This is a genomic window from Neoroseomonas lacus, from assembly GCF_014644535.1.
GTDB lineage: Bacteria > Pseudomonadota > Alphaproteobacteria > Acetobacterales > Acetobacteraceae > Neoroseomonas > Neoroseomonas lacus.
The window spans coordinates 224,312-279,906 of record NZ_BMKW01000010.1 but is presented as its reverse complement, the minus strand read 5'-3'; the positions used below and the strand labels follow the sequence as shown (position 1 = coordinate 279,906).

The 55,595-nt window shown below is 69.8% G+C and carries 53 protein-coding genes (2 of these 53 running past the window's edge); 30 read left to right on the top strand and 23 right to left on the bottom strand.

Annotation, left to right across the window (positions count from 1 at the left end):
• The 7 genes from tolB to folP form a co-directional block, all read left to right on the top strand.
• Positions 1-483, top strand: the 3' portion of a protein-coding gene (gene tolB / locus IEY36_RS20625) for a Tol-Pal system beta propeller repeat protein TolB (protein WP_188970279.1). 894 nt of this gene lie to the left of the window's left edge; 483 of the gene's 1,377 nt are visible here — the last part of the coding sequence; its start codon lies off the left edge, out of view; the stop codon is at positions 481-483.
• Positions 484-569: 86 nt separating this feature from the next.
• On the top strand, positions 570-1,034 hold the full coding sequence (gene pal / locus IEY36_RS20620) for a peptidoglycan-associated lipoprotein Pal (protein ID WP_188970277.1): 465 nt from the start codon (positions 570-572) through the stop codon (positions 1,032-1,034).
• 38 nt (positions 1,035-1,072) lie between these two features.
• Positions 1,073-1,930, top strand: coding sequence for a tol-pal system YbgF family protein (locus tag IEY36_RS20615; protein ID WP_229681461.1), 858 nt, complete (start codon positions 1,073-1,075; stop codon positions 1,928-1,930).
• 347 nt (positions 1,931-2,277) lie between these two features.
• On the top strand, positions 2,278-3,630 hold the full coding sequence (gene tilS, locus IEY36_RS20610) for a tRNA lysidine(34) synthetase TilS (protein ID WP_188970275.1): 1,353 nt from the start codon (positions 2,278-2,280) through the stop codon (positions 3,628-3,630).
• A complete protein-coding gene (gene ftsH / locus IEY36_RS20605) occupies positions 3,627-5,552 on the top strand; it encodes an ATP-dependent zinc metalloprotease FtsH (protein ID WP_188970267.1) in 1,926 nt (641 codons plus the stop codon). Before tilS ends, ftsH begins: the two co-directional genes overlap by 4 nt.
• A gap of 105 nt (positions 5,553-5,657) precedes the next feature.
• Positions 5,658-6,254: an AAA family ATPase gene (locus IEY36_RS20600; RefSeq protein WP_229681460.1), complete on the top strand. Its 597-nt coding sequence runs from the start codon at positions 5,658-5,660 to the stop codon at positions 6,252-6,254.
• Positions 6,255-6,372: 118 nt separating this feature from the next.
• On the top strand, positions 6,373-7,419 hold the full coding sequence (gene folP, locus IEY36_RS20595) for a dihydropteroate synthase (protein WP_188970265.1): 1,047 nt from the start codon (positions 6,373-6,375) through the stop codon (positions 7,417-7,419).
• Between the two features lie 19 nt (positions 7,420-7,438).
• On the opposite strand, the gene IEY36_RS20590 is transcribed toward folP, so the two are convergent.
• Positions 7,439-8,335, bottom strand: coding sequence for an MBL fold metallo-hydrolase (locus IEY36_RS20590; RefSeq protein WP_188970263.1), 897 nt, complete (start codon positions 8,333-8,335; stop codon positions 7,439-7,441).
• Between the two features lie 151 nt (positions 8,336-8,486).
• On the opposite strand from IEY36_RS20590, the gene glmM reads away from it, so the two are divergent.
• The 3 genes from glmM to IEY36_RS20575 all read left to right on the top strand — a co-directional run bounded on the left by glmM (position 8,487) and on the right by IEY36_RS20575 (position 12,007).
• Complete coding sequence (glmM, locus tag IEY36_RS20585) at positions 8,487-9,851, top strand: phosphoglucosamine mutase (RefSeq protein ID WP_188970366.1); 1,365 nt, start codon at positions 8,487-8,489, stop codon at positions 9,849-9,851.
• A 493-nt stretch (positions 9,852-10,344) separates the two neighbouring features.
• The gene (thiD, locus tag IEY36_RS20580; RefSeq protein ID WP_188970261.1) at positions 10,345-11,154 is read left to right on the top strand and encodes a bifunctional hydroxymethylpyrimidine kinase/phosphomethylpyrimidine kinase; all 810 of its coding nucleotides are present in this window, start codon (positions 10,345-10,347) and stop codon (positions 11,152-11,154) included.
• Positions 11,155-11,188: 34 nt separating this feature from the next.
• A complete protein-coding gene (locus IEY36_RS20575) occupies positions 11,189-12,007 on the top strand; it encodes a DUF1217 domain-containing protein (protein WP_188970259.1) in 819 nt (272 codons plus the stop codon).
• Here IEY36_RS20575 and IEY36_RS20570 read toward each other — a convergent pair whose 3' ends face one another.
• Complete coding sequence (locus tag IEY36_RS20570; protein WP_188970257.1) at positions 12,008-13,039, bottom strand: AI-2E family transporter; 1,032 nt, start codon at positions 13,037-13,039, stop codon at positions 12,008-12,010. It abuts the gene before it with no gap.
• 243 nt (positions 13,040-13,282) lie between these two features.
• Here IEY36_RS20570 and IEY36_RS20565 point away from each other — a divergent pair, with 243 nt between their 5' ends.
• The 3 genes from IEY36_RS20565 (at position 13,283) to IEY36_RS20555 (ending at position 16,625) form a co-directional block, all read left to right on the top strand.
• Positions 13,283-14,458: a phosphoserine transaminase gene (locus IEY36_RS20565; protein WP_188970255.1), complete on the top strand. Its 1,176-nt coding sequence runs from the start codon at positions 13,283-13,285 to the stop codon at positions 14,456-14,458.
• Positions 14,459-14,461: 3 nt separating this feature from the next.
• A complete protein-coding gene (gene serA, locus IEY36_RS20560; RefSeq protein WP_188970252.1) occupies positions 14,462-16,045 on the top strand; it encodes a phosphoglycerate dehydrogenase in 1,584 nt (527 codons plus the stop codon).
• A 184-nt stretch (positions 16,046-16,229) separates the two neighbouring features.
• Positions 16,230-16,625, top strand: coding sequence for a (R)-mandelonitrile lyase (locus IEY36_RS20555; RefSeq protein WP_188970250.1), 396 nt, complete (start codon positions 16,230-16,232; stop codon positions 16,623-16,625).
• A gap of 44 nt (positions 16,626-16,669) precedes the next feature.
• Here IEY36_RS20555 and IEY36_RS20550 read toward each other — a convergent pair whose 3' ends face one another.
• Entirely contained in the window at positions 16,670-17,221 is a 552-nt protein-coding gene (locus IEY36_RS20550; protein ID WP_188970248.1) for a hypothetical protein, read from the bottom strand.
• 70 nt (positions 17,222-17,291) lie between these two features.
• Positions 17,292-17,453, bottom strand: coding sequence for a hypothetical protein (locus IEY36_RS20545; protein WP_188970246.1), 162 nt, complete (start codon positions 17,451-17,453; stop codon positions 17,292-17,294).
• Positions 17,454-17,645: 192 nt separating this feature from the next.
• Here IEY36_RS20545 and IEY36_RS20540 point away from each other — a divergent pair, with 192 nt between their 5' ends.
• From IEY36_RS20540 to IEY36_RS20525, 4 genes are all read left to right on the top strand, one after another.
• Positions 17,646-18,785, top strand: coding sequence for an ATP phosphoribosyltransferase regulatory subunit (locus tag IEY36_RS20540; protein ID WP_188970244.1), 1,140 nt, complete (start codon positions 17,646-17,648; stop codon positions 18,783-18,785).
• Between the two features lie 3 nt (positions 18,786-18,788).
• On the top strand, positions 18,789-20,078 hold the full coding sequence (locus tag IEY36_RS20535; RefSeq protein ID WP_188970242.1) for an adenylosuccinate synthase: 1,290 nt from the start codon (positions 18,789-18,791) through the stop codon (positions 20,076-20,078).
• Between the two features lie 293 nt (positions 20,079-20,371).
• Positions 20,372-22,195, top strand: coding sequence for an ABC-F family ATP-binding cassette domain-containing protein (locus IEY36_RS20530; protein WP_188970240.1), 1,824 nt, complete (start codon positions 20,372-20,374; stop codon positions 22,193-22,195).
• 32 nt (positions 22,196-22,227) lie between these two features.
• The gene (locus IEY36_RS20525) at positions 22,228-23,580 is read left to right on the top strand and encodes a metallophosphoesterase family protein (RefSeq protein ID WP_188970233.1); all 1,353 of its coding nucleotides are present in this window, start codon (positions 22,228-22,230) and stop codon (positions 23,578-23,580) included.
• Between the two features lie 65 nt (positions 23,581-23,645).
• Here IEY36_RS20525 and IEY36_RS20520 read toward each other — a convergent pair whose 3' ends face one another.
• Positions 23,646-24,161, bottom strand: coding sequence for a VOC family protein (locus IEY36_RS20520; protein ID WP_188970230.1), 516 nt, complete (start codon positions 24,159-24,161; stop codon positions 23,646-23,648).
• A gap of 140 nt (positions 24,162-24,301) precedes the next feature.
• On the opposite strand from IEY36_RS20520, the gene IEY36_RS20515 reads away from it, so the two are divergent.
• Complete coding sequence (locus IEY36_RS20515; protein WP_188970228.1) at positions 24,302-25,927, top strand: FAD-dependent oxidoreductase; 1,626 nt, start codon at positions 24,302-24,304, stop codon at positions 25,925-25,927.
• A 149-nt stretch (positions 25,928-26,076) separates the two neighbouring features.
• Here IEY36_RS20515 and IEY36_RS20510 read toward each other — a convergent pair whose 3' ends face one another.
• A complete protein-coding gene (locus tag IEY36_RS20510) occupies positions 26,077-26,922 on the bottom strand; it encodes a universal stress protein (protein ID WP_188970226.1) in 846 nt (281 codons plus the stop codon).
• Between the two features lie 313 nt (positions 26,923-27,235).
• Between IEY36_RS20510 and IEY36_RS20505 the strand changes: the two genes are divergently transcribed.
• Positions 27,236-29,125, top strand: a complete 1,890-nt coding sequence (locus tag IEY36_RS20505) for a ribonucleoside-diphosphate reductase subunit alpha (RefSeq protein WP_188970224.1) — start codon at positions 27,236-27,238, stop codon at positions 29,123-29,125.
• Positions 29,126-29,224: 99 nt separating this feature from the next.
• Here IEY36_RS20505 and IEY36_RS20500 read toward each other — a convergent pair whose 3' ends face one another.
• Positions 29,225-29,593, bottom strand: coding sequence for an excalibur calcium-binding domain-containing protein (locus IEY36_RS20500; protein WP_229681457.1), 369 nt, complete (start codon positions 29,591-29,593; stop codon positions 29,225-29,227).
• Positions 29,594-29,749: 156 nt separating this feature from the next.
• Here IEY36_RS20500 and IEY36_RS20495 point away from each other — a divergent pair, with 156 nt between their 5' ends.
• The 4 genes from IEY36_RS20495 (at position 29,750) to IEY36_RS20480 (ending at position 33,051) form a co-directional block, all read left to right on the top strand.
• On the top strand, positions 29,750-30,715 hold the full coding sequence (locus IEY36_RS20495) for a Bug family tripartite tricarboxylate transporter substrate binding protein (RefSeq protein ID WP_188970222.1): 966 nt from the start codon (positions 29,750-29,752) through the stop codon (positions 30,713-30,715).
• Positions 30,716-30,864: 149 nt separating this feature from the next.
• The gene (locus IEY36_RS20490; protein WP_188970220.1) at positions 30,865-31,917 is read left to right on the top strand and encodes a ribonucleotide-diphosphate reductase subunit beta; all 1,053 of its coding nucleotides are present in this window, start codon (positions 30,865-30,867) and stop codon (positions 31,915-31,917) included.
• A 78-nt stretch (positions 31,918-31,995) separates the two neighbouring features.
• Positions 31,996-32,664, top strand: coding sequence for an SCO family protein (locus tag IEY36_RS20485; protein WP_188970218.1), 669 nt, complete (start codon positions 31,996-31,998; stop codon positions 32,662-32,664).
• A gap of 126 nt (positions 32,665-32,790) precedes the next feature.
• The gene (locus tag IEY36_RS20480; RefSeq protein WP_229681456.1) at positions 32,791-33,051 is read left to right on the top strand and encodes a hypothetical protein; all 261 of its coding nucleotides are present in this window, start codon (positions 32,791-32,793) and stop codon (positions 33,049-33,051) included.
• 160 nt (positions 33,052-33,211) lie between these two features.
• On the opposite strand, the gene IEY36_RS20475 is transcribed toward IEY36_RS20480, so the two are convergent.
• Together IEY36_RS20475 and IEY36_RS20470 are read right to left on the bottom strand one after the other, a co-directional pair.
• Positions 33,212-33,937: a tRNA1(Val) (adenine(37)-N6)-methyltransferase gene (locus IEY36_RS20475; RefSeq protein ID WP_229681455.1), complete on the bottom strand. Its 726-nt coding sequence runs from the start codon at positions 33,935-33,937 to the stop codon at positions 33,212-33,214.
• Positions 33,934-34,146, bottom strand: coding sequence for a putative signal transducing protein (locus IEY36_RS20470; protein ID WP_188970214.1), 213 nt, complete (start codon positions 34,144-34,146; stop codon positions 33,934-33,936). The genes IEY36_RS20475 and IEY36_RS20470 overlap by 4 nt, the downstream gene beginning before the upstream one ends.
• A 204-nt stretch (positions 34,147-34,350) precedes the next feature.
• Here IEY36_RS20470 and IEY36_RS20465 point away from each other — a divergent pair, with 204 nt between their 5' ends.
• On the top strand, positions 34,351-35,304 hold the full coding sequence (locus tag IEY36_RS20465; RefSeq protein ID WP_188970360.1) for a polyprenyl synthetase family protein: 954 nt from the start codon (positions 34,351-34,353) through the stop codon (positions 35,302-35,304).
• 181 nt (positions 35,305-35,485) lie between these two features.
• Here the strand turns inward: IEY36_RS20465 and IEY36_RS30730 are convergent, their stop codons facing one another.
• The 3 genes from IEY36_RS30730 to IEY36_RS20455 form a co-directional block, all read right to left on the bottom strand.
• Positions 35,486-35,650: a hypothetical protein gene (locus IEY36_RS30730; RefSeq protein WP_229681454.1), complete on the bottom strand. Its 165-nt coding sequence runs from the start codon at positions 35,648-35,650 to the stop codon at positions 35,486-35,488.
• Between the two features lie 201 nt (positions 35,651-35,851).
• On the bottom strand, positions 35,852-37,063 hold the full coding sequence (locus IEY36_RS20460) for an O-antigen ligase family protein (RefSeq protein WP_188970212.1): 1,212 nt from the start codon (positions 37,061-37,063) through the stop codon (positions 35,852-35,854).
• Positions 37,064-37,366: 303 nt separating this feature from the next.
• Entirely contained in the window at positions 37,367-38,770 is a 1,404-nt protein-coding gene (locus IEY36_RS20455; RefSeq protein WP_188970210.1) for an aspartate aminotransferase family protein, read from the bottom strand.
• 123 nt (positions 38,771-38,893) lie between these two features.
• Here IEY36_RS20455 and IEY36_RS20450 point away from each other — a divergent pair, with 123 nt between their 5' ends.
• Together IEY36_RS20450 and IEY36_RS20445 are read left to right on the top strand one after the other, a co-directional pair.
• Positions 38,894-41,209 (top strand): molybdopterin-dependent oxidoreductase, encoded by a 2,316-nt coding sequence (locus IEY36_RS20450; protein ID WP_188970208.1) that lies wholly within the window; start codon positions 38,894-38,896, stop codon positions 41,207-41,209.
• A complete protein-coding gene (locus IEY36_RS20445) occupies positions 41,206-42,648 on the top strand; it encodes an alkaline phosphatase PhoX (protein WP_188970206.1) in 1,443 nt (480 codons plus the stop codon). The genes IEY36_RS20450 and IEY36_RS20445 overlap by 4 nt, the downstream gene beginning before the upstream one ends.
• Positions 42,649-43,136: 488 nt before the next feature.
• Here IEY36_RS20445 and IEY36_RS20440 read toward each other — a convergent pair whose 3' ends face one another.
• The 7 genes from IEY36_RS20440 to IEY36_RS20410 form a co-directional block, all read right to left on the bottom strand.
• Entirely contained in the window at positions 43,137-43,436 is a 300-nt protein-coding gene (locus tag IEY36_RS20440; RefSeq protein WP_188970204.1) for a hypothetical protein, read from the bottom strand.
• Between the two features lie 207 nt (positions 43,437-43,643).
• Complete coding sequence (locus IEY36_RS20435) at positions 43,644-44,036, bottom strand: hypothetical protein (protein ID WP_188970202.1); 393 nt, start codon at positions 44,034-44,036, stop codon at positions 43,644-43,646.
• 132 nt (positions 44,037-44,168) lie between these two features.
• Positions 44,169-44,993, bottom strand: coding sequence for an ABC transporter permease (locus tag IEY36_RS20430; protein WP_188970200.1), 825 nt, complete (start codon positions 44,991-44,993; stop codon positions 44,169-44,171).
• Entirely contained in the window at positions 44,990-45,922 is a 933-nt protein-coding gene (locus IEY36_RS20425; RefSeq protein WP_188970198.1) for an ABC transporter permease, read from the bottom strand. Before IEY36_RS20425 ends, IEY36_RS20430 begins: the two co-directional genes overlap by 4 nt.
• 193 nt (positions 45,923-46,115) lie before the next feature.
• Positions 46,116-46,505: a VOC family protein gene (locus IEY36_RS20420; protein WP_188970358.1), complete on the bottom strand. Its 390-nt coding sequence runs from the start codon at positions 46,503-46,505 to the stop codon at positions 46,116-46,118.
• The gene (locus tag IEY36_RS20415) at positions 46,505-48,154 is read right to left on the bottom strand and encodes a peptide ABC transporter substrate-binding protein (RefSeq protein ID WP_229681453.1); all 1,650 of its coding nucleotides are present in this window, start codon (positions 48,152-48,154) and stop codon (positions 46,505-46,507) included. Before IEY36_RS20415 ends, IEY36_RS20420 begins: the two co-directional genes overlap by 1 nt.
• The gene (locus tag IEY36_RS20410; protein ID WP_188970196.1) at positions 48,151-48,873 is read right to left on the bottom strand and encodes an orotate phosphoribosyltransferase; all 723 of its coding nucleotides are present in this window, start codon (positions 48,871-48,873) and stop codon (positions 48,151-48,153) included. The genes IEY36_RS20415 and IEY36_RS20410 overlap by 4 nt, the downstream gene beginning before the upstream one ends.
• A gap of 63 nt (positions 48,874-48,936) precedes the next feature.
• Here IEY36_RS20410 and IEY36_RS20405 point away from each other — a divergent pair, with 63 nt between their 5' ends.
• Entirely contained in the window at positions 48,937-49,884 is a 948-nt protein-coding gene (locus IEY36_RS20405) for a mitochondrial fission ELM1 family protein (protein WP_188970194.1), read from the top strand.
• A 66-nt stretch (positions 49,885-49,950) separates the two neighbouring features.
• On the opposite strand, the gene IEY36_RS20400 is transcribed toward IEY36_RS20405, so the two are convergent.
• Genes IEY36_RS20400 through IEY36_RS20390 form a run of 3 tightly spaced genes read right to left on the bottom strand, consistent with a single transcriptional unit; the run spans position 49,951 to position 52,102 of the window.
• The gene (locus tag IEY36_RS20400; RefSeq protein WP_188970192.1) at positions 49,951-50,868 is read right to left on the bottom strand and encodes a DMT family transporter; all 918 of its coding nucleotides are present in this window, start codon (positions 50,866-50,868) and stop codon (positions 49,951-49,953) included.
• On the bottom strand, positions 50,865-51,518 hold the full coding sequence (locus tag IEY36_RS20395) for a peroxiredoxin-like family protein (RefSeq protein WP_188970190.1): 654 nt from the start codon (positions 51,516-51,518) through the stop codon (positions 50,865-50,867). The genes IEY36_RS20400 and IEY36_RS20395 overlap by 4 nt, the downstream gene beginning before the upstream one ends.
• A gap of 14 nt (positions 51,519-51,532) precedes the next feature.
• On the bottom strand, positions 51,533-52,102 hold the full coding sequence (locus tag IEY36_RS20390; protein WP_188970188.1) for a carboxymuconolactone decarboxylase family protein: 570 nt from the start codon (positions 52,100-52,102) through the stop codon (positions 51,533-51,535).
• Positions 52,103-52,221: 119 nt separating this feature from the next.
• Between IEY36_RS20390 and IEY36_RS20385 the strand changes: the two genes are divergently transcribed.
• Both IEY36_RS20385 and IEY36_RS20380 read left to right on the top strand, forming a co-directional pair.
• A complete protein-coding gene (locus IEY36_RS20385; RefSeq protein WP_188970186.1) occupies positions 52,222-53,136 on the top strand; it encodes a LysR family transcriptional regulator in 915 nt (304 codons plus the stop codon).
• Between the two features lie 174 nt (positions 53,137-53,310).
• Entirely contained in the window at positions 53,311-53,868 is a 558-nt protein-coding gene (locus tag IEY36_RS20380; protein ID WP_188970184.1) for an NADPH-dependent FMN reductase, read from the top strand.
• Between the two features lie 349 nt (positions 53,869-54,217).
• Here the strand turns inward: IEY36_RS20380 and IEY36_RS20375 are convergent, their stop codons facing one another.
• The gene (locus IEY36_RS20375) at positions 54,218-55,015 is read right to left on the bottom strand and encodes an enoyl-CoA hydratase/isomerase family protein (protein ID WP_188970182.1); all 798 of its coding nucleotides are present in this window, start codon (positions 55,013-55,015) and stop codon (positions 54,218-54,220) included.
• A 190-nt stretch (positions 55,016-55,205) separates the two neighbouring features.
• On the opposite strand from IEY36_RS20375, the gene IEY36_RS20370 reads away from it, so the two are divergent.
• Positions 55,206-55,595, top strand: partial view of a hypothetical protein gene (locus IEY36_RS20370; protein ID WP_188970180.1) — the 5' portion only. 174 nt of this gene lie beyond the right edge of the window; the window shows 390 of its 564 coding nt (coding positions 1-390); its start codon is at positions 55,206-55,208; its stop codon lies beyond the right edge, outside the window.

The following is a 55,595-nucleotide window of genomic DNA, read 5'->3' as shown; positions in this document are numbered from 1 at the left end:
CGCGAACGGCAGTTGACCAGCGGCGGCGGGCTCGACGTCTCGCCCTGCTTCTCGCCCGACGGCACGCAGATTGTGTTCAATTCCGATCGCGGCGGCGACCAGCAACTTTATGTGATGGATGCCGGAGGCGGCGGCGTGCGCCGCATCTCCTTCGGCAATGGCCGCTATGCGACGCCGGTCTGGTCGCCGCGCGGTGACCTTATCGCCTTCACCCGCTTCGGCCGCGGCAGCTTCGCCATCGGCGTGATGAAGCCCGACGGCTCGGGCGAGCGCATCCTGTCGGAAGGCTGGGCCATGGAAGGCCCGACCTTCGCCCCCAATGGCCGGGTGCTGATGTTCTACCGCGAAAGCCGGGCGACGAATTCGCGTGGTGCGGGGTATTCCTCGCGCATTGTCTCGATCGACATCGCCGGCTTCAACGAACGCCCGATCCCCACCCCGACGGACGCTTCCGACCCCGCCTGGTCGCCGCTGCTGTCATGAACGGCCCGTCGCCCCACGCTTGACCGCGTGGGCGACGGGTGCTTACCCCCAACCTTGCTCCCTTACGTTTCAGGAGATCCCCCCTCATGACCACCCGCCTTCTCGGCGCTATCGCGGCCCTCGGCCTGCTCGCGGCTTGCTCGAACACCGACCAGAATGCCGCGACCGCCGGCGCCGGTGCCAACACGATCCGCCCGGGCAGCCAGGAAGACCTGGTGGCCAATGTCGGCGACCGCGTCTTCTTCGATTTCGACAGCTCGCAGGTCCGCGCCGACCAGCGCCCGGTGCTGCAGCGCCAGGCCGAATGGATGGGCCGCTACCCGACCGTCCAGGTGCAGGTCGAGGGCCATGCCGACGAACGCGGCACGCGCGAATACAACCTCGCCCTCGGCCAGCGCCGCGCCAATTCGGCGCGCGACGTGCTCGTTGCCTCCGGCGTGGCCGGCGCGCGCATCACCACGATCTCCTACGGCAAGGACCGCCCGGCCGCACTCGGCTCGGATGAATCCGCCTGGGCGCAGAACCGCCGCGCCGTCACGGTCGTCCAGTAAGGGGAGGGGCCCGGCCACCACCGGGCCCACCACCACGCATGGCCCCTCGCCTCGCCATCCGCGCCGCCCTCCTTGCCCTGCCGCTGCTCGCCCCGCTGCCTGCGCGTGCGCAGATGGACAGCCGGGAAGGGATCGCGCTGCAGAACCAGATCCTGGAATTGCGGCGTGACCTCGATGCGGTCCGCCGTGGCGGAGGGGGCTCGGTCGCCCCGGTGCCGGTGCCCTCCCGCGGCGGCGGTTCCGCCGCGCCGCAGGAACTGGTGCAGCAACTGCTCGCCCGCGTCGGCGAACTTGAGGAACAGGTCCGCCAGATGCGCGGCCGGATCGATGTCGTCGAGAACGCCAACCGGCGCCTGACCGAGGATGTCGAGAAGCTGCGCGGCGACATGGATTTCCGCCTCCAGGCCCTGGAAGGGGGCGGCCGCCAAGGCGCCTCGCGCCCTCCCCAGGGGCCGGCGCCCGCTCAGGCACCGGCCCCGCCGCCCCCCGCGGCAGCAGCAACGCCCGGCCCGCGAACCGCTGAACGCGCTATCGCCGACGGTCAGGCCGCCCTTGGCCGGCAGGATTACACGGCCGCCGCCGCCGCCGCTAGGGAGGTGCTGCAAGGCCGCCCCGGCCCGCGGGCGCAGGATGCCAACCTGCTGTTGGGCGAGGCGCTCCTTGGCGAGCGCCAGTTCCAGAATGCCGCGCTCGCCTTCAACGATGCCTATAACGTGAACCGCCGGTCTTCCCGCGCGCCCGAGGCGCTGCTCGGCCTGGCGAATTCTTTCCAGGGCTTCGGCGCCCGGCGCGAGGCCTGTGACACGCTGGCGCAGTTGCATTCGGACTTCCCGCGCCTCTCGCCGTCCCTGGCGCAGCGGGTGGAATACAGCCGCCGCCGCGCGCAGTGCCGCTGAGGCGCGTCTGGGCAGAGGCGTGAAGGGCGGCGGCGCTGTCTGGAAGATGGGCGGCGGGAGACTGGAGGGGCGCCGCCCCTCCAAGCCAGCCCGCGAAATGCCCGGGGCATTTGGAATGCCATCCTTTGGCGCTGGGCGGGGGGTGGATGCCGCCCCTTGCCGGGCGCCTTGTGCGCGAGAATGGGTTTCGGCAGGCGCCGCCCGGCACCAAGTATCGGTTTCCAAAGGCCCTTAGGCCTTTGGTGGGGAGAGCGCGAGAGGGGCGACGCCCCTCTCGGTTCCACCGGTCAGGGGAAGGCGCGACTGGCATGAAGCACGCGCCCAAACCAGAGGAGGCGTGACCGACCATGAACGCCACCCCGACCATCTCCGAGGATGACTTCGCCGCGCTGATGGCCCCGCTCGGCCCCTTCGGCCCGACGCCTCGCCTCGCCGTGGCGGCCTCAGGCGGGCCGCACAGCCTGGCGCTGGCGCTGCTGGCCAATGCATGGGCGCGGCGGCGCGGCGGTGATGTGCTGGCCCTGGTGGCCGATCATGGCCTGCGGCCCGAAAGCGCCGCCGAGGCGCGCCATGTGCGGGGCCTGCTGGCCGGGCGTGGCATCGCTTCGCGCATCCTCTCCCTTGGCCTCCGGCCCGGCCCCTCCATGCAGGAACGCGCCCGCGGCGCCCGGCTGGCCGCCCTGTCCGGCGCGGCGGCGGCGGCCGGGCGGCCCTGGCTGCTGCTCGGCCATCATCGTGGAGACCAGGCGGAGACGCTGCTGTTCCGGGCCTTGCGCGGCAGCGGCCCGGCTGGGCTCGCGGCCATGGCGCCGGCGCGCGACGCCGGGGCGGTGCTGCTGTTGCGGCCGTTGCTTCCGGTCCCGCCCGCGGCGCTGGAGGCGGTGCTGGCAGAGGCCGGCCTGACCCCTGTGCGCGACCCGAGCAATCTCGACACTCGCTTCGCCCGCATCCGGCTGCGCCAGGCGCTCGCCGACCCGGGCGGCACGGGGCCGGGCATCGCCGCGCTCGGCGCGGCGGCGGCAGCCTTCGCGGCGCGGCGGGGAAGGGCGGCGGCGACCCTGGCGAAGCGCCTCGCACGCGCCGCCGAGATCCGCCCGGAAGGCTTCGCCCGCCTCGACCCGGCAGCCCTGGGGCGAGACGCGGTGGCGGCCGAGGCTCTAGCCTGGCTGGCCTGGCTGGTCGGCGGCGCCGGCTTCGCACCGTCACGTGCGCGGGCGGCGGCCCTGCTCGCGGCCGGGTCCGGGACGCTCGCCGGGGCATGGTTGCGGCCCGCGGCCGGCGGCACCTGGTTGCTCGCCCGCGACCCTGGCGCGGTGGCCGGCCCGGTCGAGGCGGTGCCCGGTGCCGCCTGGGATGGCCGGTTTCGCCTGCTGGGGCCGGGCCGGCGGGGCTGGTCGATCGGCGCGGTCGGCGACGCGACGGCGACGTTGCGCGGCGCCTCCATCCTGCCAGCCGCGGTGCTGCGCGCGATGCCGGCGATCAGGGACCGCAACGGCGTGCTGGTCGCCGTGCCCGCCATGGACTATCCTTCATCCAGCGCCTGTGTGCCCTTCGTGATGGCCTTCGCCCCGGCCACCAGCGGGAATCCGGTGCATGAGATTTCGGGTCGGCCATTCAAGCAGGGTCAATCCGACACCATGTTCAATGACGAAGGCTGGCGGGGCACTCCCACCGGCACGGAGACGGACAACAGCACGTGAACAATTTCGGCCGGAATCTTGCGCTCTGGGTGATCGTCGCCCTGCTGTTGGTGGCGCTGTTCAACCTGTTTCAGCCCGCGAGCACGGGGCGGGCGAATGCGCAGCAGGTCGCCTATTCGGACTTCCTGAATGAAGTGAATGGCGGCCATGTCCGCGAAGTCACCATCCAGGGCCGTACCCTCTCGGGCACGCTGTCGGATGGCCGCACCTTCCAGACCTACACGCCCGAAGACCCGAGCTTGGTGAACCGGCTGACCGAAAAGAACGTGCGCGTCGTCGCCCGTCCCGAGGATTCGGACGTCAACCCGCTGCTGCACTACCTGATGTCCTGGTTCCCGATGCTGCTGCTGATCGGCGTCTGGATTTTCTTCATGCGCCAGATGCAGGGTGGTGGGGGCCGCGCCATGGGCTTCGGCAAGTCCAAGGCCAAGCTGCTGACCGAGAAGCAGGGCCGCGTCACCTTCGACGACGTCGCCGGCATCGAGGAAGCCAAGTCCGAGCTCGAGGAAATCGTCGACTTCCTGCGCGACCCGCAGAAGTTCCAGCGCCTGGGCGGCAAGATCCCCAAGGGCGTGCTGCTGGTCGGCCCGCCGGGCACCGGCAAGACGCTGCTGGCGCGCTCCGTGGCCGGTGAGGCGAATGTGCCGTTCTTCACCATCTCCGGTTCCGACTTCGTCGAGATGTTCGTGGGCGTCGGCGCGTCGCGCGTGCGCGACATGTTCGAACAGGGCAAGAAGAACGCTCCCTGCATCATCTTCATCGACGAGATCGACGCAGTCGGCCGCCATCGTGGCGCTGGCCTCGGCGGCGGCAATGATGAGCGCGAGCAGACGCTGAACCAGATGCTCGTCGAGATGGATGGCTTCGAATCCAACGAAGGCGTCATCATCATCGCGGCGACCAACCGGCCGGACGTGCTCGACCCCGCGTTGCTGCGCCCGGGCCGCTTCGACCGCCAGGTGGTGGTGCCCAACCCCGACGTGATGGGGCGCGAGAAGATCCTGCGCGTCCATATGCGCAAGGTGCCGCTGGCCTCCGACGTGGACCCCAAGGTGATCGCGCGCGGCACGCCTGGCTTCTCTGGTGCTGATCTCGCCAACCTAGTGAACGAAGGCGCGCTGCTCGCCGCCCGCACCGGCCGTCGCACCGTCGGCATGGCCGAGTTCGAGGCCGCCAAGGACAAGGTGATGATGGGTGCGGAGCGCCGCAGCCTCGTTATGTCCGACGACGAAAAGCGCATGACCGCCTATCACGAGGCGGGCCACGCGCTGGTCGCGATGCATGAGGTGGAATGCGACCCGGTCCACAAGGCGACGATCATCCCGCGCGGCCGCGCCCTTGGCCTCGTGATGTCGCTGCCGGCCGGCGACCGCTACTCGAAGCACAAGTCCAAGCTGAAGTCCGAACTCGCCATGGCGATGGGCGGACGCGTCGCCGAGGAACTGATCTTCGGGCCGGACAAGGTGTCGAACGGCGCCTCGGGCGACATCAAGATGGCGACCAACCAGGCCCGCATGATGGTCACCGAATGGGGCATGTCCGACGTCATCGGCATGATCGCCTATGGTGACAACAGCCAGGAGGTCTTCCTCGGTCACTCCGTGACGCAGCAGAAGAACCTGTCGGAATCGACGGCGCAGAAGATCGACGGCGAAATCCGCGCGATCATCGAAGCCGCCTACCAGCGGGCCAAGACCATCCTGTCCGAGCACATGGACGAGCTGCATCTGCTGGCCAAGGGCCTGCTCGAGCACGAGACGCTGTCGGGCGACGAAATCCGCAACGTCATCCGCGGCGAACCCGTCGTGCGCAACCGGCCGGATGAGCCGGTGAACATGGGGCGCGGCTCGGTCCCCTCGGCGGGGCGCGCGACGACGCCACGGCCGCCGGGGCTGACGCCAGGGCCGGCGCCGGCGACCTGACAAAACGCGGTACGGGGAGGGCTCTGCCCTCCCGGACCCACCCGCCAAAGGCCTGAAGGCCTGTGGACACCTCACTTTTGGCGCCGGGCACCTGGCGGCGAACCGATGCTCAAGGAGCAGTCGGGGCGTGCAGGGAAGTGCCAGGGCGAGACGTCGATTATCCGCATGCGTCTGCTTTTCATCTACGGCCCGGTGGCTGCCGGGAAGCTGACGATCGCCCGATTGATATCCGAGCGGACCGGCTTGCCGCTGTTCCACAACCATCTCGTCGTCGACGCCGTCGCGACCGTGTTCCCCTTCGGGTCGGAGGCTTTCGTCCGGCTGCGCGAGCTCTTCTGGCTTGAGACAATCTCGGCTGCCGCCGAAGCGGGACGATCCCTGATCTTCACCTTTGCCCCCGAGCCGTCGGTCGCCGGTGACTTCCCGCATCGCGTGTCACGCCTGGTGGAAGCGGCCGGCGGTACGGTGACCTATCCGGTGGCCTTGGATGTGCCGCCGGATGAGCAGGATCGTCGGCTTGTCGACCCGAATCGCGCCGCCTTCGGCAAACTCCGGTCGCTGGATATCCTCCACGACTTTCGAACCTCCATGAACGCCTGCATGCAAGCCATGCCGTCGCCCGCCCTGCGCATCGACACCGGCGCCATGACGCCGGCCGTGGCCGCCGACGCCATCGTCTACGGTTTGGCGCTGCTCGGCTGACCCAGTCCGGCGGGGCGTGGCGGCTCGTCAGACGCGTATCGCCGCTGCCGGACGGTCAACGTGATCGCCACTCCCCCCCCCCCGTGCATTCCCGGCGCCGATCGGGCAAAGGGCTGCCATGACCACTGGCCGCTTCGTCGAACCCCTGGGCCTCATCACCGGCCCCGTCGCCTTCCACGCGGTGCGTGAGGGCTTCGCCCTTCCGTTGCAGGGTGGCGCCATTGCCTTCGCCTTCGTCCGCCTCATCGAGGATGGTGAGGATCTCGGCGTCGGCCCCATCCAGGAAGTCCCCGAGGACTGGCATGACGCGATGCATGCCATCGCCCAACGCCCCCCCGCCTTCGCCGGCCTGCCCACCGACCGCCCCCTGGTCATGGGCGTCGTCAACGTCACCCCCGACAGCTTCTCCGATGGCGGCCGCCATGCCGAAGCCGCCGCCGCGATCGCCACCGGCCACGCGATGCTGGAAGCTGGCGCCGACATCCTCGACATCGGCGGCGAATCCACGCGCCCCGGCGCCGCAACGGTGACGGTGGAGGAGGAGATCGCCCGCATCCTCCCGGTGGTCGCCGAACTAGCCAAAGCCGCCCCGGTCAGCGTCGACACCCGCAACGCCGCGACCATGCGCGCCGCCCTCGATGCCGGCGCGGAGGTCATCAACGACATCTCCGCCCTCCGCCACGACCCCGATGCCCTGCAACTGGTGGCGCGCTCGGAAGTGCCCGTGGTGCTGATGCACATGCCCGGCGACGACCCGGCGACGATGCAATCACTCGCCACCTATAACGATGTCGCCGTCCATGTGGCGGCCTTCCTGCGCGACCGCGTGGCGACCTGCGAGGCGCTCGGCATCCCCCGCGCGCGCATCGCCGTCGACCCCGGCATCGGCTTCGGCAAGACGATGGACCACAACCTCGCCTTGATCGACCGCCTGCCGCTGATCGCGGCGCTCGGCTGCCGGGTGGTACTGGGTGCCTCGCGCAAGCGCTTCATCGGCCGTCTTTCGGGCGTCGAGGAAGCCGCGCAGCGCATGCCGGGCAGCTTGGCCGCGGCCCTGGCCGGCGCGGCACGTGGGGCTTCCGTCCTGCGCGTGCATGATGTGGCGGAGACGGTCCAGGCGCTGGCGGTATGGCGCGCCTGCGCGACGGGGCGGGCGCCGGAGTAGCCCGCCCCTCCAGCCTTCCTTACAGCGTCTGCGCCCAGGCCTCCGGAAACAGCCGGTATCCGTCCCCCTCGCGCCCGAGATGCGCCGTCCCCGGGAAATGCAGATGCATCCCCGCGATATGCGACTTCTCCGTCGCCACCATGTCGAATACCCGCCGGCGCGTCGCCGCTGCCTGGGCCGGGTCCACGTCGAAGGCGATGGTCACCTCCGGCCGCGGCACCTGCACTTCCGGCAGATGGACGATGTCCCCCCAGATTAGTAGCGACTGCCCGCCCGAGGCGATCAGATACCCGCAATGCCCCGGCGTATGTCCCGGGAAATGCATGGCGGTCACACCCGGGAACACCTCCGCGCCGCCCTTGAACAGCCGCATCCGGTCGGCATAGGGCGCGATCTGCCGCTTCGCCATGGGGAAATAGGCGCCGCCCGTCGGCACGCCCTGGCCCGACCGCGCCACCTCCGCCTCGGCCTCCGCACTGGTCCAATAGGCCAGCTCCGCCTCATGCATGCCGAGCTCGGCGGCGGGGAAGAAGGCGCCGCCCTCGGCTGTGGCCAGGCCGTTCGAATGGTCCGGGTGCAGATGCGTCATCAGCAGCGTGTCGATCTCGCCCGGCGCGATGCCGGTGGCCGCCAGGTTGCGCAGCAGCTGGCCGGAGCTCTTCTGCATGTGCACCCCGGCGCCGGTATCGATGAGGGCCGTGCGCCCGCCGGACTGGATGATGAAGCAGTTGAGCGAGGTCCGCCGCGGCACCGGCCGGAACACTGCGCGCAGCATCTCGGACGATTCCTCGACGCTGATGTTCTGCAGCACCGCCATGGACCCGTCGAGGAAGCCGTCGCTCACCACGGTCAGGCTGACGTCGCCGACACGACGATGATGGATGGCGGGCACCTGTTGGGTCGGGGGCTGGGTCATGGATCATTCACTCCGCGTTTCCTGGGGCGGAGGAAAGCATGCCGTCGGCGGGCCGCCAAACCGGGTGCTGCGATGGCGAACACTTCTCAAACGACCACCCGGCGCTGTACGGATGACACTGAAGGATCCCGCCATGCCCAAGGACGACGTCATGCCCCCGCCGCCTGCCCGCCGACTGTTCGGCACGGATGGCATTCGCGGCACCGCCAACCAGGCGCCGATGGATGCCGCGACGGCGTTGCGCCTTGGCCAGGCGGCCGGGCGGTATTTCAACCGCGGTACGCATCGCCACCGCGTCGTCATCGGCAAGGACACCCGCTTGTCGGGCTACATGCTGGAACCGGCGCTGACCGCGGGCTTCATCGGCGCGGGGATGGATGTGGTGCTGGTCGGCCCATTGCCCACGCCCGCGATCGCGCTGCTGACGCGCTCGCTCCGCGCCGATCTCGGCGTGATGATCAGCGCCTCGCACAACCCGTATGAGGATAACGGCATCAAGCTGTTCGGCCCGGACGGGCTGAAGCTGACCGACGACCAGGAATGCGAGATCGAGGCGCTGATGGCCGGCGACCTGGCGGCGGCGATGGTCGCCCCGGGTCGCCTCGGCCGGGCCAGCCGGCTGGAGGACGCGCCCGGCCGCTACATCGAGGCCGCCAAGCAATCCTTTCCGCGCGGCCGCACGCTCGAGGGCCTGCGCGTCGTCGTCGATTGTGCCCATGGCGCCGCCTACAAGGTCGCCCCCACCGTCCTGTGGGAATTGGGTGCCGAGGTGGTCTCCGTCGGCGTCGCGCCGGATGGCTTCAACATCAACAAGGGCGTCGGCTCGACCGCGCCAGGCGCACTCGCGACGCTGGTGCAGGAACGCCGCGCCGATCTCGGCATCGCGCTCGATGGCGATGCCGACCGCGTCGTACTGGTCGATGAACACGGCCAGGTCGTCGATGGCGACCAGATCCTCGCCTTGATCGCGCGTTCCTGGCTGGCGCAGGACCGGCTGCGCGGCGGCGCGGTGGTCGCCACGGTGATGTCCAACATGGGGCTGGAGCGCTTCCTCGCCACGCGCGGCCTCGGGCTGCTGCGCACCGCGGTGGGCGACCGCTACGTCGGCGAGCGCATGCGCGAGACCGGCTGCAACCTCGGTGGCGAACAGTCCGGCCACATGATCATGCCGGATTTCGGCACCACCGGGGATGGGCTGATCGCCGCGTTGCAGGTGCTGGGCGTGCTGGTCGAGGAACGCCGTCCGGCCAGCGAGGTGCTGCGCTGCTTCGCGCCGCTGCCGCAGCGCTTGGTGAATGTCCGCTACGCCGGCGCTTCGCCGCTGCATGACGAGGCGGTGAAGGCGGCGATCGCCAGCGAGGAGAAGGCGCTCGGCAGCCGCGGGCGCGTACTGATCCGCGCCAGCGGCACCGAACCGGTGATCCGCGTCATGGCCGAGGCGGAGGACGAGGCGCTGGTGGCGGAGACGGTGGCGCGGCTGGCGGAGGCGATCCGGGCGAAGGCACGGGCGGCGTGACGCAACGCGTGGCTGCGGAGAGGGGCGCTGCCCGTTTCCGGACCTCTCCCCGCCAAAGGCCTAAGGGTCTCTGGACACCATTTGTTGGACGGGTGGAGCGGCTTCCACAGGCGTGCGCGATGCCATCGGTGGCCGCGATGCCCAGTGCCGAGGATCCGTTTTCAGGATGGCTTGAATGGGTGCCGCAGCATGCGCGCGAGGGTGGCGCGGCCCCGTGGCGGAATCGTAGAGGGTTTTGCGCCCTCCGCGTGAAGCTGCGCATCATGCCCCACACCAAAGGCCTAAGGTCCTCTGGACATCATGACTTGGCACTTGGCACTGCGCGTCGGATCGGAACTAGGGGTCGTTCTCGTGCCCAACGCGGCTCTTGTTCCCCGAGACACCTCTCCCGCCCAACGCCAAGTATCGGTGTCCAGAGGCCCTTAGGCCTTTGGTGGGGTGGCTTGGAGGGGCAAAGCCCCTCCAATCTTGGCGCCAACGACGCAGGCTGCCCATGAAGGGCCGTGTCCTCATCATCGCCGGCAGTGATTCCGGCGGCGGCGCCGGCATCCAGGCCGACATCAAGGCGGTCACGGCGCTGCGTGGCTTCGCCATGACGGCGATCACCGCACTCACCGCGCAGAACACGCTCGGCGTGCATGGCGTGATGGGCGTGCCAACCGACTTCATCCGCCAGCAGATCGCCGTGGTGCTCGACGACCTCGGCGCCGATGCCATCAAGACCGGCATGTTGCACGCTGTGCCCGTGATCGAGGCGGTGTGCGACGAACTCATCGCGCGCGCCCGCGGCATCCCGCTGGTGGCCGACCCGGTAATGGTCGCCAAGGGCGGCCACCCGCTGCTCGCGCCCGATGCGGTGGAGACGCTCAAGGCGCGTCTGCTGCCGCTCGCCACCATCATCACCCCGAACCTGCCCGAGGCCGAGGTGCTGGCCGGCCGCCCGATCCGCACAGTGGCCGAGATGCGCGAGGCCGCGACGGCTCTGCGGGCGCTGGGCGTGCCGGCCGTGCTGCTGAAGGGCGGGCATCTGGAGGGCAATATCCTCACCGACCTGCTGGTGACGGCGGAAGGCACCGAGGAATTCTCCTCCCCGCGCATCGACACCCGCCACACCCATGGCACCGGCTGCACCCTGGCCAGCGCCATCGCCACCGGCCTCGCGCAGGGGATGTCGTTGCGCGACGCCGTCATCCGGGCACGCGCCTATGTGCTGGCGGCGATCGCGGCTGCACCCGGCTATGGCGCGGGGCATGGGCCGCTCGACCACGGCATCACCTTCGACCCTGCCCGCCTGCCGGGTTAACCGTGTTTTCATCGGTGCGGGCCTAGGCTGCGGCATGGATCTCTCTCTCTCCATGGTGCAGGCGCTGTTCGGCGTGTCGTCATCGACGACCGCGAGCACCGGCTCGGCCGCCATGGCGATCCCGGCGCTGCAACGCGCCACCGCCGATGGCGCCGAGGCCAAGGGCATCGAGCGGGAGAAGAAGGACCCAGTCTCGATCTCCGCCCTGGCGCAGTTCCGCACAGCGCTCGACAAGGCCGACACCATCGAGAAGGCCTTGCAGGACCCCCGCATCCTCAAGGTGCTGCTGCCCGCGCTTGGCCTGGCGGGGCAGGAGGGTAACGGCGCGCTCGTGCGTCGCGCGCTGCTGTCCGACCCGAAAGACACCAAGGGCCTGGCGGCGCAACTCGGCACCACCTGGCAGGCGGCGGCGGAGACGCTCGGCGTCCATTCGACCGGGCTGGCGGGTCTGCGCGACAGCACGCTGGTCGAGAACCTCACCAATGGTTTCCTGAAGTACCAGTACCGGACCGGGCTCGACGACACCCAGGCCGGCATGTCGGATGCGCTCTACTTCCTCGAATCGGCCAAGACAGCGACCGACGTCTACGGCGTGCTGGGCAATACCGTGCTGCGCCGTGTCGTTACCGGCGCGCTCGAATTGCCCGACGCCATGGCCATCCAGGCGGTCGAGACGCAGGGACGCGCGGTCACCTCCCGCCTCAGGATCGACAGCCTGCAGGACGACAAGGCGGTGCGGAAGCTCGCCGAGCGCTACCTGATCGCAGCGGCGAATGCGGCGGCGGAAGGCAGCTCCAGTTCAACCGATGCGCTGTCGATGATCACCACGCTCTCAGTCAGCCTGCGGGCCTGATCACGGCCGGGCCGGGTCGCGGCCGAGCCATCTCTCGGCATAACCTCGCCGGATCAGCACCGCCGCCACCGCGGCGAGCGGCGCGGCCAGCGCCACGCCGAGCAGCCCGAAGAAGGACGCCATCAACACCTGCGCGATGAGCAGCGCGGCCGGCGGCAGGTCGGCCATCTCCGCCTGCACCAGCGGCGTCAGGATATTGCCCTCGATGAACTGCGTGGCCAGGAACAGCAGCGCCACCCACAGCGCGAGCCAGGGCGAGATCGTCGTCGCCAGCAGCATGGCCGGTACCGCGGCGATGACCGGGCCGATATTCGGGATGAAGCCAAGCAGCGCCGCCAGCACCGCCAGCACGCCGGCGAGTGGCACCCCGAGCAGCGTCAGCCCGACCCAGGTAAGCGTGCCGCTGACCACCATGGCGAAGGCCTGCCCTGCCAGCCAGCCGCGCAACACCTCGCCGCATTCGCGCAGCGCCGCGGCCGCCGGCGCATCGAGGCTCGGGTGCAGCAACGCTCGCAGCCCCGCCATGTAGTCCGTCGGGCGCAGTGCCAGATAGACGCCGACCAGCAGGATGACGGCGGCATTGCCGATCCAGCCCAGCGTGGTGCTGGCGGCGGTGGCGGCGAGGCCCATCCCCCGGGTGGCGCCGTCCTCCGGCAGGGTCATGCGTTCCGCCAACCAGGCGCCCCAGGGGCTCTGCGTCATCCGCTCGCGCAGGGATTGGATGGAGCGCGGCAGATCCTCGGTGAGCTTGTGGGCCTGCTCGCTCAGTGGCCCGGCGGCGAGTGCCCCGGCACCGATGGCGAGCAGCACCAGCCCCAGCAGCACGACCAGCACCGCGACCCAGCGTGGCGCGCCGGTCCAGCGCATCACCATCCCCGCCGGCAGGCTCAGCGCGATGGCCAGCAACAAACCCGCGGCGCCGAGCAGCGGCACCTCGGGCACGAAGACGAACAGCGCCAGCACCAGGCCGACGAGGATGAGAACCGAGGCCTGAGCGCGCGACATGGTGATGCAACGGCGCAGGGCCGCCACGGTTGCCTGGGTCGTGGCGCGGGCGTATGTGGGTCGCGGGCCACGCCCCCCCACCGGGGCGCATACGGGACCTGCCCCGCAAGGGCAGCCGGTCGGTCTGGCGGGTCTTTCCCGTGCTGGCGGCGGCAGCGGATCGGCACGACGTGCCGGCAACCGCGTCCTGCCCGGCCCGGAAGGTTCATCAGCCAGCCTTGGCGGCTACCTTTGCGCGGCAGGTTCCTGCTTCTGGAAGGGAGCTGCATCATGGCAAACGCCACCCGCAAGCCCGGACTCCGTCCGGCGAACCCCGCTTTTTCCTCCGGTCCTTGCGCCAAGCGTCCCGGTTGGACGCTCGCGGCGCTTGAGCCTGCGCTGCTCGGCCGCAGCCATCGCGCCAAGGACCCCAAGGCGCGCCTCGCCGAGGTGATCGACCGCTCCAAGGCCGTGCTCGGCATGCCGGCCGATTGGCGCCTCGGCATCGTGCCGGCCTCCGACACCGGCGCGGTCGAGATGGCGCTGTGGTCGATGCTCGGCGCGCGCGGCGTCGATATCCTGGCCTGGGAATCCTTCTCGAAGGAATGGGCGACGGATGTCGTCAAGCAGCTGAAGCTGAAGGATGCGCGCGTGCTGGAAGCGCCCTATGGGCGGCTGCCAGACCTCGCGCAGGTCGCGGCGGACCGCGACGTGGTTTTCGTGTGGAACGGCACGACCTCGGGCGTGCGGCTGCCGAATGCGGATTTCATCAGTACCGGGCGGGAGGGGCTGGCGATCTGCGACGCGACTTCCGCGGCCTTCGCGATGGACCTGTCCTGGGACAAGCTCGATGTGGTGACCTGGTCCTGGCAGAAGGTGCTGGGCGGCGAGGCCGGCCACGGCATGCTGGCGCTCTCCCCGCGCGCTGTCGCGCGGCTTGAATCGCACACACCGGCCTGGCCGATGCCGAAGATCTTCCGCATGACCAAGGGCGGCAAGCTGATCGAGGGCATCTTCAAGGGCGAGACGATCAACACGCCGTCGATGCTCTGCGTCGAGGATGCGATCGACGGGCTGCGCTGGGCCGAGAGCGTCGGCGGCTTGAAAGGGCTGATCGCGCGGTCGGAGGCGAACCTCGCCGCCATCGCGCGCTGGGTCGCGACCAAGCCGGGCTATGACTTCCTGGCCGAGGACGCGGCGACGCGGTCATGCACCTCGATCTGCCTGACCATCACCGCGCCCTGGTTCACCGTGATGGGGGCCGATGCCCAGGCGGCCGCGGCGAAGAAAATCGCCTCGCTGCTGGAGAAGGAAGGCGTGGCGCTGGACGCCGGCGCCTATCGAGACGCCCCGGCGGGCCTGCGCATCTGGGGCGGGGCGACGGTGGAGACGAGCGACATTGAGGCGCTGCTGCCCTGGCTCGACTGGGCGCTCGCCGTCGTTGAATCCGAAGTCGTGGTGGCCTGAGCGATGAAGGTCCTGATTTCCGACAAGCTCAGCCCGGCCGCCGTGCAGATCTTCCGCGACCGCGGCATCGAGGTGGACTTCAAGCCGGGCCTGTCCCCGGCTGACCTGCGCGCCATCATCGGCGACTACGACGGCCTGGCGGTGCGTTCAGCCACCAAGGTGACGCGCGAACTGATGGAGGCCGCGCCGAAGCTCAAGGTCGTGGGACGCGCCGGCATCGGCGTCGACAATGTGGACGTCACCACCGCGACCGCGCGCGGCGTCGTGGTGATGAACACGCCCTTCGGCAACGCCATCACCACCGCCGAGCACGCCATCGCCATGATGTTCGCGCTGGCGCGGCAATTGCCTGACGCGTCAGTGTCAACAAAGGCCGGCAAGTGGGAGAAGAACCGCTTCATGGGCGTCGAGCTGTTCGGCAAGACGCTCGGTCTGATCGGCTGCGGCAATATCGGTTCGATCGTAGCCGACCGCGCGCTGGGGCTGAAGATGCGCGTCATCGCCTTCGACCCGTTCCTGTCCGAGAAGCGCGCGGTCGAGATCGGCGTCGAGAAGGTCGAATTAAACGACCTGATCGCGCGTGCCGACTTCATCACCCTGCACACGCCGCTGACCGAGCAGACGCGCAACGTCATCTCGCGCGACGCCATCGCGCGGATGAAGAAGGGCGCGCGGCTGATCAACTGCGCGCGTGGCGGGCTGGTCGATGAAACGGCGCTGTATGACGCGCTGAAATCCGGGCACCTCGCCGGCGCCGCGCTCGACGTGTTCGAGACGGAGCCGGCGACCGACAGCCCGCTGTTCACCCTGGACAACGTCGTCTGCACCCCGCATCTGGGTGCCGCGACGGCCGAGGCGCAGGAGAACGTCGCCCTGCAGGTGGCCGACCAGATGGCGGATTTCCTGCTGACCGGCGCGGTTTCCAACGCCATCAACATGCCCTCGGTCAGCGCCGAGGAAGCGCCGCGCCTCAAGCCCTACATGGAATTGGCGCGGCTGCTCGGCGGCATGGCCGGGCAGCTGACGGTTGCGCAGGACGGCGCGATCAAGGCCATCCGGCTGGAATACGAAGGCGCCGTCGCTGAGCTGAACCTGAAGCCGCTGACGGCGGCGGCGCTGGCCGGCGTGCTGACCCCGCTGATGGGCGCGGTGAACATGGTCAACGCCCCGGTGCTGGCCAAGCAGCGCGACATCGAGGTGGCCGAGACCACGGTCGAACGCAGCGGCGAATACCAGACGCTGATCCGCCTGACCGTGGTAACCGACCGCTTCGAGCGGAGCATCGTTGGCACGCTGCTGGCGGAGAACAAGCCGCGCCTGGTTGCAATCAAGGGTATCGCGGTGGAGGCGGATTTCGCGCCGCACATGCTCTACGTCACCAATAAGGACAAGCCGGGCTTCATCGGGCGGTTCGGCATGGCGCTGGCCGATGCGGGGGTGAACATCGCCACCTTCCACCTCGGGCGCTCGGCCCCGGGCGGGGATGCGATCTGCCTGGTCGGGCTCGACGGCCCGATGCCCGATGGCGTGCTGGCTGGCGTGCGGGAATTGCCGCTGGTGGTGCAGGCCACGGCGCTGGCCTTCTGAACGGAGGGCTGGAGGGCTCGCGCGCCCTCCAGCCCTCCGCGGATCGTGTCGACGGTCGGGTTCGCCCATACCCACCGCCCATCACACTGTCTTGCGAGCGGTAGGTCGAACGGGGCCAAGCGCCCATCTGGCGGACAGGCGCCCGGCTGAACCGAGCCGGGCGATCACAGAGGATGTGACAGCCATGGATATTCGGCGCGCGGGAGAAGTGCCCTCCGGAAAGGGACCGGCGGAGTGGTTCACCGGCAATGTCCGCATCGACCCGCTGTTCAGTCCGCCCGATCCGGCGCGCGTGGCCGGCGCTCTCGTCACCTTTGAGCCCGGGGCCCGCACGGCCTGGCACACCCACCCGCTCGGTCAGACGCTCATCGTGACCGCTGGCTGCGGCTGGGTGCAACGCGAGGGCGGCGCGGTTGAAGAGATCCGCCCCGGCGACGTGGTGTGGTTCCCGCCGGGCGAGAAGCATTGGCACGGCGCTGCCGTGACCACCGCCATGAGCCACATCGCCGTCCAGGAAAAGCTCGATGGCAGCCCTGTCACCTGGATGGAGCATGTCACCGACGCGCAATACCGGCGCTGACGGCCTGGCCCGGGGGGAGGGGCCTCAGCGCAAGGCGGGCGCTGTCAGCGCAGCACCACCCCCGACTCGCTGCCGGCGGCGCGGGTCAGGATCGGGGCGATGGATTCCATCATCCACATCCGTGGCAGGTTGGTCAGCCTCTGGAGCGTCACCTCCGGCCCCAGCGTGAAGACGGGGTTGGACAAGGCGGCGCGGATCGCGGCCTGGTCGCCGCTCTGCAGGGGCCCGACGGCAGCGGCCAGCGCGGCCGAGGCTTGGCCGGGCAGCACGCTCAACGGGATGCCAATCGCCTCGCGCTCTTCGCGCACGGCCGCGGCAACTTGGGACCCGTAGCGCATCGGCAGGGCGATGGAGGTGGCGGGGTCGCGCATGCCGGCGACCGCCGCCTCGAACTGCGCGAGGGCCGCGGCCGCCTCGGCCGGCTTGCCTTGGTATTGGGTCATGTCGCCGAAATTGCGCTCGGCATAGGCGAGGTTCAGCCGGACGTTGTTCGGCTGGAAGCCGGCGCCGCCATAGCTGAAATCAGGTGGCTGGGACGCGCAGGCGCCAAGCCCGGCGCCCAGCAGCCCCATAACCATCATCGACCTGCGCCGCATCCTGCCCTCCATCGCCTCAGGCGAGAGCCAGGATGCCTCAGCGCGGGCCGGTTGGAAAAGGGGCCGCAGGTCAGAAGATGGCCCAGATCCCGACGCCGACCAGAGCCCAGAGCGGCAGCGACAACATGATGCCGTTGGCGAAGGCGCGGCCGGGGTTGTCGTCGCTCTGAAGCGCTTCGGCGTGCTGGGCTGCATAAGCCGGGAAGGTGCTGGAAGCGCGGACGTCTGGCATGGCTTTCTTTCTCCCGGCACAGCATCGGTGCCGGGTCATCTTGCGAGGGAGATCATTGACGACTGGTAAAGCGGACCCGCTGTTGATGCGCCGAGGCCATGGCGGCAGCCCGACCGCGATGTGGCGAAAACGCGGCGCGCGGCCGCCGGGGGTTGCCCGGCGGCGGGCGCCCTGCCACACCCTCGGCCGGCCATGACCGACGACCTGCCCAATCCCGCCCTGCTGCCCGCGGGGCTCGCCGACCTCCTGCCGCCCGAAGCCGAGCGGGAGGCCGCTCTCGTTGAAGCCATGATGGGCGTTTTCGCCGCCCATGGTTACGAACGGGTGAAGCCGCCGCTGCTGGAATTCGAGGACAGCCTGCTGGCCGGCTCGGGCGCTGCGGTGGCCGAGCAGACCTTCCGCCTGATGGATCCGGTCAGCCAGCGCATGATGGGGCTGCGGGCCGACACCACGCCGCAGGTCGCACGCATCGCCGCGACCCGCCTCGGCGCCCAGGCCCGGCCGCTGCGCCTGTGTTATGCCGGCCAGGTGCTGCGGGTGCGCGGCACCCAGCTCGCCCCCTCGCGCCAATTGCCGCAGGCCGGCGTGGAACTCATCGGCGGCGCCGCCCCGGCGGCGGATGCCGAGGTCGCCGTCGTCGCCATCGAGGCGTTGGCCGCGATCGGCGTCACCCAGATCAGCCTCGATGTGACGATGCCGACCATGGTGCCGGCGTTGATGGACGCTGCCGGGCTTGACGCCCCGCTGCGCTCCAGCCTGGCCCGCGCGCTCGACCGCAAGGACAGCGCGGCGGTCACAACGCTGGTGCACGGCCAGGCAGGGGCGCTCGCCGCCCTGCCGGGGCTGATGGCGGCGACCGGCCCGGCCGAGGGCGCCCTCGCGGCGCTCGACGCGGCCGAACTGCCGCCCGCCGCCCGTGCCATCGCCCAGAACGCCGCGGAGGTGCTCGCCGCCATCCAGGCCCGGGCGCCGGGGCTGCGCATCACGCTCGACCCGGTCGAGTTCCGCGGCTTCCGCTATCATACCGGCGTCGCCTTCACCCTGTATGGGCCGGGCATGTCCGGCGAACTCGCCCGCGGCGGTCGCTACGTCTCGCAGAATGACGAGCCGGCGACCGGCATGACGCTCTACCCTGACGCGGTGCTGAGCGCCGCGCCGGCAAGCGCGCCGATGCGGCGGCTGTTCCTGCCGATCGGCGCCGATGGCGCGGCCTTCCGCGCCGAGGGCTTCGCGACCGTCGCCGCACTCGCGGGCGAGGATACGCCGCAGCGTCTGCGCTGCACCCATGAACTGAAGGACGGCAGACCCGTCCCGATCCTGACGAAGGACTGAACCATGGCCAATGTCGCCGTGATCGGCGCCCAGTGGGGCGACGAGGGCAAGGGCAAGGTGGTGGACTGGCTCGCCAGCCGCGCCGATATCGTGGTGCGTTTCCAAGGCGGCCATAACGCCGGCCACACGCTGGTGGTGGGCAACGAGACCTACAAGCTGTCCCTGCTGCCCTCCGGCGTGGTGCGTGGCAAGACCGGCATCATCGGCAATGGCGTGGTGCTCGACCCCGAGGCGCTGCTGAGTGAGATCGCCCGCGTCACCGCCCAGGGCCTGACGGTGACCCCCGAAAACCTGCGCATCGCCGAAAACGTGCCGCTGATCCTGCCGCTGCACCCTGCGCTCGACAAGGCGCGCGAGGCCGCCCGCGGCGAGGACAAGATCGGCACCACCGGCCGTGGCATCGGCCCGGCCTATGAGGACAAGGTGGGCCGCCGCTCGATCCGCCTGTGCGACCTCGCCGAACCCGAGACGCTGTCGGCCAAGCTCGACGAATTGCTGCTGCACCACAACGCGCTGTTCCGCGGCCTCGGCGCCCCGGAATTCGAGAAGCAGGCGCTGCTCGACGGGCTGCTGGCGCTCGCTCCGCTGTTGCTGCCCTATGCCGAGCCGGTGTGGGAACGCCTCGATGAGGCGCGCAGCAGCGGCAAGCGCGTGCTGTTCGAGGGCGCCCAGGCGGTAATGCTCGACGTCGACCACGGCACCTATCCGTATGTGACGTCGTCGAACACCGTCGCCGGCAATGCGGCGGCGGGGGCGGGGGTCGGGCCGGATGCGGTCGGCTTCGTGCTCGGCATCGCCAAGGCCTATTGCACGCGCGTCGGCGCCGGGCCGTTCCCTTCCGAACTGTTCGACGCGACGGGCAAGCTGCTCGGCGAGCGCGGCCGCGAATTCGGCACCGTCACCGGCCGGCCGCGCCGTTGCGGCTGGTTCGACGCCTGCATGGTGCGCCAAGCGGTCAAGGTCGGTGGCATCAACGGCCTGGTGCTGACCAAGCTCGACGTGCTGGACGGCCTGCCGGAGCTGAAGATCTGCACCGGCTACCGCATCCATGGCGAGACGGTGAAGCGGCTGCCCGCCGCCTTGCGCGCCCAGGCCGCGGCCGAGCCGATCTATGAGACGATGGCCGGCTGGGCTGGTTCGACCCGCGGCGCCCGGTCCTACGCCGAACTGCCGGCCGAGGCGGTGAAGTATGTCCGCCGCATCGAGGAACTGGTCGAGGCGCCGATCGTGCTGCTCTCCACCAGCCCCGAGCGCGACGACACCATCATGATGCGCGACCCCTTCGCGGGGTGATATCGACGGTCGAAGGCTTCGACCGTCGATTTTCACCGTCGCATGCCCTCAATCGCCGGGCACTGGCATCCGGGTTAGCCAATCGAGTTGCCCTGCAACTCGATTGGGGCCCGTCCGCCGGCTTGGCTTTCGCCCGACGACCGGCGGGCCGCAATCGCGGCCTCGGCACACGCCAAAGGCTCGTGCTGTTGGTGACGCGCCGCGACGGTCGGCGGCCCGGTGACCCTGGCCCGTCGACCGTATTCCGCCTCCGGCGGTTGACCTGGGCAAGCGAAGCGGCGAGGTAGCGGCCAATGGCCCCACCTCCTCTGCTGATCCTGCAAGATATCCGTCACGGCTTCGGCTCCACGCGCCTGCTGGAAGGCGCGGGATTGTCCGTTTCGCCCGGTGAACGCCTGGCCCTGGTCGGGCGCAACGGCTCGGGCAAATCCACCCTGCTGAAGGTCGCCGCCGGGCTGATCCAGGCCGAGGGCGGCACCCGTTTCCTCCAGCCCGGCGCCACCATGCGCTACCTGGAGCAGGAGCCGAACCTCGCCACATTTCCCGACGTCATGGCCTATGTCCAGGCCGGGCTGGGGGCGAATGACGAGCCCTATCGCGCGCGCTACCTGCTCGAACAGCTCGGCATGACCGGGGAGGAGAAGCCGGCCGCGCTGTCGGGCGGCGAGACGCGCCGCGCGGCGCTGGTGCGCGCGCTGGCCTCCTCGCCCGACATCCTGCTGCTGGATGAACCGACCAACCATCTCGACCTGCCGGCAATCGAATGGCTGGAATCGGAGCTCGCCTCGCTCAATTGCGCGCTCGTTCTGATCAGCCATGACCGGCGCTTCCTCGAACGGCTGTCGAAGGCGATGGTGTGGCTCGACCGCGGCACCACGCGGCGGCTGGAACAGGGCTTCGAGCATTTCGAGACCTGGCGCGACCAGGTGCTGGAGGAGGAGGAGCGCGACGCCCACAAGCTCGCCCGCAAGATCGTGCGGGAGGAGCATTGGCTGCGCTACGGCGTGACCGCGCGGCGCAAGCGCAACGTGCGGCGGCTGGAGAATTTGCACACGCTGCGCGCCAAGCACCGCGAGCGTGTCGGCGCGCAGGGGCGCGTGACGATGGCGGCGTCAGAGGCCGCCGGGTCGGGCAACCTCGTCGTCGCGGCGGATGCGATTTCCAAATCCTATGGCGAGCGCACCATCGTGCGCGAGGTGACGACGCGCATCATGCGCGGCGATCGCGTCGGCATCGTCGGCCCGAATGGCGCCGGCAAGACCACGCTGCTGAACATGCTGATCGGCGTGCTGGCGCCCGACAGCGGCGAAGTGAAACTCGGCACGGCGATCGAGATGGTCGGCCTCGACCAGAAGCGCGCCAGCCTCGATCCGTCGATCACCCTGTCGGCCGCGCTGACCGAAGGCCGCGGCGACCAGGTGCATGTCAACGGCCAGCCGCGCCATGTGATCGGCTACATGAAGGATTTCCTGTTCACGCCGGAACAGGCGCGCACGCCGCTCTCGGCGCTGTCGGGCGGCGAGCGCGGGCGGCTGATGCTGGCCCGCGCCTTCGCCAAGCCGTCCAACCTGCTGGTGCTGGACGAGCCGACCAACGACCTCGATCTCGAGACGCTGGACCTGTTGCAGGAACTGGTGGCCGAATATGCCGGCACTGTCATCCTGGTCAGCCATGACCGCGACTTCCTCGACCGCACGGTGACCAGCGTGATCGCCTGGGAAGGCGATGGGCGCTGGCAGGAATATGCCGGTGGCTATTCCGACATGGTGGCGCAGCGTGGCCATGGCGTGCGGGCGCGCTCGGGCGAGCCGGCGCGGGCCGAAGCGAAGGCAGCGGCCAGGGCCGCGCCGGCGCCGCGCGATGCCGCGCCCGCCCGCAGCCGCGTGCGGATGAATGCCAAGGAACAGCACGAGCTGAAGACACTGCCGCGCGAGATGGAGAAGCTGTCGGCGGAGATGGCGAAGCTCAGCGCGCTGGTGGCCGATACGGGCTTCTACACGCGCGACCCGGTCGGCTTCCGCAAGGCGACGGAAGCGCTGGGCAAGGCGCAGGCCGCGCTGGCGGCGGCCGAGGAACGCTGGCTGGAATTGGAGATGCTGCGCGAGGAGGCGGGCTGAACCGCCCGCGCCGCGGAAGTGGATGAAGGCCGATGGCCGATGAACCGATCCCGGCGCTGCTGCCGCGCGGCGCCGGCCATCACTTCCTGATCTACGGCGATTCCTGTTCTGGCGTGCCCGGCGCCCAGCATGAGCAGACCTTTGCCGCGGTGAATGCCGTCGTGCGGCGCCTGTCGCCGCAACCCGACTTCATCCTGTTCCCGGGCGACGAGGTCATCGGCCTCACGCCCGACCCGGCCGCGCTGCGCGGCCAGTGGCGCCACTGGCTGGATGTCGAGATGGGCTGGCTCGACCGCCAACGCACGCCGATCTGGCACACCACGGGCAACCACACCGCCTATGACGCGATGAGCGAGGCGGTGTTTCGCGACGTGCTGGCGCTGCCGCCGAACGGGCCGCCAGGACAGGAGGGCCTGTCCTACTGGGTGCGTCGCGGCAACCTCCTGCTGGTCTTCGTGCACACGCTCTGGACCGGGCTGGGTGGGGAGGGGCATGTCGAAACCGACTGGCTGCGGGCGACGCTGAACGCCCATGCCGATGCGCGGTATAAGATCGTGCTCGGCCACCATCCGGTCTTTCCGATCAATGGCTTCGAAGGGAACTGCCAGCGCGAGATCGCCCATGAGGACAGGGCGCGCTTCTGGGGCATCCTCGTCGATGCCGGCGTGCTCGCCTATGTCTGCAGCCATATCCTCGCCTTCGACGTGCAGGTCCATCGCGGCGTGCTGCAGCTCTGCACCGCCGGTGCCGGGACCGCGCATCGGATGCCCGAGGGCGTCGAGTATCTGCATTGCGTGCAGGCGGCGCTCGATGCGGAGGGGTTGCGGTATCAGGTGTTGGATACGGACGGCGTCGTGCGGGAGGCGCTGGCATGGCCGCCGCGGCTGACCGATGGGTTGCCCTGGGTCGCTATTGGTCCGGGTGAGCGGGAGGCCGGTTTCTCCGGCCAGGTCGCCGGATTCGTGGAACTTCGCTGCGCGGGACGAACGGCGTCCAGGCCCTGGGCGCCGGCGCAGACCTTCTTTTCGGCCTTCGAGGATGGTGCGCTGGCGCCGCTATGGGTGGGGCTACGCGGGGCGCGGCAGACGCTGACTGTGATCGTCGGCCGCCGGCCGGGCCGTAGTCCGCTTTATTGGCTGGGGCCGGACCTGGCGCCCGGCCAGGACTTCGACCTGCATATCGGCTTCCACCCGGCGATGGGCCCGGGCGGCATCCTGGTTCGGGATCATGACGAGCCGCGCTGGACCTCGTGCACCGGCGCATCGGCGACCGGCATCGAGCAATTGGCTTGGCCCGGCCGCTGGAGCATCGGCCAGGGCCAGACGGGCCCATCCGACCGGCCCTTCGCCGGCACGGCCCTGACCGTCGCCATCCACGCGCCCTGAAATCACGGCGGGGTCCGGGGTAGCACGGTTACCCCGGCGGGGGGTGGGGGCGGCGGCCCCACTGCTTATTGCGCCTCGGCCAACAGCGCGTTCAGGTCCAGCCGCTTCGTCACCATCGCCAGCCTGCCATCTGGCTGGCGCGGCCAATCGGCTTCGTCCCGGTCGCGATACAGCTCGACACCATTGCCGTCCGGGTCGCGCAGATATAGCGCCTCGGAGACCCCGTGGTCGGACGCGCCCTCCAGCGGCCAGCCGGCATCCAGCAGCCGCAGCAGCGCCTGCGCCAGCGCCCGGCGGTCAGGGTACAGCAGGGCGACGTGGAACAGCCCGGTGGTGCCCGGCGGTGGCCAGGCGCCGTCCTTGCTCTCCCAGGTGTTGAGCGCGATGTGATGGTGATAGCCGCCGGCCGAGAGGAACACCGCCTGGTCGCCATAGCGCTGCTGCTCCTCCAGCCCGATCACGTCGCGCCAGAAGCCGAGGGCGCGTTCAAGATTCGCGACCTTCAGATGGACATGGCCGATGCGCGTCGCCGGATGGATGGCGGGGCGGGCGGTAGTGGGCTGGGGCAGGGTGTCGGGCATGGCGAGCGCTCCTCTTCTGCCCCTTCAGATGCGCCTTTGCGCGGGCTCGTGCCAATGGGATTGCGGGATCATGGCCATCGCCCTGGCCTATGACGCTCCACCCCCTTGCCGTACCGGCGGCGCGGAGGGATGAGAGGCCGATGCGGACATATCAAACGGACGTGCTGGTGCTGGGCTCGGGCTCGGCGGGGTTGGTGGCGGCGCTAACGGCGGCCGCGCAGGGGCTGCGCGTCACGGTGCTGGAGAAGACCGACCGGCTCGGCGGCACCACCGCCATGTCGGGCGCCGGCACCTGGGTGCCGGCCAACCACCACGCCGCCGAGGCCGGCATCGAGGACAGCATCGAGGAGGCGCTGACCTATATCCGCGCCGCCGCCCCCGAAGGTTGGGCCGAGACCGAGGCGCCTCTGTGGGAAGCCTTCGTGCGCGCCGCGCCGGAGATGCTGAAATTCGTCGAGGCGAAGACGCCGCTGCGTTTCGCCCTGACCCCGGAACCTGACCCGCTGCGGACCCTGCCGGGGGCGAAGATGCGGGGGCGGATGATGTCGCCCCGGGCACTCAGCCGGTGGCGGGCGGGGCGCTTCGCCTTCCGCATCCGGCGGTCCACCATCCCGGAGATCTTCACCTATCACGAGGCGGTGACCACCGACATCTACCATAAGCCGTACCGCACGGCGCTGTCGCTGGCGCCGCGTCTGGCATGGCGCTGGCTGGTCAATGCGCGCGGCAAGGGGACGGCGCTGGTCACCGGGCTGTTGCGTGGCTGCCTCGATGCCGGGGTGCAATTCGAACTGTCCGCCCGCGCCGTGGAACTGACCCAGGACAGGACGGGCGCGGTGACCGGCGCGGTGGTCGAACGTGGCGGCGGGCGCGAGAGCTGGTCCGCCAGCACCGGGGTGGTGATCGCGACCGGCGGTTTCGAATGGGATGCCGAGTTGCTTGCCCGGCATTTCCCAGGCCCCGTCGACTACCGCGGCAGCCCGACCGCGCATGAGGGCGATGGCCAGCGCATGGCCGCCGCCGCCGGCGCCGAACTGGCACGGATGGACCAGGCGACCATCGCGCCCTCGATTCCCGTGCGCTACCAGGGGCGCCTGCTGGCCCAGCCGGTGCCCTTCCATACCGAAACCAACGCCATGCTGGTCAACCGGCATGGCGAGCGCTTCATGAACGAGCTGACCTTCAACATCGGCGAGGCGCTCGACCGCCGCGACCCGGCGACTGGCCAGCCGATCCATCTGCCGGCCTGGGTGATCACCGATGCGCGCATGCTCGACCAAGTGCCCCCCGTGCGCTGGGCGGCGAAGGCCGATCCGGGCTGGATGCGCCAGGCGCCCGATATCGCCACCCTGGCCGGGCTGATCGGCGTGCCGCCGGGGGCGCTGGAGGCGAGCGTCGCCCGCTACAACGCCTTCGCCACCGAGGGACACGACGAGGATTTCGGCCGTCCGGCCCGGCCCGACCCGGCGGCGGCCGGCGACAAGCGGCGCCGGGCGGGGATGGACCCGATCACCCGGGCGCCCTTCCTGGCGATGCCACTCAGCCGGTCGATCCTCGGCACCAAGGGTGGCGCGCGGACCAACGAACATGCCGAGGTGCTGCGGCCGGACGGCAGCGTCATCCCCGGGCTGTTCGCGGCGGGCATCGCCATGGCGAACCCGATCGGGTCACGCAATGTCGGTACCGGGACGACGATCGGACCGAACATGGCCTGGGGGTACATCGTCGGGAAGCGGCTGGCGCAGCGCAACGCCGGGGCGCGGTAGGGCCCCGGAGGTCGCGGTGTCCTCCCCGGAACCCGGATCGCGGCCCAGCCGCGATCCGCGAGCGCACGGCGCGAAGGCAAGGCCGGCGCATGCTGGCCGTCCGCCGTCTGAGGGTCATGAAAAGTGGAGGGCGCTGGAAGCGCTCTTTATCAATGCGACATCAGCACCGGCACCGTCATCTGCCGCAGGATCGACCGCGTCACCCCGCCCAGCATGAATTCGCGCAGGCGCGAATGCCCATAGGCGCCGATGACGATCAGGTCGGCCGCCATGTCTGACGCCTGGTTCAGCAGCAGGTCCGCATCCGGCACGTCCGGGGCCAGGCGATGTTCGACCGTCACCGTCGCGCCGTGGCGCGCGAGGTGGACAGCGATATCCGCCCCCGGCTCCTCGCCATGCCCGTCGAGTCCTTGGCGCGGATTGGCGACAAGCACGCAGGCGGCATCCGCCTTGGCGATCAGCGGCAGCGCGTCATTGACGGCGCGGGCGGCTTCCCGGCTGGCATTCCAGCCTACCAGCACGCGCCGGCCGGTGGTGGTGAAGCTGCCGGCATAGGGGATCACCAGCACCGGTCGCCCCGAGCCGAACAGGATGTCACCCGGCAGGCCGACCGAATTGGTGGAAGGGCCGTCCGGGTCGTCCTGTCCGACGATCACCAGGTCGGCATAGCGGACATGCTGGGTGACGAGTTCGCCGACCATGCCTTCGGCCTGACGCCATTCGCCCTGCATCGACTCGCGGCGCATGCGCTCGCGGAAATCGGCCTCGATGCGCGCGGCCTCGGCGAGGCCGGTGTCGCGCAGCTGGTCCAACAGGGCCGCCATGCCCGCACCGCCGCCACCATCGGCCATGCCGATCAGCGGCATGCCGATATCGATGACGTGAAGGGCGGTCAGATGCGCATCGTGCCGGCGGGCGAGGTCGATGGCGAGGTCAAGCCGCCCAGCCGATTGGGGCGAGGTATCGAGGTGAACGAGAATATCTTTCAGCGGCATCGCAAATTCTCCCCTGCTGGTTGGCGCGTCTGGCGTTGGACCCGCCCTGCCATCGAAGGAAGCCCCCCCGGCGCGTGCGGTACCTGTTCCTGGACGCCACAGTGGGCCTGTTCGGGCCTGTGGAAAAGTCCTGCCTTGCCAAAGGGATCGTGGCGCGGAATCATGAACGAAATGGGAACATGTTTCTGGCTGTGACAAAGCGGGGACTCTTGGCAAGTCCCATGTTGGCCACCCGATGTGGTGGTCATGTGACTGTGGCAAGACTACATCTTGTGTCAGACGGCCCCTCGACGGCAGAATGCATGCCCAGGGGATGTGTTGGTTGGGGGGTACTACGGTGTTCGACGCAGTTCAGCTTGAGGGCCATGGCCAGGTCCGTACCGATCCGTCGCGCGACGCGCTGCTGACGGATTTCGGCAAGGCCACGCTCGACGACCGCTACCTGCTGCCGGGGGAGACCTATCAGGACCTCTTCGCGCGCGTGGCCTCGGCCTATGGCGATGACGCGGCGCATGCGCAGCGCATCTATGACTATATCAGCAAGCTATGGTTCATGCCGGCCACGCCGGTACTGTCCAATGGCGGCACGACGCGCGGACTGCCGATCTCCTGCTTCCTGAACGAAGCCTCCGACAGCCTCGATGGCATCGTCGGGCTGTGGAACGAGAATGTCTGGCTGGCCGCCAAGGGCGGCGGCATCGGCTCCTACTGGGGCAATCTGCGCGGCATCGGCGAGAAGGTCGGGCGCAACGGCAAGACCTCGGGCGTCATCCCCTTCATCCGGGTAATGGACAGCCTGACGCTGGCGATCTCCCAGGGTTCGCTGCGCCGCGGCTCGGCCGCCTGCTACCTGCCGGTGAACCACCCCGAGATCGAGGAATTCCTCGAAATGCGCCGCCCGACCGGCGGCGACCCGAACCGCAAGGCGCTGAACCTGCACCACGGCATCCTGATCCCGGATGCCTTCATGCGCGCGGTCGAGAATGACGAGGAATGGGCGCTGCTCTCGCCCAAGGACCAAGCCGTGATGCGCAAGGTCTCGGCGCGCGCGCTGTGGATCCGCATCCTGACGGCGCGCATCGAGACGGGCGAGCCGTACCTGATCTATTCCGACCACGTGCATCGCGCGCAGCCGGAGCATCACAAGCTGGCGGGGCTTGAGGTGAAGACCTCGAACCTGTGCTCCGAGATCACCCTGCCGACCGGGCTCGACCAGCATGGCGAACAGCGCACCGCGGTGTGCTGCCTGTCCTCGCTGAACTGCGAGACCTGGTTCGAGTGGAAGGACGATCCGCTGTTCATCACGGATGTGATGCGCTTCCTCGACAACGTGCTGCAGTCCTTCATCGACACCGCGCCGGATTCGATGGCGCGGGCTAAGTACAGCGCTATGCGCGAGCGGTCCGTCGGCCTCGGCGTGATGGGCTTCCATTCCTTCCTGCAGATGATGAACGTGCCCTTCGAGTCCGTCGTCGCGAAGGTGTGGAACAAGAGGATGTTCAAGCATGTGCGCGAGCAGGCGGATGCCGCCTCGCGCCTGCTGGCCGAGGAGCGCGGCCCATGCCCCGACGCCGCCGAATACGGCATCATGGAGCGCTTCTCCCACAAGATGGCGATCGCGCCGACGGCGAGCATTTCCATCATCTGCGGCGGCGCCTCCCCGGGCATCGAGCCGATCGCGGCGAACGTCTACAACCACAAGACGCTCTCCGGCTCCTTCATCGTGCGCAACCCGTATCTGCAGAAGCTGCTCGCCAAGCATGGCCGCGACGATGACGAGACCTGGACCTCGGTGACCGTCACCAAGGGCTCGGTGCAGCATCTCGATTTCCTCTCCGAGCAGGAGAAGGCGATCTTCAAGACCGCCTTCGAACTGGACCAGCGCTGGGTCATCGAGCACGCCGCCGACCGCACGCCGTTCATCTGCCAGTCGCAGTCGGTGAACCTGTTCCTGCCGGCGAATGTGCATAAGCGCGACCTGCACCAGATCCACATGACGGCGTGGAAGAAGGGCGTGAAGTCGCTGTACTACTGCCGCTCGCTGTCGATCCAACGCGCGGACACGATCAGCGAGAAGGTGGTCGGGCAGGGGGACATCATGGCGGCGCATGTGCCGACGGAACGCGAAGTGCGGTTGCCGATGGCGGCGGCGGCGCCGGTGGGCAGCCCGAACAATTATGAGGAATGCCTGGCCTGCCAGTGAAAAGGTTGGAGGGGCTCTGCCCCTCCAAGCCACCCCGCCAAAGGCCTAAGGGCCCTTGGAACCCTTGTTTTTGGTTTGGGGGAGATGCGTCGCCCGTCGCTACCAATGGCGGCGCGGGCGCGGCGGCGGCTCGCATGAAATGCCGTCGCCATCGGCGTCGAGATGACGGAAGTAGCCCGGCGTGCCGATCCGGGCCGAGGCGTAGCCCATGGCGCGCGCCTGAGCGCAATTCCTTGGTACGCCATAGGCGCGCGTCAGGCTTGCAGGGACGTAGGGCGCGACCAGGCGCAATGCACCCGTGAAGGCGAGGGCGCCCAGCACGGCCAGGAATGGCAGCGCGATCCCCCATCGCGATCGCCACGGACGGCGCAGCAGTGCCGGTCGCGCCACCATCAGCGCGGCGAGACCGGCCGCCACCCCGCCGCCCAGAAAATATGCCGCAGGCGCCTGCGCCATCATGTCCAGCATCGGATCCGCATTCCGCCACCGGCGCCAAATCGAGGTGTCCAGAGGCCTTTGGTGGGTGGGGTTCGGGGAGGGCAAAGCCCTCCCTGATCGCCCCCCATCGACGTCCGCGCCCAACTCCCGCTAGCCTGCCTCCCAACGACCAAGGGAGGAACAACGATGATCACCCGCCGCAGCCTCGCGCTTGCGACAGCGGGCGTCGCGATCGCCAGCACCGCGCGCGCCCAGGGCACCTGGCCCGAAAAGCCTATCCGCCTCATCGTCGGCTACCCCGCCGGCGGCCCGACCGATTTCGGCGGCCGGCTGTTGCAGGACCCGCTCGGCCGCGCCTGGGGTCAGCCCATTGTCATCGAGAATCGCCCTGGCGCGAGCCAAGTGATCGCCAGCGAGGCGGTCGCCCGCTCCCCGGCCGATGGCTACACGATCTTTCTCGCGGCCAGCACGCATGCCTCGAACGCGGCGGTCTATGCGCGGCTGCCATACGACACGCTCGCCGACTTCACGCCGATCGTGAACATATACGCCTCGCCAACGGTGCTGTTCGTCGGCAAGGACTCGCCTTATCAGACGGTGGCCCAGCTGGTGGAAGCGGCCAAGCGCGACCCGGGCATGGCCTTCGCGTCTTCGGGCAATGGCTCCTCGGGGCATTTCGCGCTGGAGATCTTCCGCCGCAAGGCCGGGATCGAGGTAACGCATGTGGCGTTCCGCGGCGGCGCGCCGGCCTTGCAGGAAGTGGTGGCTGGTCGCGTGCCGGCGACCTTCAGCACGCTGTCGGGCGCGATCGGCCTGGCGCGGGATGGCAGCTTGCGGGCGCTGGCGATCGGCGGACCGAACCGCGTCGAAGTGCTGCCCGCCATCCCGACCATGGCGGAGGCGGGGTTCGAGATTCCCGACACCAGCCCATGGTACGGCTTCATCGGCCCGAAGGGGCTGCCGCGAACGATCGTGGAGCGGATCTCCCGCGATGTGATCGCGCAGCTGCGTGACACGACCATTGCGCGGCGAATCCTCGATACCGGTGGTGTCATCATCGCCGAGGGACCTGACGCCTTCGATGCGCGCATTCGCCGCGAACTGGCGGAAAATGCGGTGGTGGCGCGCGAGGCCGGCATTCGCGTCGAGTAGCGTGATCCCGCGGGCAGCGTTGCCGGCTCAACGAGTCGGCCGCTGCACCGCGACGAAACCCCTGTGACACAACATCTTGCGGTCATCCATTGTCGCAAACACCATTTATGGTAGGTATTGGCGCATCGCATCGCTGCTGGGGGTGGCTCATGGCCGACGGAATCTCGAACGACGAACTTCCGGTGAAGTTCGACCTTCTCACCGCGAACCCGGTCTACAAGCCCTTCCGCTACCCCTGGGCCTATGATGCCTGGCTGACCCAGCAGCGCATCCATTGGCTGCCGGAAGAGGTGCCGCTCGCCGATGACGTGAAGGACTGGCAGAAGAACCTCACGGAGTCCGAGCGCAACCTGCTCACCCAGATCTTCCGCTTCTTCACCCAGGCGGATGTCGAGGTGAACAACTGCTACATGAAGCAGTACAGCCAGGTCTTCAAGCCGACCGAAGTGCTGATGATGATGTCGGCCTTCTCGAACACCGAGACGATCCACATCGCCGCCTACAGCCATCTCCTCGACACCATCGGTATGCCGGAAATCGAGTACACGGCGTTCCTGAAGTACAAGGAGATGAAGGACAAATACGACTACATGCAGACCTTCTCGGTCGAATCCAAGACCGAGATCGCCAAGACGCTCGCCGCATTCGGCGCCTTCACCGAAGGGCTGCAGCTGTTCGCTTCCTTCGCGATCCTGATGAACTTCCCGCGCTTCAACAAGATGAAGGGCATGGGGCAGATCGTCTCGTGGTCGGTGCGCGACGAGACGCTGCACTGCCTGTCGGTCATCCGCCTGTTCCGCACCTTCGTGCAGGAAAATCCCGAGATCTGGACAGCGGAGTTGAAGCGCGACCTGTACCGCATTTGCGGTACGATCGTGGAACATGAAGACGCGTTCATCGACCTCGCCTTCGAACTCGGCGGCGTGCAGGGCCTCGATGCGGCGCAGACCAAGACCTACATCCGCTTCATCGCCGATCGGCGGCTGCAGCAGCTCGGCCTCGAACCGCTCTACAATATCGAGAAGAACCCGCTGCCCTGGCTCGACGAGATGCTGAACGCCGTCGAGCACACCAACTTCTTCGAGAACCGTTCGACGGAGTATTCGAAGGCGAGCACCGGCGGCACCTGGGAAGAGGCCTTCGCCGATTCGGTCTTCTCGACCCCGCAACCAGAGGGTGAAATCGAGACGGTTCGCCATTGATACGGCGCGGCTGTTCACACGCCGAAATGCGGGGCGCTCTTGCGCGCCCCGTGCAGTGCGGACTAACTGCGCCGCATCATGCTCCGCGCCATCCGGTTTGCCTCCATCATTCTTGTCGTCCTGCTCGGCGGGGTCTGGGCCACGGCCTGGTTCGCCCGAACGCCGGACGAATCCGTGGCCGACGCCTTCATGCGGCAGCTTGCGCGCCTGACCGGCGCCGAGATGCCCGCGGCCGGTGGCGTGCAGATCGCGCAGGGCGTGTCACTCGGCGGGCCGTTCACCCTGGTCGACCAGACCGGCAAGACGGTGACGGAACGCGACTTCGCCGGGCGCCCGCTGCTGATATACTTCGGCTTCACCTATTGCCCGGATGTCTGCCCGACCGAACTCGGCACCATCGCCGCGGCGCTCGACACAATGGGTCCGGCGGGCGAGCAGGTTACTCCGATCTTCATCACGATCGATCCGGAACGCGATACGCCCGAGGCGATGGCCGACTATGTCTCGCGCTTTCATTCGCGCCTGGTCGGGCTTACCGGGACGCCGGAACAAGTGGCGCAGGCGGCGCGCGCGTATCGCGTGTACTACGCGAAGGTGCAGCCGCGCGATTCAACAGCTTACCTGATGGATCATTCGTCATTCATCTATTTCGTTGGATCAGACGGTCGCGTTCGCAACCTGTTTCGCCCAGACACCACGCCGGAAGCGATTGCTGCCGCCGTCAGAGCACAGCTTCGCGCGCATTGATACACAGGCTTACTAAAGATCACTCAGGGGCCTATGTTACACAGAGCGCGTTCCGGTGTCGGTTTTGGTATCAGGCACAGGGATGGGCGGAGGGGCATCATGTCGGTTGACGATAACGATGGCGCCATGAGCGCCGAGGCTGGACGTGGCGGGCCAACGGCTCAACGCCATACCCGCCGGCTGTCCGACAAAATCCTGATCGCATTCCACCATGCCTGCGACCAGAGCGATTTCGAAGTCGCCGAGGAATTGTTGCGCATTCTCGAGATGATGCTGACGCGTCGTCCGACATCGCCGGATTCCAATCGACGCAAGAACCTGGAAAGCTTGGTGGCGGCGCATGAGCGGCTGTGGCTGCTGCGCCATCCGGAAGTCAGGGACCAGTAGGTCGGGCGATCCGCATCGGCGCGCGCACAGGCCCATGATCGGTGAGGGCCGCAGGCCAGCGCCACATGAAGGGCGCTTCCGTTCGCTTCGGCGCGCTGCGAGCACTCCAGCTCCTTGGTCTTGCACCCCGTGAGGTGACCCTGCCTGATCGGGATCCGTTTCAGGCCAGAGCATCGGCGCGGCGCAGCACATGCTCGGCGGCATCGGTGAAGGCGCCATCGGCCTCATGCAGCACGAAGGGCGGCAGCAGGCAGGCAGGCGCGCGCCCCCTCTTGCGTGCGCGGATCAGCACGCGCTTGGCCGGCTGCCCGGCGCGCGGTGCGACCGGCAGCAGCGTGACCGACCCACAACCCGCCTGCCGCAGCGCCGCAATGCCCACATCGAATCGCGCCGCCGGCAACACCAGGCTGATGGTGCCGCGATCACGCAAGGCCGCTGCTAGGAAGATCGCCCAGGCCTGCAGGCCCGCCCCCGATTCATGCGTTGCCGCGCGCCGTACCGCGCCGGGTGGCGGCGTGCCACCAGGCCAATAGGGCGGATTGGCGAAGACATGCTCGACAGGGCCAAGCTGATGCGCCAGGGCGAGGTCGCCGACATCACCTTCCGTCACGACCGCGTCGGCGCCATTGGCAGCGGCATTGTCGCGCGCCAGGGCGGCCATCGCCCTCTCGCGCTCCACCGCGACGATGCGCAACCCGGGCACCCGCGCGGCAAGGCAAAGGAAGGCCGCACCACTGCCGCAGCCGGCCTCCAGCACCCGTTCCCCGGCGCGCGCCGGTACAAAGGCGGCCAGCAGCACCGCGTCCAGCCCGGCGCGGAATCCCCGCAGCGGCTGGCGCAGCCGCACGCGGCCATCAAGCAGCGTATCCGCGGTCGTTTCGCTCACGCCCAGGCCTCGCCGGCCTCCCGCAGGACGGCGCGTGCACGCTGCTCATCCTCGGTCACTACGGCAAGGCGCCGCGGGAAGGCGCCGATGCCGCCCTCCATTGCGCTGATATGCGCGTCGAGCACGATGGTTTCTATGCCCGCGTCGCTGAGCAGCGCGCGCAGGAAGGACAGCCGGACCGGGTCCGTAGTGGTGGCGACGACGCGCATCGCAAGTGTATTTCCCTGGTTTTTCCGCTGCTTGCCGCCTGGGCGGGGCGTGACTATGGTGCGCGCCGCAGCAGGAGAAGAGCAAGGGTGAGCGCCACCGCCAAGCCGTTCGTCGCCGGCCAGGCGCGGGATAGTGTCGCCGGCCAGGCGCGGGAAAATGCCGCCGCGTCGCGCAAGGGCGTGGACGCGCTGAGCGCCCTGACCATGCTGGTGCGCGACGACCTCGAAGCCTGCAATCGCCTGATCGTCGAACGCATGCAGAGCGACGTCTCGCTGATCCCGCAACTCGCCGCCCATATCGTCGCCGCCGGCGGCAAACGGCTGCGCCCGCTGCTGACCCTCGCCGCGGCTCGGCTGTGCGGCTATCGCGGGCAGCGCCATGTCGGGCTCGCCGCCTGTGTCGAGTTCATCCACACTGCGACATTGCTGCATGACGACGTGGTCGATGAAAGCGCGCTGCGGCGCGGCCAGGCCTCGGCCAATGCGCTGTTCGGCAACAAGGCCTCGGTGCTGGTTGGCGACTTCCTGTTCTCCCGTGCCTTCGAGGTGATGGTCGAGGACGGCTCGCTCGAAGTGCTGCGCATCCTGTCTTCCGCCTCCTCGACCATCGCCGAGGGCGAGGTGCTGCAACTCATCACCCAGAACGACACCACGACGACCGAGGCGCAGTACCTCAAGGTCATCGAGGGCAAGACCGCCGCGCTCTTCGCCGCCGCGACCGAGGTCGGCGCCGTCGTCGCCGACCAGCCGCCGGCCGGCCAGGCGGCACTGCGCGACTTCGGCATGGCGCTCGGTGTCGCCTTCCAACTGGTGGATGACGCGCTCGACTACAGCGCTGACCAGCAGGCGCTGGGCAAGACCGTCGGTGACGACTTCCGCGAGGGCAAGATCACGCTGCCTGTGCTGCTCGCCTTCGCCCGCGGCAGCGACGAGGAACGCATCTTCTGGCGCCGCACCCTCGAGGAGCGCGAACAGGCCGACAGCGACCTCGGGCAGGCCCTGGCGCTGATGCGTCGGCACGGCGCGCTGGATGACACCATCGAACGCGCGCGTCTCTACGGCGACCATGCGATCGCGGCACTGGCCGGCTTCCCGGACGTGGCCGAGAAGAAGGCGCTGGCCGATGTCGTCGCCTTCTGCATCGAGCGGGCGCATTGAGCACCATCCGATCAGGTGCAACACCTGATCGGACCGCTTGCCACGACGGGCGCCTGTTGAGCCGGCCACGCCGAACCGAAGCCGCCCCGGGGAACAGCCAATGTGGGCCGAAGGACGTGGTCAGGCGAGAGGGCGAACCGACACCGTCGCCGCATCGCACAGCAGGGCCGCGCAGAATGCGTCAGCTTGGCGCGACTACGCATAATCCTGCCGCGCCGCCTGTCACGCCGTGAAGCAGGCCCACATGCAGCCGGGCGATGGCGGCCAAGCGCTGCCGGATGCCGCAGCCATCATCCGCGCCATCGAATTCGATCCTCCCGATGCCCGGGATGCGATGCTGCACCACCAGCAGGGCTCCATCGACCGGCTGGCCGCGCTGGTCGGCGAGGTCGCGTCGCTGCTGCGGCTGCCGCTATGGATGCTTGGCCCGTTGTCGTGTTCCTGCCTGGCGTTGTTGGGGTGGCTGTGCCAGCGGCGCGGCCTTTACCGCCGCAGGCGCCGCTTGCGGCGGCAGGTTCGGCGAATCAGCCGGACAGGCTTACCCGGGTCAGGCGTCTGCGCGGCGCGGCAGCCCCGCGCAGACCGCCGCCGCCAGCAGCATGGCCGCCACCCACCAGGCCTGCCACGCGCCGAAGGACAGCATCGCCGTCACCGCCGCCGAGGCCAGCGCCCCACTCGCCGCGGCGGGTGACGGCGCGCGCGCCGCCGCCACGCCCAGGAACCAGGCGAGCAGTGCTGCGATCGCCGCGCCAATGCCACCCAACTCCAGCCAAAGCTGCAGCGCCCCATTATGCGGATGCAGCGGCAGCACATGCACATGCGGTTCGGCGAACCACTGGCGCAGAGCCGGGTCGGTCACACGCATGCGGTCGAGCGCGGCGGCGGAAGGCTGCTCGTGTCCGCCCGGGATCTCGCGGCTGGCTTCCATGCCCCAGCCGACCAGCGGCCGTTCGGCGATGCGTGCCGCCGCGAAATCCCAGATCAGCATCCGATGCACCGCCGAACCCGGCAGGCGCTCCACCGGCAAGGCTGGGATGACGGCCACCAGCAGCGGCATCGCCAGAATCAACAGCGCGAGGCCCGCGCCGATCAGCCGCGGCACCGCGCGTGGCGCAACGGCTGCGGCCCCGGCCGCCAACAGCCCGAGCACGGCGGCGATCTTCGCCGTGTCGCCCGGCAGCACGGCCAGCATCACGACACCGCATACCAGGAAGGTGACACGCGACAGCATCGGCAGGGGGAGCGCCACCGCCAGCGGCAGCAGCAGCGCCATCACCGACCCGGCCGGCTTCAGCCCGAAGGCGAGCGTCGCCGGCACCTCGTGCAGGCCGCGCACGCCAGCGCGGATGGCGTTGCCGGTCATGGCGTCGACCCCGCCAGCCCCCAGCCCCACCACCAGCCCGAATGCCAGCAGCAGCACTATCCACCAGCGTGTGGAGGCATCGCTACCCTCCAGCGCCCGCGCGGCACCGCCCGCCAGCAACACCATGCCGACGAGGGACACGCCGGTGGTCAGCGCGCGTCCCGGTTCGATCGCCCAGGCCGCGCTGAACGCGCCCCACAGCCCGAGGGCGAGGCCCATCGCGACCGCCGCGCCGCTCGGCCAGGGCAGTGTTTGGTGCTGGCGCCAGAAGGCGATGACGGTGAGTGCCATCGTCACCAGCGCGATCGGCGCCATCGTCTTGGATTGCAGCACGACGGCCAGCGGCGCCAGCAACAGAGCGATAGCGACGGGGAGGGCAGGGGAGGTGATCTTCACGCGCGGGGGTCCGGGGTGGGCGTGCTGGGGAAGTGTCGCGGGCGGGCGTCGTCCGTGCGGGCGACGCGGAGAGGGCTTTGCCCCCCTCCGGACCACCCCCACCAAAGGCCAAAGGGCCTCTGGACACCTCGACTTGGCGTCCGGCGCGGCAGGTTGCCGCAACAAACGAACGTCTTGTCGGGCAAGGGAACGAGTCCTGGCACCGAGAACCCGCCCGCATGCCAAGCACCAAGTATCGGTTTCCAAAGGCCCTTAGGCCTTTGGTGGGGTGGCTTGGAGGGGCAAAGCCCCTCCAACCTTTTCTCAAACCGCCGCGATGCTCTCGCGCCGCAGGTCGACGGCCAGCGCGTCCAGCGCCTTGCCGACGCGGTCCAGCATCTCGGTCACCTCATCCTTGGTGATCACCAGCGGCGGCGAGAAGCCCATGCTGTCGTTGATCATGGCGCGCAGGATCACGCCATGTTCCTCGCCCAGCTTGCACAGCCGCGCGCCGGCCTTCTTCGCCGGGTCGATCGGCTTGCGCGCCGCCTTGTCGGAGGTGAGTTCGATCGCGCCGATCAGGCCGACGCCGCGCACTTCGCCCACCAGCGGATGGTCGGTGAAGCGACGGCGCAGTTCCGCCTGCATATGCGCGCCGACCTCGGCGACATGCGCGACGATGCTGGTCTCGTCGTAGATCTTCAGCGTCTCGATCGCGACGGCCGCGGCGACCGGATGGCCCGAATAGGTGAAGCCATGGCCCCAGGTGCCGACCGCGGACGAGCCCTCGGCGATGCCTTGGAACACGGTCTCGTTCACCATCACCGCCGAGATCGGCAGGTAGGAGGACGACAGCGCCTTCGCGCAGACCAGGATGTCCGGCTGGATGTTGAAGGTCTGGCAGCCCCAGTAGCTGCCGGTGCGCCCGAAGCCGCAGATCACCTCATCGGCGACGAAGAGCATGTCGTACTTCTTCAGCACGGCCTGGATCTTCTCGAAATACGTCGCCGGCGGCACGATCACGCCACCCGCGCCCATCACCGGCTCGGCCCAGAACGCCGCGCATTCCTCGGCGCCGCCTTCCTCGATGATCCTGGCTTCCAGCTCATCGGCGAGGCGCGTCGCGAAGGCTTCCTCGCTCTCACCCGGCTTCGCCTCATGGTAATGATGCGGCGTACCGACATGGATGAAGCGACCACCGGCGATCGGCGCGTCGAACAGCTTGTGGTTGGCCGGCAGGCCGGTCAGGGACGCGGCGGCCAGCGTGATGCCATGATACGCCTTCAGCCGCGCGAAGACCTTCTTCTTCTTCGGGCGGCCCAGCGCGTTGTTCATGTACCAGATCATCTTCAGCGCCGAGTCATTCGCCTCGGAGCCGGAATTGCCGAAGAACACCTTGCTCATCGGCGACGGCGCGCGCTCGATCAGCATCTCCGCCAGGTCGATCATCGGCTCATGCGACTTGGCCGTGAACGAATGATAGAAGGGCAGCTTGCGCATCTGGTTGGTCGCGGCCTGCACCAGGCGCTCATTGTCGAAGCCGAGGCTGGCGCACCACAGCCCCGCCAACGCCTCGATGTATTCCTTGCCCTGCTCGTCGTAGATCTTCACGCCCTTGCCGCGCGTGATCACCAGCGGACCGGTCTGCTGGAACGCCTTGGCGTCGGTGTAGGGGTGCAGCACATTCGCGATGTCGCGAGCGGCGTTGGAATTGCGCGGCGGTGTCATGTCTGTCTGAGCCTTCCTCGGCGAACGAGGCGCGCACCTTAGGCCTGTCCGCCGCGCCACCCAAGGGGCCGGTGTTGCCGCGCGGCCATGCCCGCGCCACCTTTTGGCGCGAAGGAGCCTCCCATGACCGAACTGAAGCCGCATGCCGCCCATTGGGGCACCTATGACGCCGTGGTGCGGGACGGCCGCGTCGTCGGCGTGCGGCCCTTCGAACGCGACCCCTTCCCCGGCAGCCTGATCGAGAGCGTGCCGGATATCGTCCACGCCGCCTGCCGCGTGGATCGCCCCTATATCCGCAAGGGTTGGCTGGAAGGCCGGCGAAAGGGCGCGTTGCGCGGCGGCGATCCCTTCATTCCCGTCTCCTGGGACCGCGCCGTGCGCCTGGTGGCGGAGGAAACCCGCCGCGTCCGCACCGAACATGGTCCGACCAGCATTTTCGGCGGCTCCTATGGCTGGTCCTCCGCCGGGCGCTTCCACCACGCGCGTTCGCAGCTGCAGCGATTCCTTGGCCTCGGCGGCGGCTATACCGGGCAGGTCAACGCCTATTCCTACGCCGCGGCGCAGGCGTTGCTGCCGCATATCCTCGGCACCAATGAAGTGCTGCTCGGCCGTACCACCGATTGGGCGGCGATCACCCGCCACGCGAAAGTGATGCTCTGCCTCGGCGGCCTGCCGCTGCGCAACGGCCTCGTCACCTCCGGCGCCGCCGGCCGGCATTCCAACGAGATCAACCTGCGCGAAGCCGCCGCGGCCGGGCTGCGCTTCATCCAGGTCTCGCCCAACCGCGCCGATGTGCCCGATTGGTGCAACGCCGAATGGATCCCGATCCGCCCGGGCACCGACACCGCGCTGCTGCTGGCGATGGCACACACCATCGTAACCGCCGGGCGCGAGGACCGCGACTACCTCGCCACTCGCTGCGTCGGCTGGGACCGGCTGCGCGCCTATGTCACTGGCGAAGCGGACGGCATCGCGAAGACGCCGGAATGGGCCGAACCGATCACCACCGTCCCCGCCGCGACGACCCACCGCATCGCGATGGAACTCGCCGACCTGCCAGCGATGCTGACCGCCACCTGGTCCCTGCAACGTGCCGACTACGGTGAACAGCCCTATTGGATGCTGGCTGCCCTGGCTGCCATGCTCGGCAAGATCGGCAAGCCGGGCGAGGGCGTCGCCTATGGCTATGGCAGCGTCAACGGCATGGGCGAGCCGCGCCAGGAAGTGCCCTCCTTCTCCATGCCCGCGACGCGCAACCCGACTGGCGCCTTCATCCCGGTCGCGCGCATCACCGACATGCTGGAGAATCCCGGTGGGACCTACGACTTCAACGGCCGCGCGCAGACCTACCCCGACACGCGCATCATCTGGTGGGCCGGTGGCAATCCGTTCCATCACCACCAGGACCTCAACCGCATGCTGCGCGGCTGGGCGCAGGCCGAGACGATCATCGTCCAGGAACAACATTGGACCGCGGCGGCACGCCACGCCGACATCATCCTGCCGGCGACCACCACATTGGAACGCAACGACATCGCGAGCAGCGGCCGCGACCGCTTCGTGCGCGCCATGCACCAGGCCATCGCACCGGTCGGCCAGGCCCGCAACGACCACGACATCCTCGCCGACATTGCCGAGGAACTTGGCTTTCGCGACCGCTTCACCGAACAGCGCAACGAGGATGCCTGGCTGCGCCACCTCTTCGAACAATGGCGCCAGAACTGTGCCCGCCTCGGCTTTGACACGCCCGATTTCGACGCCTTCTGGGCCAAGGGCTGGTGGGAAGCGGAACCGCCGAAGCGCGGCGAGGAATACACGCAATTCGCCGAGTTCCGCACCGACCCCGAGGAACACCCGCTCGACACCGCGACCGGCAAGATCGAGCTGTTCAGCGAGACCATCGCCTCCTTCGACTACGACGACGCACCCGGCCATCCGGTGTGGATCGCGCCGCGCGAATGGCTCGGCGCCGAACAGGCGAAGCGCTTCCCGCTGCACCTGCTCTCCTTCCAGCCGGCGACGCGCCTGCACGGCCAGCTCGACCCCGGCCGCGTCGCCGCCGCCGACAAGATCCAGGGCCGCGAACCCATCACGCTGAACCCCGAGGACGCCGCCGAACGGAGCCTCGCCCCCGGCGACATCGTGCGCGTCTTCAACGACCGCGGCGCCTGCCTCGGCGGCCTGCGCACCGACCCCGGCCTGATGCGCGGCGTGGCGATGATGGCCACCGGCGCCTGGTTCGACCCGCTGGAACCCGGCGTCCCCGGCAGCCTCTGCGTCCACGGCAACCCGAACGTCCTGACGCCCGATATCGGCACCTCGCGCCTGGGGCAGGGGCCCTCCGCGCAATCCTGCCTGGTACAGGTCGAGCCATGGACCGAGGACCTGCCGCCGGTGCGCGCCCACATCCCTCCGCTCATCGAGGAGCCCGCCGCATGATCCGCCGTCGCGCCTTGTTCGCCGCGCCGCTGCTGCTGGCCACCCCTGCCTTGCGCGCGCAGTCGCTGATCATGCGCCAGGACGACTTCCTCGCCCCGGGCATCCGGCGCGGTGCGCTGATCCGCTGGGGCGATCGCGTGGCCTTCGACGCACCCGCCTGGACCCCGGCGCAGCCCACCGTCGAGGCCGCCGCGGCCCAGTTCGGCTGGGACGCCCGCATCATCGCCCTGCTGCCGGCCGTCACCGCCGAGGATCGCGTCCCGCGTGCCGTGCTGGCGGTCGCGCACCCCGGCGTCGATGCCGCCATGGCCTTCCCCGATGGCCGCGACCGGCCTGACGTCGCCGGGGAGATGCAGGGCGTCAGCCTGCTCAACCTCGCCCGTCGTGGCGCCGAGTGGATCGTCGTCGATGGCGGCTTCCAGAACCGCCGGCTGACCGCTCGGACCTTGTGCCGGCTCGGCGCCGAGGGCGGCCCGGCCGTCGGCATCATCGGTGTCACCGGCGGCTGCGCGACGCCCTGGGGCAGCGTGCTGCTCGCCGAGGGCGGGGCTGCCGCCTGGGCCGGCCGGCTGCCCGGCATCAATCCCCGCGCCATGGGCATGCTGACGGAACTCGACCCGGCCGACCCGGCCTCGGTGCCGGTGAAGCATGCCGCGCCGGGCCGCTTCGGCGCGGTGGATGCCGCTGCCGGCCTCGCTGCCGATGGCCGCGCCGTGGTCTGGATGGTCGATGGCCGGCCCGGCGGCTTCCTCTATCGCTTCGTGTCGGATGAGACGGCCGGGCCGCGCGCCCTCGATGCCGGCCGCTTGGCCGCGGCGCGATTCGAGGGGGGGTCGCTGCGCTGGCTGCCGCTGCAGGAAGGCGACCCGTTCGCCGCCGCCCGCAACGCCGGCGCCACCCCGCTCGACCAGGCCCGCGCCGTCGCCTTCGACGCGCAGCAGAAGCGGCTTTGCCTCGCCACGCGCGGCGGGCCGGGGCAGGTGCTCGACATTCGCGCCGCCGCTGGTGACCTAGCCGCCGAGACCGGCATCGCCGAGGTCATCCTCAATGGCCGCGAGGCCCCGCTCCAGCCCACCCGTCGTGGCGAGGCCGTCGCCGCCGTGCCGGCTTGGCCCTGGGCACCGGCCTCGCTGGGCTTCGACGGCGACGGCGCCGTGCTGCTCGGCACCGATCGCGGCGACCGGCCCGGCGCCCTGCCCGAAGCCTTCTACCGTGTGCCGGTCGTCGGCGCCGATCGCGGCCAACCAAGCCTGCTGCTGGCGACGCCGGTCGGCGCGGCGGCGTCCGGCGTGGCGGTAGCGGCGGATGGCACGATCATCGCGGCGGTTGCGCATCCCGGTGCGGCGCCGGGCGCGACCTGGGCGACACCGGCGACGCGCTGGCCCGGCCTGCGGGCCGACGAGCCACCGCGCAGTACGGTGGTGACGCTGGCGCGATAGGGCGTGACCGGAGGGGCGCCGCCCCTTCGAACTGCCCCGCCAAAGGCCCGGAGCAGATCGCACATGAGCAGCTTCACGCGCGCTTGAAGCTGCTCGATCAAGCCGAAAGATGCAGCGATTGGCTTGAGAGCAGCCGAACGCACACCGCTCCAACGGCCCCTGAACACCTCGATCTGGCGCCGGGCCGCATCGCGTGCATTGGGCGGGGCGGCAGCGACGGCGTCAGGCCTGCCCGCGGCCAGCGGATCGCGTGATAGAGGGCCTTGCCACACGCAGGGCCGGAAAAAGCCCCGGCTGCACATGGCCGCATCGAGATCGTGCCGACGCGCCCGATGTGTGGAGTGCGGACGCACGCCATGACCAGGCGCCCGCCGGGGCTTGGCCTCGACCCGTGCGACCTGCATCACCGTCAGCCGGCGGAACCGAGAGCCGGAACGACAAAAGGGGGCCACGCGGCCCCCTTCGTCAACGCGAACTGGTCGCGCCGGTCAGTCGGTAACGCTCGCCGGCGCGGCGGCCGGGGTGCGTGCGCGACGGCGCGAACTGGTGGACGCCGAGGCGTGCTGCGTGCCGCGATTGCGCCGCGACGCGGTGGCCGAACCGCGACTGCGGCGCTGGCTGCTCGCGCTGTTGCGGCGCGAATGGCGCGTGGAGGAAGCACGCGGCGCCTCGCTGGCGGCGGCCGCCTCGGTGCCGGTCGTGCGCGGGCGGCTGCGCGCCGCGTCCGCGGTGCTGAGCGTGCCAAGGGCAAGAACCAACCCGGCGGCAAGGAGGAAGGCGCGGAACATGACGGTGGATCCTTTTCGGCCGATGAGACCTGACAAGACAGTCGGTACGGTCGGGGGGGATCCGTCACCTCGTGCGACGATCCTACGCCTGCTCTCCTTTCGTAAGTATATCTTCTAAATGACTGATCTGACACCTTTCGGGCAGGCACGGCGGGTGGTGCCGTCGGGCACCACCCGCTTGCCCGGCAGGGCGCATCGCGCGGCCGGTCAGGACCGCAGGGCGATGCGCGCCATCCGCGCCGCCTGCAACGCCTTGCCGGCTTGGCCCGCCGCCAGTTCGCTCGCCGCGGTGCGCAGATGGGCGGCGAGCCATTCGACATGGTTGGGCGGCTTGCTGCCGCGCATGCCATCGAGCGCCAGTCGCGTACCGACGATGCCAAGCGCCGTGCCGGCGGCCTGGCTGCGGCCTTCGCGCAGGTCTTCCTCGACCTCGGCGAGCAGGTGGTCGAGCACAGCGAGCGTGCCGGTCAGCGTCTCGGGAAGCGCGTTGTCGGGGTCGGTCAACGCGCTGTCGCTGGCCGGGATGCGCCGCTCGGCGGCGGGCAGGCTGATATGCGAGAGCAGATCCAGCATCGATTTCGCAAGAGGGGTGTTCGGCATAGTCCTGCTCTCCCTGGCAGAAGCGGTTTCGGCGGTTCGTACCGGCCATGTCGGGCAGCGTGCCGGGGCTGGCAAGATGGTGCCTTGATCCGGAGCAACCCGAGCTGGCCAAGCGCAAGCCCGGCCTCGGTATTATCGCCTGCGAAGCCCGTCGGCGACCAGTGTGCAGCCGGCGACCGTCGCCATGATGGCCAGCCCGGGCCAGACCGCCGCCCAAGGCGCGCTGAACACCAGCTCCTGCGCATTCGCGAGCATGTTCCCCCAGGACGGCGCCGGCGGGCTGATGCCGAGCCCCAGGAAGGACAGCGTCGATTCGGCAAGGATCGCCCCGCCCACCGCCAGCGCGGTGGCGACCGCGACCGGCGAGAGCAGCGCCGGCAGGACATGGCGGCGCAGGATGCGCGCTTCGCTGGCCCCGAGCGCGCGGGCGGCGCGGATATGGTCGCGCGACAGGGTCGCCAGCGTCGCCGCGCGCGCCAGCCGCGCCACCCCCACCCAGCCGAAGATGGCCAGGATGACGACGATGCGCAGCACATCCCCGGCCGCCTGGCCGCGCGCCGGCAGACCGATGCGCGACGGGTCGGCGGCGGCAAGCAGCACCAGCAGCGGCAGGGCGGGCAAGGCGAGCATGAAATCCGCCAGCCGCATGATCAGCGCATCGGCGACGCCACCCCGCCAGGCCGCGAACACGCCCGCTGCCGTGCCGATGACCGCCGCCGCCAGCGCCGCGGCCAGCCCCACCGCGAGCGACACCCGCGCGCCATAGAGCAACCGCAGCAGGATATCCCGCCCCAGGTCGTCGGTACCGAGCGGATGCGCCGCCGAGGCCGGTTCGAACCGCGCGAAGAGATCCGGCGCGAAGGGATCGAGCCCCAGCGCCTCGGCGACGAGCGGCGCGCCCAGCGCGGCGAGCGCCAGCGTACCCAGCAGCACGAGGCCGAGATGCAGCCGCGTCATCGCTCGCGCAGCCTCGGGTCAAGGGCGCGTTGCGCGAGGTCCGCCCCCAGCGTCGCGAGCATCGTCACCAGCGCCACCAGCAGCAGCGCAATCAGGGCGAGGTTGGTGTCGTTGCCCATCACCGCGTCGTACAGCAGCTTGCCCATGCCGGGGCGGGCGAAGACGGTCTCCGTCACCAACGCGCCGCCGGCCAGCGCGCCGGCATCGAGGGCGGCGATCTGCAGCACGGGCAGTGCGGCGTTGGGGAAGGCGTGGCGCAACAGCACACGGGATTCGGGCGCGCCGCGCGCCCGGGCGGTGCGAATCCAAGGTTCGGTCAGCGTCGCTTCGAGGCTCGCGGCCGAATGCCGGGCATAGGCCGCGAGGTGCGCCGCGGCGAGCGTGGCGACCGGCAGCACCAGGTAGGACAGGCCGAGCCCGTGATCCGCCGTCCCGCCCGCCGGCAGCCAGCCCAGCGTGACCGCGAAGGCGATGATCAGCAGGATGCCGAGCCAGAAGGTCGGCATGGCCTGCCCCATGACTGCGATGGCATCGACAAGCGGGGCGCTGCGCGGCCGCGACGCCGCGAGTGCGCCAAGACCGACGCCGGCGACCAGCGCGATGGCCAGCGCCGTGCCGGCGAGGGCGAGAGTGGACAGCAGCGCGGGCAGCAGCAGGGCGGCGACCGGTTGGGCGAACAGCCGCGAATAGCCGAATCCGCCCTGCAACAGGCCGGACGCCCAGGCGAGGTAGCGCGTGGTGAAGGGCTGGTCGAGACCGTGCAGGGCGCGCAGGCGGGCGGCGTCGATGGCGGTCAGGCGCGGGTCGCCGGCGATGGCGACCTCGATCGGGTCGCCGGGCATCAGGGCGATGAGGGCGAAGGCGCAGAAGGAGAGGATGGCGAGCGTCAGGGCGATTTGGGCCAGGCGGGTGGCGAGGATGCGCGTCATGGGGCGCCGAAGGTTGGAGGGGCGCCGCCCCTCCAAGCCACCCCGCCAAAGGATGGGGTCCTTTGGAATGCCATCCCTTGGCACCATGCGCCGTGGTCCGCCCGCGGCGATCGTGTCATCGCATCGTGCCCGGCACGCCAGTGCAACGGCCAAAAATAGAAGGGGGTCCGGGGGAATTCACTTTCCCCCGGCCTTACGCCGCCCGATGACACACCGCCTCCACGCGATTGCCATCCGGATCGACCAGGAACGCCGCGTAGTAATGCGCATGATACTGCGCCCGCACCCCTGGTGCTCCATCATCGCCCCCGCCATGCGCGAGACCCGCCGCATGGAACGCGTCCACCGCCGCGCGGTCGGGCGCGCGGAAGCACCAGTGGCGTCGATCCGCGTGGATCGGCCCGTCCGAGGCGCGGATGCTGATGTAGGAATGGCCGTCATCGTCGGGGCGGTTCCGCACCCCGTACCCGAGCGCGACATTCGACCGGTTCACGCAGGGCACGCGCAGCGCCGCCATCACCGCATCGTAGAAGCGCGCCGCGCGCGCCAGATCGCTTACGGTAATGGAGACATGGTCCAGCATCAGCGCACCCGCCATTCCTCCGCCCACAGCGTCGACACGTTCAGATGCCCCGTCGGCCGCACGCCCTCGAGCCACTGCGGCCAGACATGTGCATCCGAGCGGAACCAGAGCGGGATGGCCGGCAGGTCCTCCGCATAGATCGCCTGCAACCGCCGCCACATCTCGCGCCGCCGAGCGACGTCGAGCTGTTCGGGGATGGTCTGGGTCAGCACGTCCATCTCGGCGTTGCGATATCCGCCGAAATTCTGGCCGGACCAGTTGGTGGCCTCGCGCGGGATTTCGTCCGAGTTCAGCGCGGAACGGGGGACGGATTCCGGCGCCGAGATCCAGGCAAAGAGGGCAAGCCCCTGGAAGCGCCGGTGCGACAGCGTCTCGGCGAAGAAGACGCGCGGCGGCTCGTTGCGGATGCGCGCCTCGATGCCGGCGGCGCGCCACATGCCTTGCAACACCTGCTGCACCGCCTCGCGCCCGCGATTCCCGGCGGTGGTCATGAATTCGAGGGACAGGCGTTCGCCTGCGGCGTTGCGGCGGATGCCGTCGGGGCCGGGCGTCCAGCCGGCCTCATCGAGCAGCGCACGGGCGCGGGCGAGGTCGAAGGGCCATTGCCGCACATCGGCGTCATGCATCGGGTCGAGCGGATTGACGCCGGTGTTGGCGATGGGCTGACGGCCGGCAAACAGGCGCTCGGTGATGGTCCGGCGGTCGGTGGCGAGCAGTAGCGCCTGGCGCAGGCGCCGGTCCGACAGCGGCGGCTGGTCGAGCCGGACATCGAGATGCTCGTAGATCAGCCCTGGCTGGAAGAGAAATCGGAAGCGGTTGCCGGTGCGGCGTTCGAGCGCGATGGCCTGTTCGATCGGCAGGCCAAGCTCGCCCGCGATCATGTCCACCTGGCCGGCGAGAAGCTGCGCTTCGAGTGCCGGCGTGTTCTCGACGGTGCGGATGGTGATGCGGCGGAAGGCGGGCGCCTCGCCGTTCCAGGCCGGATTGCGGTCGAGCGTGACTGAGGCGCCGGGACGCACATCGGTGATGCGCCAGGGGCCGTTCCATAGGCCGGGGTTGGTGGTCTCGGTGTCGTAGGCGGTGCGCGTGCGGTAGGTCCGCGGGTCGGCTTGCCAGCGTTCGCGCTCGATATGCGCGGGCAGTGGCTGGAAATCGCCCATCGAGGCGTATTCGAAGGTGACACGGTCGAAGCGCAGCGTGACGGTGCGCGGGTCGACGACGATGAGTTCATAGGCGCTGCGATAGAATTCGGCCGGGCCAAAACCGGTGGCGGCGTCGCGCCCGGCTTCCCAGGCGAAGCGGAGGTCGTCGGACGAAACTGGCGTGCCGTCGCCCCAGCGTAGCCCCTCGCGCAGGCGATAGGTGACGCGGATGCCGGCTTTGCCGTCAGGCGTGGTCTCGCGTTCGGCGAGGCCGTTCTCGATCGAGGGCAGCGTCTCGCAGGTCAGGCAGGCGAGGCGCCAGTCGGCACCATAGGCGGTCAGCGGACGACGCGCGAAGCCCAGCACGTAGGACTTCGCCGCCATGTTCTCGATATTGGGGTGGAAGGTGGAGGGGTATTGGGTGATGCCGATGGTCAGCGTGTCGCGCGGCTGGGCGGCGGCGGGCGCCGCCACGGCCAGCAGCAGCGCGCCGACGCGCAGCCTCACTCCACCGCGTCCTTCAACTTCGCCTCATCCACGCTCCCCACCCCGCCATGCGCCTTCGACCAGCTCACCGGGTCTTCGAGGAACTTGCGCACTTCCTTGAGCGCGGCCTCGGAGAAATACGGCCGCTCCCGGCACACCTCCAGCACGTCCCACCAGGTGCACAGGTGATGCAGGTTCAGCCCCATCTCCTTCATTTTCTCGAAGGAGCCGGGGAAGACGCCGTAGAAGAACACCACGAAGGTGTGCTCGCAGATCGCACCGGCATCGCGCAGCGCATTGGCGAAGCGGATCTTCGACCCACCATCGGTGGTGAGGTCCTCGACCAGCAGCGTCCGCTGGCCGACCGGCACCTCGCCCTCGATCTGCGCATTGCGGCCGAAGCCCTTCGGCTTTTTCCGCACATAGGCCATCGGCGCCATCATCCGGTCGGCGATCCAGGCGCCGAAGGGGATGCCGGCGGTCTCGCCGCCCACCACCACATCGATCGATTCGTAGCCGATATGCCGGCCGATCTTCTCGACACCCAATTCCATGATGCGGTTGCGCGCACGGGGGAAGGAGATGATCTTGCGGCAATCGATGTACACCGGGCTCTTCCAGCCGCTGGTGAAGGTATAGGGCTCCTCGGGCCGGAAGTTGACGGCCTTGATCTCAAGCAGGATGCGCGCGGTGGTCAGGGCGGCGTCGCGGTCCCAGTCGGAGGCGTGCAGCGCGGTCATGGCGGTTCGTCCTGGTGGTGGTCCTTCGTCGTCCTGTCGTAATCGGCGGGGCGGGCGCCGTCCATGACCGAGACGCCGGCAAACCGCATCTGGGTGCTCGCCGACCCCCGCGCCGGGACCGCCGCCCAGGCGCTCGGCATCGCCGAACGGCTCGGCCGGCCGTTCCGCACCATGCCGCTGGGCTGGGGCCCCCTGGCCCGGCTGCCGCTGCGCTGGCCGACCCTGGCGGGGCTGACGCCCGAGGCCCGCAGCACCTTCGCCGCCCCCTGGCCGGACCTCGCCATCTCCGCCGGCCGCCGCGCCGCCCCGGTGGCGCTGTGGCTGGCGCGCCATGGCGTCCACACCGTCCACTGCATGCGCCCGCATTTCGCCGAGCGTCGCTTCGACCTGCTGGTGGTCGGCCGCCACGATTCGCCGCCCGAGGCCGCCAATTTCCTGCCCATCCTCGGCGCGACGCACCGCATGTCCCCCGCCCGCCTCGCCGCCGCGCGGGATGAATGGGCCGTGTTCGGCGCGCTGCCCGCCCCGCGCGTCGCCCTGCTGCTCGGCGGCCCGCCGCGCGGGGAGGGGATGCTCCCCGCCACCGCCACTGCCATCGCCCGCCAGGTCGCTGGCTTCGCCGGGTCGGTTCTCGCCACCGGGTCGCGCCGCACCGGCGCGCCGGCCGAGGCCGCGGTCGCCGAGGCGCTGGCCGGCATCCCGCATCACCTGCATCGCTGGGGTGACGCCGGGCCGAACCCCTATGCCGGCATGCTCGCCTGGGCCGATGCGGTGGTGGTGACGGGCGATTCCGTCTCCATGCTATCGGAAGCCCTGGCGACCGCCGCGCCGGTCTTCATCGCCGACCCGGGCGGGCTCGGCGCGCGGCATCATGCCTTGCACGACAGCGCCTACGCCGCCGACCAGGCCCGACCGCTGGTGGCCGCCCCCACCCTGTTCACGCGCGAACCGCTGGACGAGACCGCCCGCGTCGCCGCGGAGATCGCTGCGCGTGACCTGTTGCGCGGCTGAGCGGCCAGCGGCACCAGCCCGGACAGCGCGCGGCCAATCATCCGGGATGCGGCTGCCGCGCCCGCCTCATCGGGGTCGCACCACCCCCATCGCCAGCGACAAACCGGCCAACACCACCGCCAGCCCCGCCCATTGCACCGCCGAGGGCCACTCCCCGGCCACCGGAACGCCGGCCAGCATCGCCAGCGCCGGCACCATCGCCGCGAAGATCGCCGAGCGCGCCGCCCCCAGCCGCGCCACCGCCCGGCCATAGGCGAATACCGCGACGACGCCCGACAGCACACCCTGCACCACCGCCTGCACCACCAGCGCGCCGACGCCCTGCGCCAGCAGCGCGGTGCCGTCGCCGACCGCCAGCCATACCGGCACGACCGCGACCCCGCCCACCACCGAGATGATGGCCGTCGAGCGCAGCGGATCGACCTGCCAGACCCGGCAGGTGACGGTGAAGGCCGCCCACAACCCACCCGCCGCGATGAAGCACAGGTCGCCCCGCCAAGCCCCGCCGGTCGCAACGAAGCCGCCGGCCACGATGGTCAGCCCGGCCACCACCAGCGCCGCGCCGAACCAGCGCAGCGGCGTGACGCGCTCCCCCAGCAGCAGTACGGCGAGCAGCATGGTGCCGATCACCGCCGTGCCCGGCTGCGCCACCGCGCCATGCGCCAGCGGCGCGTAGCGATAGCCGAGCGTGCCGACCAGGATGAAGGCCGGCCCGCCCTGCAGCGTCAGCATCAGGCCGCGCGGCCAGCCGACCCCGGCCAGCGAGGGCAGCCCCAGGCGCAGCAGCACCGGCAGCATCACCGCCCCCGCCGTGACGAAGCGCAGCATCGCGAAGTCGAGCGGGCTGACGCCGGCCACTACCCCGGCGCGGGCGAAGGCGAGATAGGCCCCCCAGATCGTCGCGGCGAGAAAGCCCCAGGCGAATCCCGCCCATTCGGTCAGGCCGGCGGCGCGCCCGGCCCGCCGCAGGGCGACTGCGGTCATGCCATCGCCAGGGCCGGCCGCGGCGGTAGAGCGGCGAGCGCCGCCGCCGGATCGGCCCGGCGACGGTAATCGGCTTCAGCCTGGGCGAAGACGATCACGCCCCGGGCATCGACGACGAAGGTGCCCGGCATCGGCAGCGACCAGCCAACGGCGCCGTTCACTGCCGAAAGGTCATGCCCGAACCGTGCATAAAGGTCGCGCAGCGGCTGCGGCAGGGCGAATTCCAGGCCGAAGGCGCGCATCGCCGCGCCATCCCCATCAGTCAGCACCGGGAATGCCAAGGCGTTGCGTTCAGCCGTGCTCAGCGTCTCGTCCGGATTAGCCGGGCTGATCGCGACCAGCCGGGCGCCGCGCGCGGCGAGCTCAGGCAGGTGCTTCTGCCAAGCGCGCAGCGTCAGGTTGCAGTACGGGCACCAGCCGCCGCGATAGAACACGATCACCGCCGGACCGAGGTCGCGCAACCGCACGGCCTCGCCGGCCTGATCGTTCAGCGTGAGCTCCGGCAGGGCGCTGCCGACCGCCAGTACCGAGGTCTCCGCGCCACCGGCACGCAGATCCTCGATCTGGGCGGCGATCAGCGCCTGGGCGGCGTCCGGCGCGCGCTGGCGCCATTCGGCCTGGAAGGCGTCGAGTTCGGCCTGGAGGGTCATCACCGCCGCCTCCATCATGCCGCCTGCCGATGCGAAGGCGCGACCCAGACGGTTTTCGCCATGAAGGCGTCGAGCGGCGTGCCGGCCAGGTGGTTGGCATAGTTGCTGATCGTCTTCGCCGCGATGGCGACGAGGATCTCGAGCACCTGCGCGCGGGTGAAGCCGGCGGCGAGGAAGGCCTCGACCGCGCCATCGCCGACATGGCCGCGCTGTTCGATGACCGAGCGGGTGAAGACGTGCAATGCCTGCAACCGGGCATCGGGCAGCGGTCGGCCCTCGCGCAGCGCCTCGATCGTCGCGGCATCGAGCTTGGCCATTTGCGCCAGCACCGTGTGGCCCGAAGTGCAGTACTCGCATTCATGGAAGACGTTGGCGGTCATGTAGACGACCTGCTGCTCGCCCGGCGTGAAGGAGGATGTGCCGAACAGGTCGAACAGCGTGCCATAGGCCTGCAGCGCGATCGGCGCTTCGGCAAGCTTGGCGTGCAGGTTGGGCAGGAAGCCCCAGGCAGCCTTGGATGCGGCGAGGATCGGTCGCGCCGCCTCGGGCGCGGTCTCGGTGGTGTGAAGCGGGAAATCGGTCATCGGGGTCTCGCCTGTTCTGGTCGCCATTGTGTTGGGCGGAGACTGCGCGGCACCGGCCGGCCTGGGATCATGGCGCGACCGACTTCCAGCCATCCGCTTTCCGGATAGGATGCGTGCCGATGGACCTGTTGCTGCATATACGGAGCTTCGTGCGCGTCGCCGAACTCGGCGGCTTCTCGGCCGCGGCGCGGGCGCTGGGGGCCTCGCAACCGGCCGTGTCGCGCCAGGTGGCCGACCTTGAGGCGCGGCTCGGCGCGCGGCTGCTGCACCGCTCGCCCTCCGGCGTTGCGCTGACGGAAGAAGGTGCCGCCTTCCTCGATGCCGCGCGCGAGGCGCTTGCCGCGGCGGACGCAGCGATGGCCGGCCTCGGCACCCGGCGCGGCGAGGTTGCCGGGCGCGTCCGGCTCGGCTGTTCGGTCGCCTTCGGGCGGTTGCATATCGTCCACCGTCTCGCACCCCTGCTGGCGCGCCACGCGGCGCTGTCAGTCGACCTCGTGCTGGCGGATTCGGCGACCGACCTGGTGCAGGATGGGCTCGACGCCACCATCCGCATCGGCGTCGTCACCGACCCGGAACTGGTGGTGCGGCGCATCGGCCTGACGCGCCGCGTCGTCGTCGCGACGCCGGCCTATCTGGCGCGCATGGGCACACCCGATCGGCCGGAAGACCTCGCGGGGCATGAATGCCTGCTGTTCACCGGCCTCGCCACCGGCGCGGTCTGGCCCTTCACGGGGCCCGAGGGGCCGCTCGCCGTGCCGGTCAACGGCCGCTTCCGCGCCAATTCCAGTGAAGCGGTGCGCGAGGCGGTGCTGGCCGGCATCGGCATTGCCCTCGCGCCGCTATGGCTGTTCGGGCCGGAACTGCGCGAGGGCCAGGTTTCGGTGCTGCTGGCCGGCTGGACGCCGACGGCGTTGCCGATCCAGGCGGTGTTTCCCTCGCGCCGCCAGGTGCCGGCGCGGGTGCGCGCGGTGGTGGACCATCTCGCCGCCGAATTCCGCCTCGACCCGGCGCTGACCGACTACGGCGCCGGCTGATGGCGGGCCCATGCCGCGCGCCGCGATGGTGCTGCCGGTCGGGCCGGTGTCGCGGTAGAGTGGCCCGCTCGTGCCGCGCCGACCGCTAAGGCGGCCTCGTCGCCGGAGCGCCGCGGGCTGGAACGGCCTGGCGGCCATGACCTCTCGACCACCCACCCGAAAGGAACCCTCTGCATGAAGATCATCGGCCTGTCGGGCAGCCTGCGCCGCGCCTCGCTCAACACCGCCTTGCTGCGCGCGGCGGCGGGGCTGATGCCGGCGGGGGCGGAACTCACCGTCGAGACGCTGCACGGCATCCCGCTCTATGACGGCGACCTCGAAGCCGCCGAGGGCATCCCGCCCGCCGTCGCCACGCTGAAGGACAAGATCGCCGCCGCCGACGCGCTGCTGATGGTGACGCCCGAGTACAACAACTCGATCCCCGGCGTGTTCAAGAACGGGATCGACTGGCTGTCGCGGCCGCCGGCTGATGCGGGGCGCGTCTTCGCTGGGCGGAAGGTGGCGCTGATCGGCGCCTCGCCCGGCGGCTTCGGCACCATCCTGTCGCAGAATGCCTGGCTCCCGGTGCTGCGCACCCTCGGCGTGGATCTGTGGACCGGCGGGCGACTGATGGTCTCGCGCGCCGGCGGCGTGTTCGACGCGTCCGGCGTGCTGACCGATGCGGCGGTGGAGAAGATGCTCCGCGAGTTTCTCGCCGGCTTCGTCGCGCATGTGGGGGCGCCGAAAGGCTGAGCCCACGGTGATGGGGGCCGGCAGCAGAATGCGTTGGAGAGGGGCTCTGTCCCTCTCCAAACCTCACCCCGCCACGGGAACCCATTGACGTTGCGTCGCAACGCCAACGAGAGCCGATTGGCATAAGCGCCTCTGGACACCTTGAATTGGCGTCGGATCCGACGGGTCTGGCCAAACCGAGAAACGCGCGTCGGGCACGATGCCGGGCCAGACGTTTGGCACCGGGCAGGGCGGCTGTCCCGCTCCCGCAAAAACCCCACGATGCCCAACACCAAGTATCGGTTTCCAAAGGCCTCGGGCCTTTGGTGGGGTGGCTTGGAGGGGCAAAGCCCCTCCAACCTTCGCGCCCTCAGCGCCCGGCAAACACCGGCTTGCGCTTGGCCATGAAGGCGTCGCGCCCTTCGCGAAAATCCTCGCTCTGGTACAGCAGCCCCTGCGCGTCCGCCTCGGCCTTGAGGAACTCGGAGAGCGGCCCCTGCGAACGGTTGATCAACTGCTTCGCCATGCCGTTCGACAGCGGCGCGGCGGCGGCGATGTCACGCGCGATGTCCCGCGCCGCGGCCAGCGCCACCCCCGGTTCGGCCAGCGCATCGACCAGGCCGAGCCGTGCCGCCTCCTCCGCCGCCACCGGCTTGCCGCGGAACATTATCATCTTGGTCGGCCCCATCCCGATCCGACGCGGCAGCGTCCAGGCCGCCCCGAGGTCCGGCACCAGACCAATCCTGTTGAAGGAACAGGTGAACACCGCCTCGCGCGACGCCACAACGATGTCGCAGGCCGCGGCGATCGACAGCCCCGCCCCGGCGGCATGGCCCTCGACCGCGGCGATGACCGGCTTCTCGCCCTCGATCAGCAGGCGAAGCATGCGGTGGCTGACGCGCATCATCCGCGCGCGCCCCTCCAGCCCGGTGCTTTGCCCCATGCCGGAGATATCGCCGCCCGCACAGAAATGCCCGCCATCCCCGGTTAGGATGATGGCTCGGCAGGTCGGGTCGGCGAGGCCCTTCTCCAGATGCTCGATCAGCGCCATGCGCAGCCCGGGCGCGAGCGCGTTGCGCCGGCGCGGATAGCTCAGCGTCAGTTCGAGAATACCGTCGGCGAAGGCGGCACGGGTCGTGGCCTCGTCAGCCGGTGCGGTGTCGTTCATGGCACGCTTCCCCTTGCTCGGCGCGCCAGCGACGTGACGCCCGTATTGGCCGGCAGAGTAGGAAGCGGCGGCGGGCACAGCAACCGGCCCGAAGCCTTCGGCCAGGCCCCGGCACGGTGGATCCGCCAGAGCCCTTGCCAGACCGGCGGCGGCGCCGGAACATCGCCCGCGTGCCTGGCGGGAGAGCCATGTGACGCAACGCGTACTGCGTAGACGCCTTCTGCAGGCCGGTCCCCTGGCCGTGGTCGTGGCCGGCATTCTTGGCTGCGCCGAGGCACCGCCGCCGCCGGCATCGGCACAAATCGCCTCAAACCCCGACCTGGTCATGCGGGGCCTGCCGCCGGGGCAGCCCGCGGTGGCCGCCACCGGCATCGCCGCCTTCGGCACGGTGCAGGGCATCGACCCCACCTCGCGCGAGGTCCTGCTGACGACGACCAGCGGGGGAACCTTCACCCTGACCGCCGGCCCGGACCTTCGGACCCTACGACAATTGCGCCCGGGCACGCGCGTCGTCGCCATCTACGATGCCAATGGCGGCGCCCGGGTGGGCCTACCGCCGCGCAACGCCGATATCGCCCGG

What these genes read in the sequence shown, in the direction of transcription:
- pal (WP_188970277.1), top strand. Translation starts at nt 570, where the DNA reads ATGACCACCCGCCTTCTCGGCGCTATCGCGGCCCTCGGCCTGCTCGCG.
- IEY36_RS20615 (WP_229681461.1), top strand. Translation starts at nt 1,073, where the DNA reads ATGGCCCCTCGCCTCGCCATCCGCGCCGCCCTCCTTGCCCTGCCGCTG.
- tilS (WP_188970275.1), top strand. Translation starts at nt 2,278, where the DNA reads ATGAACGCCACCCCGACCATCTCCGAGGATGACTTCGCCGCGCTGATG.
- IEY36_RS20600 (WP_229681460.1), top strand. Translation starts at nt 5,658, where the DNA reads ATGCTCAAGGAGCAGTCGGGGCGTGCAGGGAAGTGCCAGGGCGAGACG.
- folP (WP_188970265.1), top strand. Translation starts at nt 6,373, where the DNA reads ATGACCACTGGCCGCTTCGTCGAACCCCTGGGCCTCATCACCGGCCCC.
- IEY36_RS20590 (WP_188970263.1), bottom strand. Translation starts at nt 8,335, where the DNA reads ATGACCCAGCCCCCGACCCAACAGGTGCCCGCCATCCATCATCGTCGT.
- glmM (WP_188970366.1), top strand. Translation starts at nt 8,487, where the DNA reads ATGCCCCCGCCGCCTGCCCGCCGACTGTTCGGCACGGATGGCATTCGC.
- thiD (WP_188970261.1), top strand. Translation starts at nt 10,345, where the DNA reads ATGAAGGGCCGTGTCCTCATCATCGCCGGCAGTGATTCCGGCGGCGGC.
- IEY36_RS20575 (WP_188970259.1), top strand. Translation starts at nt 11,189, where the DNA reads ATGGATCTCTCTCTCTCCATGGTGCAGGCGCTGTTCGGCGTGTCGTCA.
- IEY36_RS20565 (WP_188970255.1), top strand. Translation starts at nt 13,283, where the DNA reads ATGGCAAACGCCACCCGCAAGCCCGGACTCCGTCCGGCGAACCCCGCT.
- serA (WP_188970252.1), top strand. Translation starts at nt 14,462, where the DNA reads ATGAAGGTCCTGATTTCCGACAAGCTCAGCCCGGCCGCCGTGCAGATC.
- IEY36_RS20555 (WP_188970250.1), top strand. Translation starts at nt 16,230, where the DNA reads ATGGATATTCGGCGCGCGGGAGAAGTGCCCTCCGGAAAGGGACCGGCG.
- IEY36_RS20550 (WP_188970248.1), bottom strand. Translation starts at nt 17,221, where the DNA reads ATGCGGCGCAGGTCGATGATGGTTATGGGGCTGCTGGGCGCCGGGCTT.
- IEY36_RS20545 (WP_188970246.1), bottom strand. Translation starts at nt 17,453, where the DNA reads ATGCCAGACGTCCGCGCTTCCAGCACCTTCCCGGCTTATGCAGCCCAG.
- IEY36_RS20540 (WP_188970244.1), top strand. Translation starts at nt 17,646, where the DNA reads ATGACCGACGACCTGCCCAATCCCGCCCTGCTGCCCGCGGGGCTCGCC.
- IEY36_RS20535 (WP_188970242.1), top strand. Translation starts at nt 18,789, where the DNA reads ATGGCCAATGTCGCCGTGATCGGCGCCCAGTGGGGCGACGAGGGCAAG.
- IEY36_RS20530 (WP_188970240.1), top strand. Translation starts at nt 20,372, where the DNA reads ATGGCCCCACCTCCTCTGCTGATCCTGCAAGATATCCGTCACGGCTTC.
- IEY36_RS20525 (WP_188970233.1), top strand. Translation starts at nt 22,228, where the DNA reads ATGGCCGATGAACCGATCCCGGCGCTGCTGCCGCGCGGCGCCGGCCAT.
- IEY36_RS20520 (WP_188970230.1), bottom strand. Translation starts at nt 24,161, where the DNA reads ATGCCCGACACCCTGCCCCAGCCCACTACCGCCCGCCCCGCCATCCAT.
- IEY36_RS20515 (WP_188970228.1), top strand. Translation starts at nt 24,302, where the DNA reads ATGCGGACATATCAAACGGACGTGCTGGTGCTGGGCTCGGGCTCGGCG.
- IEY36_RS20510 (WP_188970226.1), bottom strand. Translation starts at nt 26,922, where the DNA reads ATGCCGCTGAAAGATATTCTCGTTCACCTCGATACCTCGCCCCAATCG.
- IEY36_RS20505 (WP_188970224.1), top strand. Translation starts at nt 27,236, where the DNA reads ATGTGTTGGTTGGGGGGTACTACGGTGTTCGACGCAGTTCAGCTTGAG.
- IEY36_RS20500 (WP_229681457.1), bottom strand. Translation starts at nt 29,593, where the DNA reads ATGCTGGACATGATGGCGCAGGCGCCTGCGGCATATTTTCTGGGCGGC.
- IEY36_RS20495 (WP_188970222.1), top strand. Translation starts at nt 29,750, where the DNA reads ATGATCACCCGCCGCAGCCTCGCGCTTGCGACAGCGGGCGTCGCGATC.
- IEY36_RS20490 (WP_188970220.1), top strand. Translation starts at nt 30,865, where the DNA reads ATGGCCGACGGAATCTCGAACGACGAACTTCCGGTGAAGTTCGACCTT.
- IEY36_RS20485 (WP_188970218.1), top strand. Translation starts at nt 31,996, where the DNA reads ATGCTCCGCGCCATCCGGTTTGCCTCCATCATTCTTGTCGTCCTGCTC.
- IEY36_RS20480 (WP_229681456.1), top strand. Translation starts at nt 32,791, where the DNA reads ATGAGCGCCGAGGCTGGACGTGGCGGGCCAACGGCTCAACGCCATACC.
- IEY36_RS20470 (WP_188970214.1), bottom strand. Translation starts at nt 34,146, where the DNA reads ATGCGCGTCGTCGCCACCACTACGGACCCGGTCCGGCTGTCCTTCCTG.
- IEY36_RS20465 (WP_188970360.1), top strand. Translation starts at nt 34,351, where the DNA reads ATGCTGGTGCGCGACGACCTCGAAGCCTGCAATCGCCTGATCGTCGAA.
- IEY36_RS20455 (WP_188970210.1), bottom strand. Translation starts at nt 38,770, where the DNA reads ATGACACCGCCGCGCAATTCCAACGCCGCTCGCGACATCGCGAATGTG.
- IEY36_RS20450 (WP_188970208.1), top strand. Translation starts at nt 38,894, where the DNA reads ATGACCGAACTGAAGCCGCATGCCGCCCATTGGGGCACCTATGACGCC.
- IEY36_RS20445 (WP_188970206.1), top strand. Translation starts at nt 41,206, where the DNA reads ATGATCCGCCGTCGCGCCTTGTTCGCCGCGCCGCTGCTGCTGGCCACC.
- IEY36_RS20440 (WP_188970204.1), bottom strand. Translation starts at nt 43,436, where the DNA reads ATGTTCCGCGCCTTCCTCCTTGCCGCCGGGTTGGTTCTTGCCCTTGGC.
- IEY36_RS20435 (WP_188970202.1), bottom strand. Translation starts at nt 44,036, where the DNA reads ATGCCGAACACCCCTCTTGCGAAATCGATGCTGGATCTGCTCTCGCAT.
- IEY36_RS20430 (WP_188970200.1), bottom strand. Translation starts at nt 44,993, where the DNA reads ATGACGCGGCTGCATCTCGGCCTCGTGCTGCTGGGTACGCTGGCGCTC.
- IEY36_RS20425 (WP_188970198.1), bottom strand. Translation starts at nt 45,922, where the DNA reads ATGACGCGCATCCTCGCCACCCGCCTGGCCCAAATCGCCCTGACGCTC.
- IEY36_RS20420 (WP_188970358.1), bottom strand. Translation starts at nt 46,505, where the DNA reads ATGCTGGACCATGTCTCCATTACCGTAAGCGATCTGGCGCGCGCGGCG.
- IEY36_RS20410 (WP_188970196.1), bottom strand. Translation starts at nt 48,873, where the DNA reads ATGACCGCGCTGCACGCCTCCGACTGGGACCGCGACGCCGCCCTGACC.
- IEY36_RS20405 (WP_188970194.1), top strand. Translation starts at nt 48,937, where the DNA reads ATGACCGAGACGCCGGCAAACCGCATCTGGGTGCTCGCCGACCCCCGC.
- IEY36_RS20400 (WP_188970192.1), bottom strand. Translation starts at nt 50,868, where the DNA reads ATGACCGCAGTCGCCCTGCGGCGGGCCGGGCGCGCCGCCGGCCTGACC.
- IEY36_RS20395 (WP_188970190.1), bottom strand. Translation starts at nt 51,518, where the DNA reads ATGACCCTCCAGGCCGAACTCGACGCCTTCCAGGCCGAATGGCGCCAG.
- IEY36_RS20390 (WP_188970188.1), bottom strand. Translation starts at nt 52,102, where the DNA reads ATGACCGATTTCCCGCTTCACACCACCGAGACCGCGCCCGAGGCGGCG.
- IEY36_RS20385 (WP_188970186.1), top strand. Translation starts at nt 52,222, where the DNA reads ATGGACCTGTTGCTGCATATACGGAGCTTCGTGCGCGTCGCCGAACTC.
- IEY36_RS20380 (WP_188970184.1), top strand. Translation starts at nt 53,311, where the DNA reads ATGAAGATCATCGGCCTGTCGGGCAGCCTGCGCCGCGCCTCGCTCAAC.
- IEY36_RS20375 (WP_188970182.1), bottom strand. Translation starts at nt 55,015, where the DNA reads ATGAACGACACCGCACCGGCTGACGAGGCCACGACCCGTGCCGCCTTC.